Raw genomic sequence first — 57671 nt, forward strand, 5'->3', positions numbered from 1 at the left:
ATCAAAGCGGTTATAGGTGGTTTCCATCTTGTCGGCTTACCCTTTTTCAATAGTGTAGGGGGTAGCAAAAAAGACATCAGATTACTGGGTAAACAACTGCTCGCATACCCTATTGATAAATTCTTCACCGGTCATTGCACAGGCAAGAAAGCGTTCGCCCTGCTAAAGGAAGTGCTAGGTGAGAAATTGGAGCACCTGCCTACAGGCCGAAGTGTGTCAGTCTAATGGTGAGACGGCCACACTTCTATTTATAAGCCCTGTGCAAATACCACATTTAAGCCTTCTTACTCAACCTCTGCAACGGTGCTTTACACACACTTGGCAGCATATACAACAAGCTTAAACGCATCACATGATTGATTGCCACAAAAATAGCGCTGCTGATATACCCAAGTTACCAGAGCCCAGCTCTCCCGAACAACAGGTGTAACGAAAAGATTACGCAAAACAAAAAACCAAAAGCAAGCCAGTATATTGACATTTTATCTTGCGCTTATATTTCGATTCAATTATGTTGGCAGGGAAAGCAAACAGAGGCTCATCACAGCCCAGGTATATCCTTTTTTCAGCGCTGGTTACTCTATACCAGCAAAAGAAAGAAACATGACGAAGAACAATCACAACATAAGATACTGAACATGAAGCCAACATTATTTACTGTCACACTGCTGGGTACCCTTACACTAGCTTCCACTCCATCACTTGCTGGTGAAACACTGGATAAAATCGAACAAGCTAAAGAAATTCGAATCGGTGTCACTGGGGATTACATGCCTTTTTCCGAGAAGCTGAGCAATGGTAACTATGTGGGTATTGAGCACGATCTTGCTGTGATCATTGCTGATGAACTAAATGTAAAATTAACCTTGGTTCCGACCAGTTGGCCAACATTGATGGATGATTTCCAAAGCGGTAAGTACGATATCGGTATGACTGGTATTTCAGTTACTGACGCACGCAAAGAGTTTGCTTACTTCTCTCATAGCTATTACAACTATGGCAAAACGCCTATTACTCGTTGTGAAGACGTAGAGAAATTCAACTCACTGGAGAAGATTGATCAGCCAGAAACAACGGTGATCATCAATGAAGGCGGCACAAATTCCATCTTTGCCCGCGCGAACCTTAAGCAGGCTAAGCTTCATGTTGAACCTACCAATAAATACGTCTACGACCGTATTCTTGATGGCACCGTGGATCTGATGATCCCTGACTCAGTTGAAGCGGATTATCGTGCACGCCATCACGACGAGCTTTGTCGCTCTATGCCTGGCTTTGAGTTTACCGAGTCCGCTATCGCCACCATGATGCCTAAAGATAATGAGCTCAAAGCACGCATTAACGAGGTACTTGCCAAACTTGACGAAAGCGGTCAACTAGAGCAGATCATCGATAAAAATATGGGCATTAAAATCTAGAGTTCATAGCGTATAAATTAGTGCCACGAGTATCAGTGGCACTACACTTAATCGAGTTATATCTCGAATACCCAGCCTTTCCAACAACATTAAACACTGCTTGCTGCTTGGTGAAAATCAGTTAAAACCAGAAAATCTAACTTTATTGATAGATCACTTATGCTACTGAATTAAATAAAGGATCTACCGCTTTATTCCCATTCCTGCTTTTCTCTTAGTAACCTTTGTGAAAATATACTCGTAACACATCTAATAAATTAAACCTCTCTGATGAGGTTGAAAATCAACTGAATAGGAAGTCAAAATGATAGGAAGGATCACCCAATTATTTCCAGTGTGGGCCGTGATATTCGCGGTACTAGCGTTTATATCTCCAGGTTTATTTGTTGAACTAAAAACTCAAATCGTCCCTTTGCTGACCATCATCATGTTAGCCATGGGTGTGAGCTTATCACCAAAGGACTTCTTTAATGTCACCCAACATAAAAGAGCGATCGGTGTTGGCGTCGTCCTTCAATTTCTCATCATGCCTCTCACAGCGTTATTAATCAGTTATCTATTAGGTTTCAGTACTGAACTCACGGTTGGCATGGTGTTAGTTGGGAGCGTTGCCGGCGGAACATCATCCAATGTCATGGCTTTCCTTGCCAAAGGAAATGTTGCGCTCTCTATATCAATGACGGCTATATCAACATTACTAGGTGTTATCCTCACGCCCTTGCTTGTCGAGTTATTGGTGGGCGAGACCGTTGATGTACCAGTATCTGCAATGCTAATGAGCTTGGTGAAAATAGTGTTATTACCAGTAGGTATAGGGCTGGTCATCAATACCTTTGCTCAAAAAGCCGTTGCCAAGATACATACACTGCTGCCACTTGTTTCCATGGTTGCCATCGTATTGATCATCGCTATAGTCGTTGCTTTGAATGCTGACAATTTAAGCCAGGTAGGACCAATGGTTGCGCTAGCCGTGATTCTCCACAATGGCATAGGTTTGACTGCGGGTTACTATTGCTGCCGCCTACTCGGCTTTAATGAGTCTACATGTCGAACAATTGCTTTTGAGGTCGGGTTGCAAAACTCTGGACTGGCAACAGCACTTGCGATGAAGTTCTTCTCGCCAGCTTCTGCTATTGCCGGCACTATCTTCTCGGTTTGGCACAATATTTCGGGTTCACTGCTCGCTGGCTTCTGGGCAAGCAAAAAAGCTAAACAAACAAAAACGTCCCCTGCGTGTTAATCACTTAGCAACAAGGCGCAGCGTTGTATACGCTGTGCCTTTTTAATTACCTGTTAGTCAGCAGCACCATCTAAAACGTTTCTCTAACAAACGAAGGCAAAATTTAATAACGCCTAATAATTGTCGTTCATAGTAGTGAAGGTTAATCCCTTAAATAGGCCTCCTCTGGCAACAATGACGATAGATTCGATATAGAGAGAAACGTGAATTACCTTAACCTTTTGGGGCCACTCGCCTTCATTATCTTAATTTCAGGCTGCTCTTCACCTCGCTCCCACCATGGAGTGCCTATATCTGATCATGCTTATTTCAAGCCCGACTTAGTCAAAAATGCCATATCCCGTGCCAACAAATTTGGGAAAAACCCATCCGGACTCACCATCATTGATTACACCCTACCGTCGGATGAAGAGCGACTATTCATTATTGATTTAAGTTCTAACAGAATCACGCACCAAAGCTTGGTGGCTCATGCCAAAGAATCCGGCTACCGTTTCCCGATAAGATTTTCCAATATTCGTGGATCCAACCAATCATCTGGCGGCCTATACGCAACTAAGGAAACCTATATTGGCGTTAATGGTTATTCCCTGCGCATTGATGGTCTTGAGATTGGTATAAACGATAATGCCCGGAGCCGCTTCATTGTGGTTCATGGTGCTAACTATGTCAGTTATGAGTTTCTGGAAAGTAACGGCATACTGGGGCGTAGTGAAGGTTGTTTTGCAATTCCATTTGATCATTTAGATGAGACGATAAACCGTATCAAAGAGAGCGGTTATATCTTCGTGCACCATCAATAGTGAAACGACCTAGATTAAAAAGCCTTGCTGAACATTCAGCAAGGCTTTGTTGTTAAAAGATAAATACTAATGTAGTCGAGCTTACGGCCTATCTTATCAAGTCACTAAGCTTACTCAGTACCCTTTCTTACGCTGCCGGCTATGGCTTTGTACCGATCGATACATCTTGCCAAGCTGCTTGTCTTTATCTCGTTGCTCACTCAAAGTAGCAGTATTACGGGCTTGCTCTCGAAGCAGCTTGTCATAATTTTGGACTCTGCGTACATCTATCTCACCCGCCTCTAGTGCTTGCCGAATGGCGCAACCAGGTTCGGTTTGGTGCTGACAATCACTGAACCGACACTGCTTGCTTATCGCTTCAATATCGGCAAAAGTTTCCGTCACGCCATTCTCACAGTCGGTCAGCTGCAACTCACGCATTCCAGGGGTATCAATCAATACCGCACCTGATGGCATGAAGTGCAACGAACGCGAGGTAGTTGTATGACGCCCTTTGCTGTCATCTTCACGAATCGAGCGCGTTTGTTGCACCGAGCCTCCCATCAAAGTATTGATAAGTGTCGACTTGCCGACACCAGATGATCCCATAAATGCAATAGTCTTACCCTTGCGACACCATGACCCCAGTGCAGAATAAGATGTCGGGTCAAGGGCATTAAGTACTTCAACGATCAGCATAGGATCAAGCGCTTGTACCTGTTGGCGTTTATCATCGCAGTCATCAGATAGATCAGCTTTGGTAAGTACAATAACAGGCTCAACGTTGGCTTCACGGGCAATTGCCAAGTAACGCTCGATTCGGCTTAGATTAAAGTCCTGATTCAAAGAGCAAACAATAAATAGGGTATCAACATTGGCAGCAATATACTGTTCTGCCACTTTGGCACCGGCGGCTTTACGACTAAACAAAGATACTCGCTCTAGCAGCCGAATAAACCGGTTGTCGTTATCTATAAGCACCCAGTCCCCTGCTGTCATCGCAGGAAGAGAGTGGTGAATTTCAAGCGTAACTTGTCCATTCTCGGTCTGCAAAGCATAGCCGTTGCGGTGATGAGCCAAAATACGAGCAATCTTTGCCTGCTCATAGTCTTCAAGTGTCAGTTGTTGTTGAAATACAGGTTGCCAGCCAAGTTGGCTAAGTGTAAGTGTAGAATTCATTTGTTTATTTTCCCCGCGCACAAGCCAAGCATAGATATGGCTCTGATCATGCGTATCAAAGAGAATATAGGGTCAAATAAGTACAGGTAGACCCCGGATTAGGCTACACCGGGCAATAGAAAGGAAGTCGTAAAGCGGTTAATTCAGTCTCGCTGCATTTCCAATGCAATATGCATGTAGTGCTATTTCGCTTACTTATTTACCATCACAGTCTTTGCCGAGTGGGTACGTAATACAATCATCTTTATCTCCTATGGCTTAGTTTTTTAATCATGTGGATGATAACAAAACTTCCATCATTGAGCAGCCTTGAATTGATATTTTTCCAGTTACGAAATCACGCCTTTTGTACTCAGCCATAATTCAGCCTGTCATCTCAATGTCATTAATTTTCTATCAAAACAACATATACAGATCCTAACATCACCTCAATTGCACAGCTGTGCAAAAATGAATGAACGAGGTGTATTTTGAACTCTTTGCCTACAGGGACGGTTGGTTCCGCTCAGTATTCACGCTGGCTCACCCTGCGCTACCAATTACGATTGACGATGCAAACACCCACGACCTTAATCGGTGTGGTACTAGCAGTTATTTTTTCTTATTTCATCGCTGTACCCGTATTTTCCCTGCTGTTAGATGCGCTTCAAGTACAATTTGGCGACGAACGACGAATTGGTGATGTTACGGGTAGCTGGACAGATTACTATATTAATCGAGCCCTACTTTCCCCGATTTCTCAATCTCTTTTCTGGCAACCTCTTTCTCATACATTGCGTGTTGCCTTGGGTGTTATCGTTATCTCACTGTCTCTTGGTAGTGTTCTGGCATGGCTGGTTAGCCGCAGTAATATGTTCGGTAAAAAGTGGTTTGCAACCGCACTCATCGTCCCTTACATGCTACCGGCATGGACGTTTGCCATGGCGTGGACGACTATCTTCAAAAACCGCTCCACTGGCGGCCAACAAGGATGGTTGGAAAGTTTAGGCATTGCACCCGCCGATTGGCTCGCCTACGGCGAGTTGCCGATTATTATCATTCTTTCGCTCAATTACATCCCTTTCGTGATTCTGCTGTTGGGTAATGCGCTTCGTTCTTTTGACTCACAACTAGAAGATTCTGCACGTATTCTGGGGGCAAAGAGCCGTACCATCACCTTCAAGATCATCATGCCGCTGATGCTGCCAGCTTTGATGTCTGCCTGTGTGCTTATTTTTGCCAAAGTTCTTGGCGAATTCGGTGTTTCCTACATCTTAGGCCTGCCGGTTAACTACGAAGTATTATCAACCTCGCTATACCGCAGTATTGAATCTCGCCAGACTGGTGTCGCAGCCGTGTTGGCCGGTGCCATTATGTTCTTCGGCATCATATCGCTACTGATTGATGCAACCTTGCTCAAAGAAGCAAGAAAGTTTGTCACTGTTGGCAGCAAGGGTGTGATGCACCGTAATAATGATCTGGGAAAATGGCGTATGCCAGCCACTGGACTGGCTGCTGGTGTCTTTCTGATCTCCGTTGTGATGCCTATGCTGGTACTGTTCCTATCTACAATTATGAAAGTGCCTGGCAACTTCGCCTTAAGCAACTTCACCTTGGATTACTGGATTGGCTCCGGGCTGGAAACTATCGCCGAAAGCAACGGTATTTTACTCAGCAGCAACCTATGGAGCGCAGTATGGAATACCTTATGGATTGTCGGTGTTGCCTCTATCTGTTCAGGTGTACTTGGGTTGTTAGTCGGGTACGCCGTGGTACGCAGCCCGCTCCGTCCACTCGGTAGCATGCTGCGCCAGATCACCTTCTTCCCATACCTAGTGCCAGGGGTCGCCTTTGCGGCCGCATATCTTTCATTATTTGCCGTCCCTCGCGGCCCAATGCCAGCACTTTATGGCACCGTGACATTGCTGATCTTGGCTTTAATTGCCGATGAAATGCCCTATGCCTCCCGCGCCGGGATTTCAGCCATGATGCAATTAGGTAAAGACCCTGAAGAAGCCGCACAAATGGCCGGTGCAGGCTGGTTCACACGCATGCGTCAAATCGTCATGCCTATCCAAAAAGGGTCACTGGTAACAGGTATATTGCTTCCGTTCATTTCCGGTATCAATGGCCTCAGCCTGTTCATCATCTTGGCTGTACCTTCAACCGACGTCTTAACAACCTATGCGCTAAGGCTTATTGATTACAACTATACCCAGGCCTCAAATGCGGTGGTGCTTATCATCTGCCTCATTGCATTTGTTGGTACCTATATTACTCAGAAAATGACCAAAACTAACCTTGCAGAAGGACTAGGAAGCTAATGCCAAATATTCATCTTAACAACGTCAGCAAGCAATACGAAAAAGGTGCGGCACCCGCTGTGAATGCCGTTGACCTTGAAATAAAAGATGGTGAATTCATGTGTCTTCTTGGTCCTTCGGGTTGTGGCAAAACCACCACACTCAGAATGATTGCGGGACTGGAAAACATCACCGATGGGCAACTGACCCTTGGCGACCGAATCGTTGACTCCAAACAAGATGGCGTTTTTATTCCCCCAGAAAAACGTAACCTTGGTTTAGTCTTTCAAAGTTATGCCTTGTGGCCTCACTTAACGGTTGAGAAAAACATCGATTTTGGACTAAAGCTACGCAAGATTGATAAAGCTGAGCGCGAGAAAACCATCCATTCAGTGATGGAAACCCTTGGCATTGAAAAGTACCGCCATCGCTATCCATCTCAATTATCTGGCGGGCAGCAGCAACGTGTCGCGCTGGCACGAATGTTAGCCGTTCAGCCAGAAATATTGCTCATGGACGAACCTTTATCGAACTTGGATGCGCGCCTTCGGCTTGAGATGCGAACAGAGCTGAAGCGTATCCATAACACATTCAAAACAACGATCGTTTTTGTTACCCATGATCAATGGGAAGCGATGGCACTGGCAACCAAGATTGCCGTGATGAAAGACGGTGAGTTGCAACAAGTCGGTACCCCAAATGATATTTACGACCGCCCAGCTAACCGCTTTGTTGCCGAGTTTGTTGGTACACCACCAATCAATATTATCGAGCTTGACGAAGCCTCGCTGTGCAGCGAACTCGCTCGCAATCATGTCAGAGCAATAGTGGGTCATGACATCCCTGGAGGCTCTATTGGCTTACGTCCTGAGCGGATGTCTATTGCTGCCGTTGATGCTGATATCCACAGCCAAGAAGCCTTCAGGTTGCACGCCAAATTGGAGGGCATCTTACCAACAGGCGGTAGCTGGATCCTTGAATTTAGCGTTGCCGATCATCGACTGCATGTGAACACACAAACCCCTCCGCAATTTAAAGAGGGAGAATCACTTTCACTGGTTATTAATAATGACAATCTTCACCTGTTTGATAACCAAGGTTTAGCGATTGATATGCCATGCATGTCATCGACATATCAACAACAGTTACAAAAATAATCGTTCATTCGGAGTCTATTGTGAAAAGAACCAACATGAAAACGACAACTTTAGCTGCCACTCTGGCATTAGCGCTAGCTGGTGCAGCACAAGCTTCCGACACCAGTGATTTTGACCTCAGCGCACTGATTGAAGCGGCTCGCCTAGAAGCACCTATCACGGTTTACGCTCCTTCAGGCAAAATTGTCGAAACCGCTAAAAACTTCACCGAGGCATACGGTGTTAAGGCAACCGGTAACAAAGTAAGCAGCTCGGCGCAGGTAGAAATGCTTATCCGTGAATACCGTGCCAGTAACATCCGTGGTGACGTGGTTATCACTGGCGATGCGTCTGCGACCATGGCACAGCTTGTTCCTATGGGTGTCGTAGAAAGCTGGGTATCCCCTGTTGTCGCTGATGCTATTCCTGAGAATGCGAAGAACCCGCTGATTGTCTATGGCGATCCAGCAATATGGACATACAACTCCGAAGTACATACCACCTGCCCTATTTCTAATATCTGGGAACTGACTGATGAAAACTGGCAGCGCAAAGTTGCAGTACCAGATCCATTAAACAAAGCGTCTTACCTAGATTGGTTCAATCAGCTTGCTACCCACCACAATGCTGATATCGCCAAAGCCTATGAAGCGCATTACGGCAAACCGTTAGACACTAACGAAGAGACAGCGACTGCAGCTTGGGTTAAAGCATTGGCACAAAACTCACCGCTTCCAACAGACTCCGATTCCGCAGCAGGTGATGCAGTGGGTGCACCAGGCCAAAAAGACACATTCATGGGCTTGATGTCGACGGCTAAATTCCGTGATGTTGCCAGCGGTAAAGTTCACTTGGCTATCTGTGAAGGTCTAGAACCGTTTGTAGGCTGGTCAACACCAGGTTACGGTGTAATGTCGACCAAAACACAAAGCCCGAATGCTGCGAAGCTGTTCCTACACTTCTTAATGACCGAGGAAGGCATCAGCAATCAAACCGTTGACGGTAAAGTATCGGGTAACCAAGCGATTGCTCCTCACCCTAAAGAAGCCTCTGGTGTACAAAAAATTTACAAGCATGTACTTCAGTACAACGCTGAGACCGGCCTAGACGATTTTGATCACCGCCAAGACTGGGCTGATCTATGGCGCATTAACTTCACCCGTTAATTCAAACTCATCAAACGCCAGCGCATGCTGGCGTTTATAACAATAAATATAATTATCTATGTTATTACTTACTGATACTTGTCTAGACAAACGCTTAAAAGCCGCAATAGAGGTTGTTCGAGAAGCTGGTGTGGTTGCCCTCACGGCATTCAATAATATGACGCCGGAGAGAATTGCGCTCAAAGGCCCACAAGATTTTCTGACGGCTACCGATCTCGAGGTAGAAACCTTGATCCGCACGCGTTTAATTGATGCCTTCCCAAGCGATGGGATCTTTGGAGAAGAAACAGGCGGTAATGTGAAAGACAATACTTGGATCATCGATCCAATTGACGGCACCGCGAACTTTGCCCGCGGCATCCCCCACTTCTGTATTGTACTGGCGTTTGTCAGCCAAGATACGACTCGCTTAGGGATCATATATGATCCTTGCCATAACGAACTGTTCATTGCCCAACAAGACAAAGGGGCAACAATGAACGGTCGCCCGATAGCCATCGCCAACACTCCAAGCTTTAACTCGGCTAACTTAGAGCTAGGTTGGAGCCAACGCATACCAGATAAGCGCTACTTAGCCTCCCTACAAGGCTTTTTAGAACTGGGGGCCAACGTTAGACGCAGCGCTTGTGGCGCACTGGCTCTTGCCTATGTCGCCATTGGCCGAACTGATGGTTATGTCGAGCATCATATGAACCCTTGGGACTGCCTTGCTGGCTTATTACTAGTAAGCGAAGCTGGTGGGGTAAGCAACCCGTTCACGTCTCATCCTGACTGGCCACAAGGTGGCGCTGTACTTGCTTCTGCCCCACAGTTTGCCAATGCAATCGCCGACATTACGGCCATTCAAATCGATTAAGTTTATTCAAGGAACACCATGAAAATTGCACCTGTTTACCAACGCGACCCTGCACACCTTGTTGCTTCTAATATTGGCCCAGACGAACAAAACCTTTACCTTGGTGGCTATGACTCAGCGCGAGATCTAACCCTACAGAAACAACTTGGCATTACGACCGTAGTTAACTGCGCCGTAAATCTTGATATCAACTACGTTACTGACCCTTACCTAGAAGCAGAAGAAGGTAAATTGTCGGGCGGTAGTGGTGTGACACGCACCTATAAAATGGGATTGATTGACGGCCCAGGCAACCCTCACCATATGATTCTTGCAGGTTACTACCTGTTAGATGGTGCCTTTAACCAGCAGTTGCCTGAAAAACCAAGTTACCCAAACCGTGACCAAGGTAATGTACTTATCCACTGCCGAGGTGGCCGTAGCCGTTCTGTCGCTATAGCCTCTTTGTACATGCACCGTAAACAACCAGACCAGTACCCTACCCTTCAAGCGGCTATCGATGCGGTTCGCGAACGCCGTGATCTACGTCCTGACGAGTGGTTTGAGACACCAAAGCCAAGCTTGATTGAAGCTATCGAAAGAGCAAACCAAATGCTGAACCTGCTAGAAGAACATGGCTTCAGCTAACAAGGATGTGCTCGGGCTGATGGGTTCAAACTGAGAGTAACAAGTGGTATATACCCAATTAACGTTAAGGTACTTGGGTATATCCAATCACAGGCATTATCTTATTGCGAACGACGAACTTAAATAAGGACAGACTTTTATATGGCTGGTACCGGAAACCGTTTTATCAGTGCACAGCAGGTTGCCGAGCATGCTGGCGTATCTCGCTCTGCTGTATCAAGAACATTTACTGAAGGCGCCAGTGTCTCACCGAAGACTCGGGAGAAAGTATTAGCCGCAGCAAAAGAGCTGGGGTATCACGTCAATCATCTTGCACGTGGGCTACACGACACCAGTAATATCGTCAGCCTGATCACTACCGATATCAACAGCCCTTTCCAATCAGCTTTTATTGATAAGCTCACTCATCACCTGCAAAAAATTAATAAAGTAGCGTTGGTCGTCAATACAAAAGGCAGTGATGAAGATGTCGATATCGCCTTGACCCAAACCCTGAATTTCAGGGCAGAAGCCTCAATCGTTCTATCTGGTCAACCCCATAAAGATCTCATCGACAAATGTTTGGCCAATGGGCAACACGTTATCCTCGTCAACCGCAACCAGGTTCACGAGAACGCCTACAATATTCGGTTGGATAACCACACCGCAGCTTTTGAAGCCCTTGAGATCCTTAAACAACAAGGTTGTAAGAACCTTCTGCTGGTTAATTCCGATATTGGCTCACCGGGCTTAGTTGCAAGGGAAGTCGGCTTTGTTGAAGCCGCAAATATAGCGGGTTTAACCGTTGAAGTTGTCCGCTTCGGTGAGACTTCTTATGACTCTGGCAAACATATTGCTGAACAGCTTAATACTGTCCCTGATGGCGTTTTTTGCGTCACGGATTTGCTTGCTTGCGGCTTTATCGATGGCCTAAAGCACAGGGGCATAAACATTCCTCAGCAAACCGTTGTCATCGGCTTTGATGATATCGACCAAGCAAGTTGGGATGCCTATAAGTTAACAACATTCCGCCAACCACTGACAACGATCACCAAGCATATTATCCAGTGCCTAAAAGAAAATAATGACGTACTTCGTGGGGAGTTTACCTACACTTTAAACCCAGTGTGGCGACAAACAACTCGGCAGGACTAAGGTTTCATTTCATCAAGGTAGCGAATTCGGTATTGTTCCAGTAGTATCGAATTAAGAATATTTCTGGAATGACCAATAATGGAAATTGAAGTTGTCGCAAAGGCACTGAAAGAACTGGGACATCCGACACGCCTAACTATTTATAAAGCCGTTGTTCGTGCTGGGTACCAAGGTACACCTGTAGGTAGTTTACAAGAAACGCTCGCCATACCGGGGTCAACGCTTTCTCATCATATCTCAAGCCTTGTGTCTGCAGGTCTCCTTACCCAACGCCGTGAAGGTCGAACTTTATATTGCGTTGCAGAATATGAGCACCTTGAAGGTGTCATTGGTTTTCTACAGGCCGAGTGCTGTATTGACGAAGAGTGTGATGAGCAATAATAGATAATTTCGCTTTCAACTCTCAGCTGACAATCTAAAGCTCATATCAAAAAAAGCCCTCATAATGAGGGCTTTATTAATTTTTAAGCATACCTAATTTCAAAATCAGGCACACTCAAACGACTTTTTTTCAAGCACAGACTCTTCTTCACCAGAATACATACGTAAGTATTGCTCAGCAGCGTCTTTCCACTCAAAGCGACAAGCCATCGCATTTTGCTGCAGACGCTTAAACTCCTGAGGACGCTGGCAGTAAAGCAATAAGCTACGCTGCATCTTGATAAGCAGTGCTTCAGGCGTTGCAGCATCAAAAATGAAGCCTGTCGCAACCTGTGGCGTGTCATCGTAATCGATAACCGTATCTTTCAAACCACCGACACCGCGAACGATAGGTAAAGTACCGTAAGCAAGGCTGTAGATCTGGTTCAAACCACAAGGCTCAAACTGAGAAGGCATCAAGAAGAAATCCGAGCCAGCTTCTACACAGTGCGCTAATGGGTTGTCATAGGCTTCGATAAACGCAAACTTATCAGAAAATTCAGCGCTAATTTCACGCAGTGCGTCAGCCAATTTCGGATCACCGCTACCAACTAATACAATCTGTACGTCGTTGACCAAGAAGTCACGAAGAACAGGCAAAAGATATTGAATCCCCTTTTGTTCTGTCAGTCGGCAAACCATACCGTAAACCGGCACATCATCCTGCGGTAAATTCACCTGTTGCTGCAAATCACGCTTACATGCTTTCTTGCCGCGAGCTAAGCTCACTTTATTCGCTTTAAAGCGCTGCTTGATGTACGGATCCGTTTCCGGGCTCCAATCGCCGTAGTCACAGCCATTGACGATCCCGTAAAGCACATCAGAACGGTGCTGGAAATCAGAAGCCATACCGTGCGAGCCAAGCTCCGTTAACAACTCTTTTGCATAATTCGGGCTTACTGCATTTACTTTATCGGCAAATGCCACACCCGCCTTAAGCATGCTGATATTGGCAGCGCCATCTTCTAGCTGAAGGTAGCGCTTTTGAATCAGTTCTGGAATCAAGCTGTACTGGTCGTAATTGAATGTTCCTTTGAACACCGCATTATGAATAGTGATTACACTTTGTGTCTCAGCATAGAACACATCATCGGCATAACGGGTTTTCAGCAAGAACGGAACAAGTCCAGTGTGCCAATCGTTACAGTGAATAACATCAGGTTTGAAACCCAACTTTTCACACATATCCAAAGCAGCAGCACTCAAGAAAGCAAATCGTTCACCGTTGTCACAGTAGCCTTCGTTGTTTTCTGCATACAGCTCAGGACGGTCAAAATACACAGGGGCATCGACGGTATAAACAGGTACATCACCATTGTGCAGCTGTTTTACTTTGTACGATACTGACTGTGGCTGAGTTGATACCTTCAATTCAGTATCTAGCAATTCAACAGCTTCAGCACCATTAGGTACTTTGCGATAAAGAGGCATCACTACACGCACATCATGCCCTAGTTCCTTTAGAGCAGCTGGCAGTGACTTGGCAACATCCGCCAAACCTCCTGTTTTGACCAATCCGTCTACCTCTGAAGCAACAAACAATATCTGTAGTGGCTTAGAGTTAGATTTCTTCCTAGTAACCAATTTTTGCTCCTTTTGGTATCACAACAATTCCTTCGTCAGATACATGGTAATTCTTCTTATCTTCTTCCAGGTTCTCGCCAATAACCGTACCCGGTGCAATCATTACATTCTTATCAATAATTGCACGACGGATAGAACAGTTTGCACCAATTTTCACGTCACCAAGAATGATTGACTCACTGATCATCGTATTGTGATCAACATTGGTGCGGAAACCCAGTACAGATTTATACACTTTCGCGCCACGGATATAGCTACCCGCTGAAATCATGCAGTTATTCGTATCAACCTTGCAATCATCACTATCTAGTAATGTTGCTGGCGGTAGTGGTGGGTAGTAAGTATGAAGCTGCCACTGACGATTATACAGAGAGAATGGTGCATCTTCAGAAAGAAGATCCATGTGCGCCTGCCAGTAAGACTCAATAGTACCTACATCACGCCAATAACCCGCTGTTTTCTCACCTGGGATAATATTGGTCATAAAGTCATAAACATAAACTTTACCCTGAGGGAATAGTTTTGGAATAATGTCTTTACCAAAGTCATGACTTGAATCTTCGTTAACAGCATCTTCTTCAAGTTCTTTGCAAAGAACATCTGTTTCGAAAATGTAGTTACCCATTGAAACTAGTGCGTTTTCAGGGTCACCAGGAATTGACTTAGGGTTTGCAGGTTTTTCTTCAAAGCCAACCATACATCCGTTTTCATCAACTTCGATAACACCAAACGCACTCGCTTCGCTTAAAGGCATTCGCAGAGCAGCAACGGTTAGATCCGCTTTTTTATCAAGGTGGAAATCAAGCATTTGCTTAACATCCATCTTATAAATGTGGTCACTACCAAAAATACAAACCTGATCAGGTTCTTCTAGCTGCATAAAACGCATATTCTGATAAATGGCATCAGCAGTACCATCATACCAGCGCTTACCCATACGCATTTGTGCTGGAATAGGATCAATAAAACGCCCTGTGATCCCCGATACATTCCAGCCTTTCTTCATGTGCACATACAAAGACTGAGATTTGAACTGTGTCAAAACATAAATCTTCATTAAGTCAGCATTCAAAAAGTTGTTTAGTGCAAAATCAATAAGGCGGTAACTGCCACCAAATGGCACCGCAGGTTTAGTTCGCGTATCTGTTAACGGACGCAGACGTGAACCTTCGCCACCTGCCAAAATCATTCCTAAAACACCAGCCATGGTGTACCTCCTTGTTAGTAAGCAATCGTAGTCATATATACCATATTCCAATGGATGTTTAGAATAGGTTTGTACTGAAAGTTGGTGAGTAACTACAAAAATATTCTTTTCTTACATTTTAAACGCTGTTTTTTTCTTCACTTATTACCACCTCATCCCTAGTGGTAGAACTATCAATAAACTAAACAACAAAAAATTGCCAACAAAATATTATTTTGTTTACAGTACGTACTAATTTTAAACATATTTACAATAGTGGTCTGACTACTCCCCCTCTTCTCATCCCCTTTTTTTACTCGGAGAGCTGAATACTTTTTCAACAACTAGCGATAGACTGCGATCAGTTCATTGAAGGGACACAAACCATGACAACCAGCAATACTACACAGACGAAAATCAAAACGACCAATGTGATTCTTCACGCCTTCGACTGGCCGTACAATCGAGTCACGCAGTATGCTAAAAAAATAGCAAGCTCAGGCTACAAAGCCGTTCTTGTCTCTCCCCCTCTGAAATCATACAAGCATAAAAACGGCACAGAATGGTGGCAACGCTACCAGCCGCAAGATTATCGAGTGATAGACAATCAACTGGGTAATACTGAAGATTTCCGTAAGATGACAAAAATATTAAACGACTATGATGTGCATGTTTATGTTGATGTTGTCTTTAACCATATGGCCAATGAGTCACACCTCAGACATGATCTGAATTTCCCATCCAATCAGGTATTGGATGAATATCAGCAGTCAGCAGATAATTATGAAAACCTCAAATTATTTGGAGATCTAACTAAGCCCCTATTCTTAGAGCGGGATTTTATCAAAGCGTTTCCAATCAAAAACTGGACAGATCCATGGGAAGTGCAACACGGCAGGATCAGCGGTAGTAGTGAAGATCCCGGTTTACCGACGCTAAAATGTAACCAAAATGTAGTAAAACAACAGAAATGTTATATTAATAGCTTAAAACAATTAGGTATAAAAGGTTTTCGTATTGACGCTGCTAAGCACTTAACGCTAGAACATATTCAATTAGTCTGGGATAAAGAAGTTAGCGAAGATGTTCATATTTTTGGTGAAATCATCACTGATGGTGGCGCAACGAAAGAAGAGTACGAACTTTTCTTGGCTCCTTATTTAAAGGGGACGAGCTTAGGGGCATACGATTTCCCACTTTTTCATGCCATGTACAATGTATTCGAAAAAGGTCACCCGATGGCCGAACTGGATAACCCCTATTCAGTCGGACAGGCATTGGCCTATGATAGAGCCATCACCTTCGCCATCACTCATGATATTCCGAATAATGATGTTTTCTTGGATCAAGTCATGACGGAGCAAAATGAGCTATTCGCCTATTGCTACATTTTGGGAAGAGACGGTGGCGTACCTCTGATCTATAGCGATCTTGATACAAGCAATATCACTAACAGTGGAGACTTGCCTAGATGGAAAGATAGGTGGGGTGATTCAAAGCTCACTCAAATGATAAGCTTTCATAACTTGATGCAGTCTCTACCCATGACAGTTTTGTCCAAGGGTAAAGATCACTTGGTCTTTAGCCGCGCAGATAAAGGTGTTGTGGCTTTCAACAGAGGAAGTACCCCATTAAACATTGACTTGCCAGCAGGCCAGTTTACTGAGCTAATGAGATCCAATACGAAAGAGTCGGCACAATCTCATCGAGTCTTAGGTAAATACGAGCTTAGCGCAGGCCGTTGTGCAATGTTAGTACAGTCAGACCTGCTGAAGTAAATGCTCTGTATTTAGCCTCTAAAGCCGCGTAAATATTCGACAGAAGTTATGCGCGGCTTTCAAAAAATACCAAACCCTGTAGTATTCTGACCTTTCAGCGAGGATATTACAGGGTTTGATATTATGCGCTAATCACGCTCTACCGCGAGGATTTTTCCGCTGAAAAGATCCATTTCAATTTCGACTCTATGGCCATCGGCATTTCTTGCCTCTACTTCAATTTCATGTTCATCACGTTCGACTTTAATTTTACGAAAGTCGTGATAACCATGACTTTGTAGCATTCTCATTGCCTTAGGTACTGACAGCTCTGGTGAAACAGAACGTTCGACCGGATCAGCATAGACAGGCAGAGAAAAACAACTCACTGTGAACGCCGCTAACAGAGATCTCAACAATACTTTCATACATCCACCTGTATCAATAACCACTCAGCGCATAATAACAAAAATGCAGGCATTAGCTTGCTTCCACGGCGTGTAAGGTGTGAAACCCATCACGCATTCATTAAGTTTATTACTGAGTATGCCCCTAAAATTGCATACGCGTCGCTTCACTTCTTGGATTCTACCTACTCCTTCTACTATGCAAGTCAATTCTTAGTAAATTCTCTTTGTTTCGCGAATTACATCTAAGCTTGTCGGTAACACCATCGTTTCCGTAGGGGGACACCATGACATCGCGATACCGCACTGAAGCTGACAGTATGGGAGAAGTAAAAGTCCCATTGAAAGCACTATATAGAGCACAGACTCAACGCGCAGTTAATAACTTTCCCGTTAGTGGAATCCCAATGCCCAACCTATTCATCCAGGCATTGGCTTTCATTAAGCAAGCAGCAGCAAGAAGTAATCTAGAACTCGAATTACTGGATTTCGACAAGGCCCATGCGATCATCGACAGTTGTCAAGAGATCATCGACGGCCAACACTTTGAACATTTCCCTGTGGACATTTTTCAAACAGGCTCTGGCACAAGCTCAAATATGAACGCCAATGAAGTCATTGCATCATTAGCAACCCAGAGGTTGGGCGACGATGTAGACGCCAATGACGATGTGAATATGGGGCAAAGCAGTAACGATGTCATTCCCACTGCAATACAAGTCAGCTCAGCCCTTGCCTGCCACCAAAAATTACTTCCAGCTTTTGATCACATTATTGAGGCGCTCGAAAAGAAAATACTTGCCGTCGGGCACATTACAAAAACCGGGCGAACTCATTTGATGGATGCCATGCCAGTAACCTTAGGTCAGGAAATGGAAGGCTGGCAGACACAACTATGTAAAGCTCGCAACGGGATCGTAATGGCACTAGAAAACGTTATCGCATTAGGACAAGGTGGTACCGCTGTGGGTACTGGTATCAATTCAGCACCGGAATTCCCCGCTATCTTCGTCAACAATATATCCATATCCACAGAAATTAATTTCACTGTTAGCGACAACTTCTTTTATAACCTCAGCAGCCAAGATGCCATTGTTAGTTTATCCGGCCAACTCAAAACTGCCGCGGTTGCACTGATGAAGATCAGTAATGATTTACGATGGATGAATTCCGGCCCACTCGCTGGGTTGGGTGAAATAGAGCTGGAGTCATTGCAACCCGGTTCATCTATCATGCCAGGAAAAGTAAACCCTGTTATCCCAGAATCATCGGCCATGGTTGCCGCTCAAGTCATGGGCAACGATACAACGATTTCGATTGCTGGGCAGTCGGGTAATTTCCAACTCAATGTCATGCTGCCCGTCATTGCCTATAACGTTTTACAAAGTATTGAGCTGCTAGCAAGCTCGATGAATCTCCTTGCCGACAAGGCTATCGACTCGTTCCAAGTGAAACAAGATACGCTTGATAGTGCACTCAGCAAAAATCCAATATTGGTTACAGCACTCAACCCTATCATCGGCTATCTAAAAGCCGCTGAAATTGCTAAGAAAGCTTATAAAGAACAACGAAATATCATTGATGTAGCAGTAGAAGAAACGGATATAAACAGAAGTGAATTAGAAAAACTACTAGAGCCTCACCACTTAACTCAAGGAGGAGTCGCAGATAAAGACTGACAATTATTTATAAACAGACCAGCCCTGGTAATTTAATTGGGTTGGTCAATATTGCTTTTGTTAGAGTCTTGGCCGTCGTTTAATACTGGTTGGCTACTCGCATTATTAAACTGCGGTAATCCAACATAATAGCCCTGAAGGTAATCAGCCCCTAATGATATTGCCGCATGATACCCTTTTAAGTCTTCAACCCCTTCTATTATAAGCCTAGCCCCCAATTCTCGGCACAGCGAAAAAACATTATAAAGCGGTTGAGTATGCCCCTGCAGGTATTCTGCCAATAAGGAGCTATCAGCTTTTATTATGTTTGGTGACACTGACCGAGCTCGATCTTCAGAAGATCCTTCAACCCCAAAATCATCAATAACAATATTCAAACCAGCCTGATTCAAGTGGCGAATAGCTCTCGCCAAAGCCATATCATCGTTGGTATGATGCTCTATGATCTCGATAAAAACTTGTTCCGGCTTTAAACCCAATTCATAAATTCGAGGTATAAAGACAGAATCAACAAGCCCCTCACTCTCACAAAATAAAATGGTGACTGGCATCATGTTAATAAACAAGTTAGAAGATAGTTTAAAGTGCGAAAAGTTTCTAAGGTGGATGACCCGAGCAAGCCGGTCAATATTAATTAAATGAGCAGGGTGATCTCGGTAGTGTTTGATTAAGTCTCCATTTTTTACTAAATCACCGCTTGTGTTGTATATCCTCATTAATGCTTCGTAAGCATATACACTGCCATCGGCTTTAACTATGGGTTGAAATGCACTTTTAAGAACAAGATTCTGATATGCAGCAATATACTGCCCCTCACCTTGGAAAAGGAGGTGACGTTCAATCTCATCTCTTGCTCTTAATATTCTATCCACAGAGAAAACTGCCCTAATTAAATCTATTACCGATTCATTCGGCATTAGTGATTAAGTTATGAACCATCTAGAATAGGTTAGACCATATCGTAACCGCATTCAGCGTATTTACAATATCCTGACAATTAATAGCAACTGTAAGCAACAATTTATTACTCAAAATCATCTATCACAATCTCAAAATACTGCTAACAAAAATGAACTAATTAGCATAGTTCAATGTATGTCCACAAAATGCAACACAGAGCATATCTTTCTGCGACTTTACAGTCACTTTTGCTGAAATTCATCTCCAGAGATGATCTCCTTTCGACTAACAGGTAGAATTGCCGCCCTTATTCCCTATCAGTACCAATAGGACTTGATAGGACTGGATTACTTCACCATAGATCAGCTTATGCACGCCACGGAACATTGTTTTACGCCTTTTACGTCTTCTATCGAGCACTATGAATTGCCCGAGCGTTTTACATACCCGTTCTACTACGAGCCACATCCATTGTGCCTTGTCGCCGCAGAACAATTACAACAGCACCTTGAGACACAAACAGATTGGCAGCATAATTTTGGCCTTGATGGTGATACCGATAGCGCTATCGGAAAAATGTTTGGTGTGTTACTGGTTAAAAATCAGCAAGGTGAAATCGGCTTCCTTTCGGCTTTCTCCGGAAAAATAGCAAATCAAAATTTATTGCCTAATTTTGTCCCACCAGTATTCGATATGCTTGCTGACGGCAGTTTCTTTCTTAGCGGACAAGAGACCCTTAACGAGTTTAGTCAGCAGATTAAAAAGTTAGAAGCAAACCCTGCTCTCGCTACAGCTCAACAAGCTTTGAAGGAAGCCCAACAGGCTGCAAATGAAGCGCTTGCGGCGCATCGTAGCAACATGGTCGAAGCAAGGAAAATACGAAAATCTAAACGTGCTGACAGTGCCAACCTAGATCCTGAAGAACGTAATCAGCTAAAAACCCAACTGAGCCAAGAAAGTGTGATTGAGAAGCTTCAGTTGCGCGATCTCAAGCTTTATTGGGAAGCTGAAGTTGCCAATAAGCAAGAGCAGCTTGATCAATTACAGAATGTGATCTCACCTTTGATTGAAAAGCGCCGTGATTTCTCTTCTTCATTACAACAACAACTGTTCGAACAATACCGCTTTCTAAACAGTAAAGGTGAAGAAAAGTGCCTTGGTGAACTATTCATTGGCACAGCCCAAGGTGTCCCACCAGCAGGAGCCGGTGAATGTGCAGCGCCAAAACTGTTGCAGTTTGCTTTTAAGCACAACATGACACCTATTGCACTGGCTGAGTTTTGGTGGGGAAACTCACCAAAATCGGAAGTTCGCCGTCATAAGCACTATTACCCATCTTGCCAAGGGAAGTGTTTGCCAATTCTTACCCACATGCTCGAAGGTATGGAGCTTGACGACAACCCACTGCTGACTAATCCAGCAGAGGGAAAAAGTATTGATATTATTTATCAAGATGAAGATATGGCAGTGGTCAATAAACCTGCTGAGTTTCTATCTGTGCCGGGTAAAACCATCGAAGACTCTGTGTATTTACGGATGAAGCAACAGTTCCCTAATGCAACTGGTCCACTAATTGTTCACCGCTTGGATATGTCTACGTCAGGTTTGATGGTCATTGCTATTTCTAAGCGAGCAAATAAAAGCCTGCAGAAACAATTTATCCAACGAACAGTCAAGAAGCGATACACGGCAATGATTGACGGAGTGTTGGAGGCGGATGAGGGTTTTATTAACTTGCCATTGCGCGGGGATCTGGATGACAGACCGCGCCAACTAGTATGCTATGAGCACGGTAAGCCAGCAGAAACCAAATGGGAAGTGATCAGCCGCAGCGACAGGCATACTAAAGTACATTTATATCCGAAAACCGGTCGTACTCACCAGTTGCGTGTTCATTGTGCCCACTCTTTAGGCTTGAATATGCCAATCCTAGGTGACGACTTGTACGGTGTTAAAACCAACCGTCTCCATCTGCATGCCGAGCTTTTAAAGTTAAGCCACCCGATCACCAATGAGCCAATGACCTTCCAGGTCGACGCTGAGTTTTAAGTCACACAAAGTGATATAACCCATGTCATGTCTCTAGTTATGGCAGAATGACCTTGGTCATGCCCATAAAAAAAGCCCCGAAACCTAACTCGTTCCGGGGCTTTTTCAATAAATCAGATTAAGACTGAGTCGCAACGGCCTGCGCACTATCATCCTGATTTTTGTAAAGCTTATAAGACATGATACCAATCACCAGCACCTTGATAATCATCATCTGAGGGTTGCCATAGTAACCCACCATACCGACGAAGCCAGAGATCAACATCAACACGCGGTACTTACGCAGGCTGGTCATATAAATTGCCGTTAAGATTATACCCAAGTCAAGGAACTGGAAACCCACAGCAAGCGTTGGCTCTGCAACAAAAGAAGACACAGCAACATAAAGAATGTAGCCAATACCCACAGCCATTACGCTACCCAACGCAATTAGCAAGGTCTTGGATACACTCATGAAATCTTTCGCATAGCGGTAAGTATTAATGCTTGCCACAGCGAGATTAAGAATTACCTTTGGGTACCAGCCCATCAACAGGGCCCAAACGGTATCGTTCGCAGCAGAACCAAAAGCAGCAAAACGCGTTGCCTTCATACTATTGAAAATAGTCAATGAAATGTAAAAGGCGACACTAGTCCAGCCCAGCACTTCTACGATAAAGTCCATTCAAGTCTCTCCACAAAGGTAAAATTCGGCGTAGATACTAATGGGGAACACCTGACTAAACAAGCGTTTTCGGCCGCTGAAACAGAATTAAACACTACAATTAAACAACAAACCAGCTATTAACATAGAGTTAAAATATAGAAACAAAACATAATAATATTGATTGCTATGACATTTCACTCAAGAACAAAAACTGCCCAACAATATTCACCGTACCAATAAATAGTTATCCACAATTTCTGGGGATAGTTTGTTGCTAATCCTGTTCATAGCCATTTATCCCATAAAAATTCATGCCCTTCTGCATCATGACGACAGCCAAGGCCCCAGCCATCGACATGTTAGAAAATACTGATTACAACGATAACCAAAACCAAATATCGCTTCCGAGCATCCAGGCGTAATCTTAGCGCGTAACAGAGATATTGAGGTTTGTATGGTATTAGAAAACAGCCGCGCTTTAATTGTAGAAGGCGGTGCGATGCGTGGAATTTTTGCCAGTGGTGTGCTTGATGCATTTATGGCTTCCGACTTTCGTCCTTATGATTTTGCTATGGGAGTCTCCGCAGGGGCATCTAACCTCGTTGGGTACCTTTCTAGGCAACCTAAACGTAGCTTTAACGTGATCACAGAGCTGGCAACAACTAAGACTTTCTTAAATCCCAAGCGCTTTCTACGAGGTGGCGATCTGGTTGATGTAGATTGGCTGTGGCAAGAATCTAATCGCCGCTTTCCAATTGATAAGCAGCGCCTGTTTAACTCAATACCCTTTTGGGCCACAGTAACTAACGTATCCGACGGGCATGCTAACTATTACCTGGTTACAGAATCAAATATTAAAGACGCTTTGGTTGCGACTGCAGCTTTACCCATAGCGGTTAAAACCCCGCCCTGTTTTTCTGGCGGGTGTTACACCGATGGCGGTGTCGCTGATTCAATACCAGTAAAAGAAGCCTACCGCCGAGGTGCGAGAGATATTACGGTCATTCTTTCGCACCCTTTAAGCTATCATATGAATCCAACGAAACACCCTTGGTTGATGAAAAAGTTACTATCCCGCTATCCAGGCGTGGCGGATGCAATGTTGCACAGAGCCGGAAATTATAATGCCTCATTAGATTTCATCAGGAACCCACCTGCCGATACGATAGTGAGAGTCATAGCACCACCAGAGTCTTTTGCCGTTAAGCGCTTATCGATGAAGCGAAGTATTTTGGATGAGGGTTATCAAATGGGGGTCACCGCCGGCGAGGGGCATATGACTAACCTTCAGGGGAGGCATGGTTTAAACGAGGAAAACTGTCACTTCTGTCTATGATTTGCCTAAATACTTTAACGTTAGCTGGGAAAAAGTAAAAAGGCTGCATTGGCAGCCTCTTAACTATTGGTTTGCTTTCTATCTAGTTCGCTTTTTTATCCAGTTCATCCAACGGTAACCAGTTGACCTGCACACCTGACTGCTCAAACATTTCCTTACTCACTTGGATTTTATCTCCCCAGCGAGACAGGAAATCTTCAGTCTGTTCAGGGCAATGAACCGTTGAGATACCTGTTTGAATAATTTTTGCTGCACAGTTTGGGCACGGGAAATGCGTTACCCAAATGTCACAATCGGCCAAATCACGTTTGGCAAACAAGATGGCATTTTCTTCAGCATGAAGAGTCTTTAGTAGCTTCATTTCACGGTCATCGGTATCAGCACTATCAGATACACCGTGGGGATAACCATTGAAGCCAACAGAAACAATGCGGTTACCTTTCGTTATAACAGCACCAACTTGTGTCGAAGGATCTTTACTCCATGAGCCAACTAGCTCCGCCATTTGAAAAAAGCGCACTGCCCATTTAGAAATCATGTTCTTTACCTTGTGGTATATTGAAATCAATTAGATATATGATGCAAAACTTATGCGTTTCGCTCAAGTCCGACCTTGTCATGATATGTTAATTAACCTTATTACTTGGGTAAATTAACGCCAAGCCAACACCCTGACTTCGTTCCCCTCCTCCGGTTTCGCGGGAATATTCAATGACAACAATAGCGATATCCCAGCCATTGCTGCACCCGCGAAAAACACAGAAGAAGGCGATGTAAGCCAAAGCAAACCGAAACTAACTGGGATCACGACCGCAGCTATGTGGTTAATTGTGAACGCAACACCAGCGGTAGAAGCCATGTCTGCTGGATCGGCTATTTTCTGAAAATAGGTTTTCATTGCTAACGCTAAGGCAAAAAACAGGTGGTCAACAACATATAACACCGCTGCGACCTCTGCTTGTTCGACAATGGCATAACCAGCAAACACTCCAATCAAGCCAACATATTCAAAGACTAGGGCTTTGCGCTCTCCAACTCGTCCAATAAATCGTCCGATTTTTTTTGCAAATAGCCAGTTAAACAAGTAATTGATCAAAAATAGTAGGGTGATATCTGCAGCGGAATAACCGAATTTTTCAACCATCAAAAACCCAGCGAAAACGATAAAGATCTGACGGCGGGCACCGCTCATAAACGTCAGCGCGTAATACAACCAATAACGTTTACGAAATACCAATTTCTTGGTCTGCGCTGTTTCACTTTTAAAGTGTGGAAATGCAGTAGCAACAAAAATCAATATACCAAAAGCAGCCATACCAGTGATTAAATAAACCCATTTAAATGACAGCTCAAACTGCTCTAGCATGATCCACAACGCCCCATAGGTACACAGAGAGGCCAACGCACCAACCGAAATTAATTTTCCGAGTACCTCTGGAGCTTCATCCTTGCTCAACCATTGCAGAGATAGCGACTGCTTGAGTGTTTCAAAATAATGAAACCCAGTCGACATCAACAAGGTAGTCAGTAGCAACCCCGATACCGATGGGAAAAAACCGGTAATAGCTACCCCTAACGTTAACATTGCAAGTGAGAGGATCATGAATCGTTGCTCTCGGATGAACAACAAAACAAACACTGCGGTAAATGCCAAAAAGCCAGGAATTTCACGCACACTTTGCAACAAGCCAATATCTGCACCGGTGAAACTGGCTTGTTCGATGACAAAGTTATTGAGTAGCGCCTGCCAACTAGAAAAAGCAACCGGAACGATAATTGAAATTAAGATCAAAAAGTTCTGTGGTGTTTTCCACCCATGATCTTGACGAGCTGCTAACATAGCTTCCCTACTTATACCCAATCACCTTGAAGTTATTTGGGCAAATACTAATAAACGAATATTCAACTAGCTTAACAGTCCAGAGAAAAAAGGCCATGGAATTCATCCCTATTACCAGCGTGAGCGGTATTGACGGTGACAAGCTTTACATGTCGACTGTGCTTGCTTGAGTCCCTGTTGCGCAGCGGCTTTATCTTCTTTCATCGTTGCTTGATAAAGCTGTACAAAACCGTCGTCCATTTCATTTAATAGCTGCTCAAACCTTGCTCTATCTTTCCAAACCTTATCCTTGGCTTTACTTCCCTCTAAACTACCTTCAGGAAATAGAGACTCTAAGCGCGTTGAAGCTTCATACATTTTCTTTGTTGTCGGCTTAAGATTATCCCAGTTAACCTCCTTGGCTTTTAACGCTTTACCCGCCAGCTTGGCGTCTTGTTCAATTAGTTCAAAAGCTGACTGTCGCATAGAAATGGCCTCAGCAGTTGTTAACTCAACCGTCTTTTGAGTGTTTACCGCTTCAATCATATCTGCTGCCACTGCAGCTATTGAATGCGTGAGAGTAAGTCCTAAACCTAGCCCCAGCATCAAACTATTTTTTTGCACCTTTATCATTCTTAACTCCAACATTTATTGTTTGCCCATCTTATGACGGCCTGAATTTAAATCGCAACAATTGCAATTGCAACTATTGCGGTGTAAATTCACCTCTAACAGTTACAACAACATTGAATTAAGGTCGGAAACTTTGAAAATTTGGGATTTACCAACTCGCTTATATCATTGGCTACAAGCTATTCTTTTTACGTTTCTTGCACTGAGTGGATTTAATGGCGGAGGCCCACATATCGCTTTCGGTCTCGCCTTGTTTGCACTATTAATATGGCGGCTTAGCTGGGGAGTTCTTGGCAGTGATACAAGCCGCTTCTCACAATTTATCCATTCACCTCGCGTAATAATCAATTATCTGAAAGGAAGATATCAGCCTAAGCCAGGTCATAACCCGGCAGGAGCTTTAATGGTGTTTGTATTGCTGACAATACTCATAATTCAGTGTTTAAGCGGCTTGGCGCTTACAGGATGGTTCGATAATTTCAGGATGTTGGACGATATATTGGATGATCAGTTTTATACTGCTGTTGAAAGCATACATGCCTTTGCTGCCAAAGCATTGGTGGGACTTGTTTTCACTCATTTAGTGGCTATTTTCGTTTACAAGTTGCGTAACAAACCATTGGTATTAGCCATGATCACCGGAAAACAGCAACACGGTTTAGAAATCTCCTCTGACACGCTTCACTTTGCCAGCAATAAAAAAGCACTGATACTGTTTGTTGCAGCACTATCAGTTACAATGGCAATAGTTGCTAGTTTATAAAACATGAAGGTTAGTCCCTGATGACACAAGAATTTGACCGACAATCGAGCTTCGGATGGCTAATAAATGTTGTTGCCAACAATACCGCTAAGATTTTCGACACCGAGCTAAAGAAACACGATCTGACCATAGCACTTTGGCCAACCTTGATGTGCCTATGGGAAGAGGAAGGGATAACCCAAACGGAAATTTCGCAAAAATCTAAAGTCGAAAATTCCACCACCACGCGTACCATCGACAAACTTGAAAAACTGGGGTTAGTTGAAAGGCAAAATGATCCCAATAGCCGCCGTTCATTCCGTATTTTCCTAACGGATAAAGGCCGAGAGTTAAGAAAAACATTGATACCAATTCCGGTCGCTATCAATAAACAAGTGTTGAGCAGCCTGGATACTGATGAACAAAAGCAGCTGATTTCGCTATTACAAAAAATGGTAAAAACCCTATAGCTTCTTATCTGAGGGTTGGTACAAAGCTGTACTAACCTTCACTTATCTTGATCCACTCGTCCTTGCGCTGCTAGCCTTCGATCTACAGTTTTCCGATACCAACGGGAGAGTCGCCTTTTCACATATGAAATAGCCATTACCCAAACCAAAGGACGTAGATACCACACCTGCCTGAATAACAAAATGTAAGCATCCAGTTCTTTATGGATCTCACCGTTTACATTCATTACATGTAACTCTTTGACAGCAAGATATGGATCAATCCCCAACGACTTCAAGTAGTCATCTTGTCCCGTAATATCGCACCAATCAACATTATCCGGCCGACTCAATTGTCGAATAAACCAATCACGGTCATCAACGCAACTAGAGCAAGATCCGTCATAGAAGATGGTCAGCTTACCTTTCAACATCACCATAAACTCATTCACTTCCTCGCTACCCTTTATATAGTGTAGCGAGGAGGCAGTATTGCCTACGACTACCAGAGCGTCATCAATAGGCGTGTTTACTTGGGTATACTATGCTTTCGCTGTAACTTTTATCTCTTGCTTGAGGGAATAACATTATGGCAAAAGCATTAATTGTCCTTACCAGTCATGCTGCAATGGGAAATACGGGCACAACAACAGGATTTTGGCTTTCAGAATTAACCCACCCCTACTTTGCTTTGGCTGATAAAGGAGTAGACGTCGGTATTGTGTCAATTGCAGGGGGTGAAACACCCGTTGACCCTAAAAGCTGGGATGAAGAAGATGAGTTCAACGCACGTTTCCTAGCTGATCCTGACCTCGTTGAGCATTTGAAAAACAGTCATTCGATCAATAACATCATGCCTTCAGACTACCAAGCAATTATATTTGCCGGTGGCCACGGCACCATGTGGGATTTTCCTGACGATGAGCATGTAAAACGTGTCGCCATAGCTATCTATCAGCATGGCGGTATTCTCGCTGCAATTTGCCATGGTCCAGCGGCGCTGGTCAATATGACCTACTCCAACGGCGATCACCTTATCGCCAACATGAAAGTCACCGGGTTTACCAATGAAGAAGAAGAGGCTATCGGACTCGCCGCTGTTGTGCCGTTTTTACTCGAAGACAAACTGAAACAGGCTAATGCCACATTTATTTCAGCTGACGCTTGGGCAAATAACGTCGTTATCGATGGTAACCTGATCACAGGGCAAAACCCCCAATCCGCCGCTGGGGTAGGTGAAGCCGTTGCAGAACTGCTGTTAGAATAGTAACTTGGCGCAAGGCACTATCGAATAATAACAGGACGTACAATGGAATATTTACACACAATGGTACGAGTCAGCGATCTTGATGCATCGCTGGATTTTTACTGCAACAAACTGGGTTTGGTAGAAACCAACCGCAAAGAGAGTGAAAAAGGTCGCTTTACGTTGGTTTTTCTCGCCGCTGCTGGCGATGCAGATAATGCTAAAGCCACCAGCGCCCCATTGATCGAGTTGACTTACAACTGGGATCCTGAAGAGTATGCAGGTGGTCGTAACTTTGGACATCTCGCCTTTCGTGTCGACAATATCTACCACCTGTGTGCCCATCTACAAGATAACGGTGTAACCATAAACCGCCCACCACGAGATGGCCATATGGCTTTCGTACGCTCTCCGGATGGTATTTCTATTGAACTACTACAAAAAGGCGAAGCATTAGCACCTGCCGAACCTTGGATTTCGATGGAAAATACGGGTAAATGGTAATTAACAGCTAGCTCAGGTTTCTAATTAGCGCTTTACCTTTACTAAGGTAAAGCGCATATAGCCCCTCTCTTTGCATGTCCAACTCGCATTTATATAATGTGTTCTAAAGCTCCGTATTCCTCCCCTCAATAAAATCACAATAACATAGCCTTACAGCTTTATAGCCTCTCATATCACACCTTAAACTCCGTCCAAATAAGCAATTCCAATCCATCTTACCCATAAAACTTTACTCGCATATTCATGACAATTCGCAGACCTGAGACAGTGCTAATCCTTGCAACTTACTAAGATTTTTTTGTTCTTTTTTTAATTTTTTGCGCACCTCTTTTGGATTAAATGCTGCTGCAATAGACAACTTTACTCAAGGAGACACCATGAAGGCATTAAGTTCGTTATGCCTAGCTGCAGTTACTCTTGGATTAAACGGCTGCCAGCTAACGAATGAAAAACTTGTTAGTCACACCTTTGACGATCCTGTGACCATACATGACTACCAACTCCCCATCTATCCGGATGGCATGAGTTTAGAGGCGAACTATCGGCAGCGGCGTAACCAAGAAGTCTGGTATTGGTCTGAACTAGAAAATATGACCTACCAGCGCGGCGAAAATTTGGTCATCCAAATCGTATCTAAGCAGCCTCTAGAGGCACCACCCGCACAATTTGCCTTTGCATTACCCAGCAAGCCTGCTGAACGAAAATATAATGCGGTCGGACCGTATCAGCGCTGGGTTAGTGTAATGCCGAATGGCGATAAGTGTACTTATGCCCAACAGCACACCCGCCGAATGGAGCAATGGTTGTCTGTCTTTATCCACTACTGCACACCAGAAGATCAAGATGGCCTCAAATGGTTGGATGAACTTAAACCAAGTTTTTACCTTCAGGAGTTCTAGCAATGCATTTTTTCAATGCTGTATCATGGATGAAGTGGTTAACGGCCATTGTCCTTATCCTAGCCACACTCAGCCTGGCGACTGTACAAGTTTCGATGGAAACCCATGTTTGGTTATCTGTCAGTGCCTTTTTTATTGTTTTGATGGGAATGACGGCTAGCAATAAACCTTATTTGCATTTACTAATGCTATTAACCGGGGCATTTATTTCCATACGTTACATCTGGTGGCGCTACGATCAAACGCTACCGTGGGAAAGTAGCCTTGACATACCGTTTGCCCTCGCCTTACTCGTCACTGAAATCTACGGCATTACCATTTATTTACTAGGGATGTTCGTCAACGCGAAACACCGCGACCGCGATATCATTCCCATCGATGTAGATAAAGCCCTCCCCACGATTGATGTATTCATTCCCACTTACAACGAATCGCTTCGCGTTGTAGGTCCGACTATCGCTGCAGCGGCGCAATTACAATATCCCGGTAAAGTTAATGTTTGGGTACTGGATGATGGCGGGACCGCTCAAAAACTCAATGACAACAATGTTGAACAGGCCACCGCCGCTCGAAAGCGCTCCCAGTCACTCAAACAGTTATGCCAAGAGCTCGAGGTTAACTACCTTACTCGCCCTGCGAATGAATATGCCAAGGCAGGTAATATTAATCATGCGATGACCCATAGTACCGGCGAACTTATTCTTATCCTCGATGCGGATCATGTTCCGTCTAAAGACTTTTTGATTAACACTGTAGGACAATTTCAACACCAGCCAAATCTAGGCTTCGTCCAGACGCCACACTTCTTTGTCACGCCAAACCCCATCGAGCGTAATCTTGGTATTGAAAACAAAGTACCTGCAGAAAATGAAATGTTCTACAACGGTATTCTCAAAGGGCTGGATTTTTGGAACGCGAGTTTTTTCTGTGGTTCAGCTGCCGTCATTCGCCGCAAAGCACTTGATGAGGTAGGTGGGATTTCTACCAAGACGATTACCGAAGATGCCGATACCGCGTTGAATATTCATGCCAAAGGTTGGGACAGCGCTTATATCAATAAGGCGATGATTGCCGGGTTGTCACCGGATACATTCGGCAATTATGTCACCCAACGAACCCGCTGGGCGCAGGGCATGTTGCAAATTTTAATGCTCAACAACCCAATCCTGAAGCGTGGATTATCGATACCCCAAAAGTTGTGTTACCTCAACTCGACACTATTTTGGTTCTTCCCCATTTTTCGGCTTATCTACTTGGTTGCACCACTGTGCTACTTGCTGTTTGATCTGCAAATATTTGTCGGGAATGCCAGTGATTTTATTGCTTACGCCATCCCTCACCTTGTGATCAGTATGGCTATCACCCAGCATTTATTTGGTAAAAACCGAAATACCCTTTTTTCAGAGTTCTATGAAACCATTTTGGCCATTTTCCTTGCCATTCCTGTACTATCGGCCATCATCAACCCCCGAAAACCCAGTTTTGCAGTCACCCCAAAAGGTGAAACTACTAACCACACCCACTTCTCTCCTTTAATGCGTGTGATTGTTGTTACCACTGCCGTCATTGGTTTTGCCGAAGGATACGGCCTGTATCGTTTTTATCATTATACCGCTGAACAAGGGCAGCTTGCTGTCGTGTTGGTATTCAATACGTTCAACTTAATAATGTGCCTCGTTTGCCTTGGTGCCATGGTTGAAAAAAGGCAACGTCGAGTTGAGCCACGTACGACTTGTCGCAATCACGCCCTTGTCAAAATCGGTAATGATTCCTCTAGAGCCACGATTAACGACACTTCATTAGGCGGTGCACACCTTACCATTGAATCATTGGAACATACTCTACAGCCCTCCGACATTGTCGAGCTTACCTGCTATGTCGAGCAAACCGGAAAAAGCGTTAACGGAAAGAAAAAGCTCAAACCGCAACAATTAACGATGCGTGTTCATCAAGTGAAATATCTTGCAAACGGCCAAACCGCAAACTGTGAAGTCATGGGAAACAGCATCAAAACTTGGCAAACATTCACTGCTATGACATTTGGTGACAGTGAAAAATGGGCACACAGAAGATCATTCGAAGAACAACAACGCCGCAGAGTACTACATGCGATCTACCATTTTTTTACGCTTAGTTTCAAGAGTTTGGTAACTATCCTCACGGTGTCACGCCAAGCTTCAGCCGATAGCAAACGGGCAGAGCAAAACGAGAACAAAACACAGGATGTACGCTAATGAAACGTTATCTAATCCTCATCTGTAGCTTACTGTTTTCTACCATTAGTATTGCTCAAACTGTCAACGTGCCTTTAAGCTTTGTATTACAGGAAGGGCAGGATGCAACATTACGTGGCCAGTGGGATAAGATCAGCTTTCCTCTGACACTTTTAGATAGCCAAGAAGTCACTGGCATCAAAATATCATTATCTCTTGTCCATTCCGGAAATATAGATCTAGCCCACTTGTGGGTAAACCTTGGTAATAAACCCATTGCTAATATACAACTACAACCTAACGGTGAATCACAACAAATTGTCGTAAATTTATCGCAAGCCTTGCTCAAGCGATACGGCAATCTCATGACAATTTCTGTTCGCCACCAGCTACCGGCTTCATTAAGCCTAACTGAACAACGAATTGAAGCATCAGAGGCGGTCACCGAAATATTGGCGAAGCAATCTTTCTTTGAACTCAATTTCACAGAAAAAAATATTGAATCTACATTGGCGGACTTTTCTGCCTTGATCATGAGTGGACAACTACATGATCAACCTGTTCAGCTTGTCAGTCATATTTCCGATAACTCGCAGGCAGCTCTCTCTATCGCAAGCCAACTTATACAAGGTTGGACTTTGCGCAGTGGTAGCAAGTCTTATGAGTATCAATATATAGCCCAACAAGATAGAGTTACTTCCAATAGCCAAATACAGTTGCTGTATGGCTTACCGGAACAATTGGCAACGACAAACACGCTGCCGAGTGACTATCTGGCAGGGATTCAAGGTCCTTTCCTTGCTCTGGTGAAACAATCTAACTCAAAAAAGTATGTATTCGTTGTTTCAGGTAGAAATGAACAAGAACTGCTCGAGGCAACAGCTTACTTCGCCAATCCCGACTTCCCTCTGCCTAACCACAAGTACGCAGTTGTTAGCCGCTATCAACAATCAGATAAAACCCAGCTTCAAAGCAAGGGGAAATACACCATCTCCCAATTCACACCACAGCAGGAATTTGGCCAAGAGCCTCTCGTGTTACCTGTGATGATGCCCGCCAATTCACTGTTCAGCCCTGATGAGAATGCACACATTAATTTGGTCCTTGCCCACCCTTCGGTCCTGCCGGGTGAAGCGGCGATGGTTATTCGGGTCAATGGTGATTACGCGAATAGTATGCCATTACGAGCAAGTCGCTGGCGGGAAACTCAACACTACCGTTTAGCCTTTCCGATGAACAAGCTTCGCCCAGGGCTGAACAAAGTCAGTGTCGAATTATACGGACCTGAACAAATTGATAGTTTTAACGCAACAACTATGCCCTTCATTGCCGAGGTTGAGGAAAACTCTGCTATTCGCTTTGGTGCTTGGGTGAATTACCTGACAAAGTTTGATCATCAACTACCAGCAGATCAGCTGTTATTCATTACTGACAATAATGGCCGCGATACGCAGATCACACTCAACTACAGTGAGCCAAGCCAACTCGCTGCTGTATGGCAACTACTCAGCCATATAACCCTGCAAGCTCGACGCCCTATGACAGAAATATTGGTTACTGAGAACACAAGCCAGCAACGCCCCGTCAACTTAACCTTTGATGTTGGAAATACCGATGTGAATAGTCTGCCAATCGGTAATGAGAAAAACGATCTGTTTACCTCACTTCGCCATTCACTCCTAAATACAATGGCAAATATGCAAAATGGGTCATCAAAGCAAGTTACTGGCGGTGAAAGTACAATTGCAGGGGCGAGTAATTTCTATCAATACAGAGCAAATCAGGGTGGTTGGCAAGCAAAAAGCCAAATAGACCAATTAGCGAAGTTAACGACAGCCAGTAATGGCTGGCGAAATATCATCTTCAATGCAGATACTGAAGCTGCTTTAAATCAGGAAATACATATTTACCTCAACCAGCGGGTGTCTCATGACCATGGTGAAATCGAACTAGCGTTCAGTGACTTGGCTGCCGATAAAGAACTCGCTCGCTCTGGCTTTATCGCCTACCCGTACTCCTTACCGCTCCTATTGGTCTTGCTGTTGCTACCACTGACATTACTTATTCATCGCCAGCTGGAGAAGCCTTTATGAAATGGCTCCCTCTGGCGATAGCAACCATCCCTCTACTCACCAGCTCACAAGTTGCAGCCAAAGTGCATGGCTGCAATATCAGAGCCGATCAGCAGCTATGGAGTTTTTATAAAGATAAATTCATTACTCCTGACGGTCGGGTCGTTGACAACGGTAATGACAGTATCAGCCACAGCGAAAGCCAAGGTTACGGTATGTTAATGGCCGCTTTTTTCAATGACCACCCCACATTCAAGCAGCTCTGGCGGTGGACGCAAAAACATCTACAACATCAAGGTGACCCGCTATTTGCTTGGAAATGGCAGCCAACAGCGCCACATATACCAGATAACAACAATGCCAGTGACGGTGATATTTTTATTGCATGGGCACTGCTCAAAGCTAATGAACTCTGGCCAGAACATCAGTATCACCAGCAAGCTACTGCCATTATTGATGAATTAGCAACGTCTCACTTTGTCCAACTTGGTGATCAACCGGCTTTACTGCCAGCCCAATATGGATTCAATAAGGACGGTTCAACTATCGTGAACCCTTCATATTGGGTTTATCCCGCATTCAATGAGTTTGCCAAAATGGATACGGCTTGGGCGTCACTGAACCAAAGCGGGCTCTCCATTTTGGACAGTAACCAGTATGGTCAATATCAACTCCCCACTGACTGGCTGGAGTACCTGGATAATCGCTGGCAGCCCTCTAATCAGTTTCCAAGCCGTTTTAGCTACTCCAGCTACCGTATACCGCTATACCTGATTTGGGGTGGATATGACAATGCGGTAAATGAGAACTATCGCCGCTGGTTGTTCCAACACAACAAAGCCTGGGTCGATGTCAAGAAAGGACAAATGGCACCTTACGATGCACCAAGTGGTGCCAATGCGATTGCGACACTGGTTCAGCTGAGCCAGGAAACCTACAAGCATCGTAGTGCGCTTCCCCATCCAAACAACAATGATGATTACTACTCATCAAGCTTGATTATTTTCTCCCATATTGCTTTCTACGAGAGGTACTGCCAATGAAATTTCTTACCCTAGCTCTTCTCGTTGCACTTCCTGCAGTGGCTTCTGAGCAGGCATATATCCAGATACTTGAGAACGACGTCTCGGTAGAGGTTAATCCGCAGGGACCATACAACTTCTTTGATGAAGGGCCAATTTGGGCCACTATGGAAAAAGAAGGTTGGCAAGCAGCACAAAAAGCAGCCGCCAATCAGCCGATTTCAGAGTCTTTGCGAGAAGAAATTCTCTATCGCTCAACACGAGAACAGCTCGAACAATCCATCGCCAGCAAGCAATCGGCTCAAACGAATCAATTATTGCTCACTCACCCACAATGGGAGAGTTGTTCACGTATTCAGTGGGCTTGGTTAGATCTTAAACACGAAACCCAATCTGGCTATGGGCCAAATTCCAAACAAAAACTCTCGAAGCTTTTGTCAAATTGCCCTGAACATGGCTTATCTACCACCCAAAAAACACTTGGTTGGACGAATGCTGATGCCGGTCTCGATATCTTGAACCGTTACAAAAACAGCAATAGCTATAACGCCGATGATTATGAAAATCTCGCCTATCAAGTCAATCTCGCCAACCTCGGTCAACAGAAGCTGAACAAAAACCAAACCCGCTCTGCGGGCCAATTAATATCTCACAAGCGAGATGCTAAAGGAGCAGAGCTGTTGGGGTGGCAACAGCTAAAGAACAAGCAATACAACAGTGCACTCATGTGGTTTGACAAATCAATAAGCTGGACGGAGACCCCAAGCCGTAAGCAAATAGAAGGTAAAATTCTCAGCCTCCAGCAGTCAGGCAAAACTGACCAAGCGAAACGCTATCAGCAGCTGTGGTCTTCTCGCTATCCCAGTTTGAAAAAGTTAAATAGAAGCAGCCAGTCACCGCAATTAGCCAAAGCATGCCAATCCGACCCTCAGACCTGCCTTAAGTTGCTGTATCAAAACAAGACGCTAAGTGGTGAACAACACGCTCTAGCTGGCTGGCAGTGGTACAAAATGGATCGTCCCTTAACGGCTAAGCGATCGTTTGAAAAAGCACTTGAAGAGATGGATAGTGAAAACAAGCAGTACCAATCTACCCAGTACGGCTACACCTTGGCCTTAAACAAAGCTGGGTTTGAGCAGCGCGCAGAGTTCTTAGCCAATAACCTCGCCGACCCAAGCCAACAAATGCTCTATGCAAAGCAAAGGGAAACCAAAGCGATTCTCAATGCCTACGAGAAACAAGATTACCAGTATGTCATTGATCGCAGTGAGGCCTTCGAACAAACCTATGGCAAAGAAGTTGGGTTAGCAGAGGTTAAAGGTTGGGCGTATTACAACCAGAAGCAAAACAACAAAGCGGTAGAGACGTTCCGTGAGCTGGTTGATGCCTATCCCCACGATGATAACCTGCAAGACGCATTGAAAACCGCTGAGTGTGCGCAGAAGAAAAGCTATAAGCTGTGCTATTAAAATAATGCACACACTTAAACCACAAAAAAGCCTCTGTCTTTATATAGGCAGAGGCTGATTTTAATTATTCAACTTGATATCAGTGTCAGCGGTGGGTCTATGGCACACCGTGTCCTTTTGAAGCAACCCAAACGCGATACCACTGCTCCCGGGTTAATGTAATACCCAATGCATCAACCGCTCCCCGTACACGTTCGATTTTACCAGAACCAATGATAGGCAACGGGTTCGATGGTAAACGTCGTACCCAAGCATAAATTACCTGGTCAATACTCTGAGCACCGACTTCTTCACGGATCGCCTCTAATTCGTTGCGTACCCGAACTTGCTGCTCTGACTGGCCAGAAAAAATAGCACCACCGCCCAAGCATGACCAGGCCATTGGCTTGATACGCTTCATTTGCAGTTGGTCCAATGTACCATCATGCGCTACTTCAAAGTTAAGTGGATTTACCTCAACTTGGTTGGTCACCAATGGCGCATCTAAACGAGATTGCAACAAATCAAACTGTGAAGGCGTGAAGTTCGATACACCAAAGTGGTTAACCTTGCCCTGTTGCTTGAGCTCTGTGAAGGCTTCTGCCACTTCATCGGCATTCATTAACACATCTGGACGGTGGATCAGCAAAACATCAATATTCTCAACCTGAAGGCGAGATAAAGAATTATTCACCGAATGAACAATGTGCTGCTTGCTAGTATCGTAATGATTGATTTGGCGCTCTGGCACAAGGTCGGTACACAAGTTGATATCGCACTTCGTCACAATCTCAATTTGGTCACGTACACTTGAGTCAATCGCAAGCGCTTCACCGAACAACTGCTCGCATGCGTAACCGCCGTAGATATCGGCATGATCAACCGTCGTGATCCCTAACTCAATATGCTGTTTCAGGAAACTCAATCGCTCCTGTGGGCTCATGTGCCAGTCGGCAAGACGCCAATAGCCTTGAACTAACTCGGAAAACTGCTGCCCTTTCGGGGTGAGTTCAACTTTTGCCACCATCTGCACTTAACTCCGTTTACTCAAAAATCGCGTTCCATCCTAGGCTTGTTCTGAATAGGAGGCAATGCTATAAATCCAAACCTTCGAACTGGAGTACGAACTATGACTTTTTCCGCTCGCCTAAAAACCCTAATTGGCGAAGAAAGCATCAGCGGCTTCGCTCGCAGAGTAGAGATCAATGAAGCCTTAATCCGCAAATATCTAAAAGGCAGCGAACCCAGCTTAGCGAAAGCAAACCAAATCGCGATGCGGGCCAATTGCTCGCTAGAATGGCTGGCCACCGGCTGCGGTTACCTCTACCGCCAAGCCGAAGTCGTCGACAAATCGGCACTTAATGCTGCTTTTGAGCATGTGAACGGTAAAAAAATCAGCAATACTGAAGCAGATAAACTGTTAACAATTGTGACTGGCTATCAATATCTCCGAACCCATAAGAAATCTGACGGTTACTTAGATATCAGCGGGATGACAACATTCCTCAATATCGCCAAACAAGAAAAACCTGAATGATTTCTGTCTGCACCTGAATTTCCAAACTGGCAGGAGTAGTGTTTTGATATTAGGAGGTTACAATCCGCCGCAGTCATTAGCTAAGAAGTACTGCTATGCCAAAACTAAATCTCCATCGACAAGACCACATGAAAACCGTGGTCAATGACTTCACTGCTGACGAGCTCCAGCAACGCCTTGGTTCAAATTTTACCAAGCCGGAAAAAAAGCAGCCGCGAACGCCTTACCTTACCCCCAAGGCGGTTGAGCGACGCTGGCAAATGCTCGATAACGAGGAAGCCAAAGCACAACTGCTCGATGGACACACACAAGAGCAAATGCTCTGCTACAACAAAAACATCGAAAACTTCATTGGCACGGTGAAAATGCCCATCGGTATTGCGGGGCCACTTCGAGTCAACGGCCTATTTGCCAAAGATGATTATCACGTCCCACTTGCCACAACCGAAGCAGCCCTTGTCGCTTCCTATAACCGTGGCTCTCAGCTTATCACCCAATCCGGTGGGGCAAGTGCCATGCTGCTTAACGAAGGGGTCACGCGTACCCCTTGCTTTGCATTTTATGACCTTGCACAAGCTGGTCAATTCGTCGCCTGGGTTGTCACCCAATATGATGAATTCCGTCGTATTGCTGAATCGACCACACGACACGGTAAATTGACAGATATTAGTGTCAACATCGAAGGTAACCACGTCTACCTGGTATTTGAATACCTGACAGGCGATGCGTCCGGCCAGAATATGGTGACCATTTCTACCAACGCTGTATTCGAACATATCTTGCACCACTCTCCAATCAAACCGCTAGAAGCTTTCCTCGATGGCAACCTTTCTGGGGACAAAAAAGCAACAGCACAAACCTTGCGTGGTGTACGCGGAAAAAAAGTGACGGCCGAAGTTAATATCGACAAAGCACTGATTGAGAAAATGCTGCATACCACGCCGGAAAAAATGGCTGAATTTGCTCGTATGAATACCATCGGTGGAACGCTCAGCGGCAGTATCGGTATCAACGCCCACTATGCCAATGCCCTCGCTGCCTTCTATATTGCCTGTGGTCAAGATGCCGCCTGCGTAGCAGAGTCTGCGGTGGGGATTACACGTATTGAGGTCAATCAACACGGTGGTTTATATGCCTCAGTCACCTTGCCAAACCTTATGGTAGGAACAGTTGGCGGTGGCACGTCTCTTCCTAGCCAAAAAGCATGTTTGGACTTGCTGGGCTTGCATGGCGCTGGTCATTCTCAGGCTTTGTCTGAGGTTTGTGCAGCCCTTTGCCTTGCTGGTGAGTTGTCGATAGTTGGCGCCTTCTGTGCCGGCCACTTCTCGCGCGCCCATCACAAACTGGCGCGTTAACGTAATGATACCCAAGTAGCATAAAGGTGCTTGGGTATATTTAATCTTTAAAGCGTTCTGTCTGCCACACTGGGAGGACGTTTTATTATATCTAAAGATTCATCACACATATCTAATGCGTTATGCATGATTTTCAGGCAAAATTGCGGCAGCGATTCCCATTATCATTTGGGATAACACTTTCCTGCTGCATTACAAACGCTGAGGTTTCGATTCCGTCAATGCTTAAAGCCCTATCACCCTCTTTCTTTAAGAATTCCGTTTTTAACCAACTTCCTGTTGGTTTGCGGTATATGTTGTTATCCGCGTTGGGCTTTTCCCTCATGGCGGCATGCGTAAAATTAGTCAGTGCTTCTGGCATGCCTGTTTTCCAAATCGTAGCGGCAAGGGCCCTTATCTCTCTGGTGCTTAGCTATCTCGATATTAAGCGCAAGAAAATTCCGGTATGGGGGAATAACAAACCATTACTCATCGCGAGGGGAACCGTTGGTACCCTAGGCCTGGTTTGTGTGTACTATGCCATTGCCCACCTTCCTTTGGCCGAAGCGACTATCTTACAGTACCTCCACCCAGTCTTTACGGCAGTACTAGCCCTACTCTTTCTCAAAGAGCGGATACAACTTTCAACCATCATCTGTATCGCTCTGAGTATTCTGGGCCTAGTTATCACCGTCAAACCCAGCATGCTCGCCAGCAATGCCGTCGAACTTCCTACCTTTGCCGTGGGTATCGCGATGATGGGGGCATTTTTCAGTGCGGTGGCTTATACCATAGTGAAACGCTTGAGCAAAAGTGAAGACAGTTCAGTAATCGTATTTTACTTTCCGTTCATTGCGCTTCCTTTATCGCTAATCCTCCTAGGTGGGGAAATCCAAATACCTACCCTATTCGAAGCGGCCTTACTGCTATTAGTGGGTATTTTCACTCAGATTGGGCAGGTGTGCTTAACCAAAGCAATGCAGACCGAGGCGGCAAGCAAGGCGACAGCCTACTCTTACATTCAAGTGGTATTCTCTATCCTGCTTGGTGCATTCCTATTTAGCGAGTTGCCATCGGTTTGGACACTGCTCGGCGGAAGCCTGATCATTGTCGGTACGCTGATAAACATCTTCGGGAGCCAACGCGCAGCACCAAATAAGTAATGCTGATAAAGCTATACCAAAGGCCATGTTAAATTAGACTCCAATAAAAAAGACCGCCGTGGGCGGTCTTTTTTTAGTCACAGTGATCTCGTCACTACCTCAATGCATTGAGCTTTAACTGCGCTTGGCCCAATACGCTATCGACAGGATAGATACCATCCAAACCTGCTTGACCAGCAACCTGGCCCATCAAGATTTCAATCGCTTCCGTCACATGGCGAATTGCCCAGATTTTAAAATCGCCTTTTTCAACAGCGTCGACAATATCTTTCCGCAACATTAAATTATGCACATTAGACTGAGGAATAATCACACCTTGGTTTGGCGCTCTTCCTTTAATGCCACAAACATCAAAGAAACCCTCAATTTTCTCATTCACCCCACCGATTGGTTGGGCTGCACCAAACTGGTTCATCGAACCGGTAATGGCCACCTCCTGACGCAGTGGAATTTGAGAGAAAGCCGACACAATGGCACACAACTCGGCCATTGATGCGCTATCACCATCAACACCACCGTAAGATTGTTCGAAAGTCAGGTGAGTAGTGAGTGGGATCCGCTTATTACGACCAAACACCGATGCCAGGTACGCCGATAAAATCATCACCCCTTTTGAGTGAATTCGGCCACCAAGATCAACACTGCGTTCAATATCAAATACACCGCCATCCCCATAAGATGTCGTTGCAGTGATCCGGTTCGGCGAACCAAACTGATAGTCCGAAGTTGATATTACCGACAAGGCATTAACCTGCCCAACCGTTTCACCATCAGTGTCGATCAATGTTGTGCCATTGGTAAACGTCTGCATTACATGATCTTTAAGACGGCTTACCCGCATTTCCTGGTTGCTCAATGCTAGCTCTACATGGTTTGCTCTGATCATCGTGGCATTGGACGACTTCGCAACATAGTTGGACTCGCGCAACAAATTAGCAATATCAGCCGAATGCAACGACAGTTTGTTCTGATCATCTGCTTGGCGAGAGCTGTATTCGATGATCCGGCCAATGGCTTTGCGGTCACAGTGCAGCATCTTGTTATCGTTGACGATGCTGGAAATGAACTTGGCGTATTGCGCTTCCGACTCATCGGTACGGTTCATTTCATCTTCAAAGTCAGCCGTAACACGAAACAACTCGCTAAATTCAGGATCATAATGCTGGAGCAGCTGGTATGTTTGGTAGTCACCAAATAAAATGAGTTTAACGTGAAGCGGGATCGGTTCAGGATCGAGTGAGATCGTTCCTGATAAAGTAACTTCTTTTTCCAGTGAGCTCACGCTCAGCTTACGAGACCGCAACGCACGCTTCAGTCCATCCCACACATAAGGTCGCTCAAGGACTTTGACTGCATCCATTAAAAGTACACCACCATTAGCACGGTGTAAGCTACCAGGACGGATCAGCGAGAAGTCAGTAAATACCGTCCCTTTATAAGTGGCATTTTCTACATAACCAAATATTGAGTGATAGTTCGGACTTTCCTCTACCACGATAGGGAATTTAGAATCATCTTGGTTCACCAGCACATTAACTTGATAACGGCGTGGCATTTTTTTATCCAACGCAGCATAGGCAAGGGCAACCTGCTCTTCACTTTCCTCCAAGAAAATATCGAGATTTTCAAGAATATCTGCCTGCATTGCTTTTAGGTAGGCAATGACTTCAGGCAGCGGCTTATATTCTTGTTTAAGCGTCTTGATAAAGTGCGATACCACATCGAGCGCCACTTCTTCGTTGAGCTTTTGGATTTTTTCGGAAAACTCTTCTTCCAATTCAGTAAGTTGACGAACAATGTTGCGTAGCTTTCGCTCCAGCTCATTGATCATATCTTCAAAGCCTATTTGCTCTTCTTCAGTCAGCTGAGCAAATGTTTCTTCGGTATGAGGCTCTTCGCCATTTAATGCAACAAGTTGGTACTCACCGGTAGTCGTGACCGACAGACTAACACTGTGCTCTTTTGCCTCTTGAGTTAGCGTCAATAATGCGCTTTCTTGCTTCTCGGTCAGCTGGTTTTTGAGCTTCTCCGAACGGCTGTAATACATTTCATTATCGAAAGCCAAAGGCAACGCCTTGACCAAGCGCGTCATCAACTTTTCGATATCTTTTTTGAATGCATGACCGCTTCCCGCTGGCAATTTAAGTACCTTCGGAGTACGAGTTTCCTCGAAATTTGCAACGTAACACCAATCATAAAGTGGGTTACCGTTGCCATTAGGATCATGCCGGTTGAGATAGCGCAGCACCATCGTACGCTTACCAAGGCCATTACGGCCAATGGCATAGATGTTATACCCTTTCTCCTTGATCGACATGGCAAATTCCACGGCCTTCTGGGCGCGTTCTTGACCAACAATTTCATCAAGTGGGGTAAGATTTTTCGTCGACTTACAATCTTCAGGCAAGCCATTTAGCTCTGAGGCGCGATACAGTTTATCACTGCTTAGCGGTTGAATAGTCATATGGCTCCCTCCATAAACAATCAGTTACATCCAGTGTAGACAGTAAATTATTATGATTTAGTGACTTAGCCTACGTTTACCACTGCTAAGCCATACTAAAAGGTATCGTTTGCTGTATTTATGTACAAAAACCTTACGATATAGAGTGTTTTTTCTAATCACTGGAAACAGCGAAATCAGCCCAACTACCCCTCATTCAGTCTCTCTGTTAATATACCGCGCTTAATATAAGGTCAGCGGAAATCACCAATGAAAAACACCCGAGTCAGTATTGGACTAAGTAACCCTAAAAGCCCAACGAATGTTGGTGCAGTAATGCGCGCAGCAGGCTGTTATCGTGTCGACTCAGTATCATATACCGGCCAGCGTTACGACAAGGCAGCAAAGTTTCAAACAGACACAAAAAGCGTAACGAGTAAAATCCCGCTGACAAATGTCCAGTCACTACTTGATGATCTCCCTTCCGATACCAAAATAATCTGTGTAGAGCTTGCGGAAGGTGCTATTGCTTTGCCAGCATTCAAACACCCAGAAAATGCTTTATATGTGTTTGGCCCAGAAGATGGCACTATTGCGCAAGAAGTTGTTGATAAAGCACACGCGGTTGTATATGTGCCAACTGTCGGCTGTATGAACCTAGCGGCAACGGTGAACGTGTTACTTTATGATCGTTTGGCAAAAGCTGAGGATGTGATTATGGGGGATGAGCTTATCCGTCAGAGCCGAGACAACAAAAATAATCTCATCGTCAAAACACCTTCCACAGCGCGATAAACCGAATAGTAGTATTAAGCCAGCTTACATATGCAAACCTCTAAGCTGGCTTTAGCGTGCTATTGTCCTAGGCTGTCTAAAATTTTACGCACTTTCTCTACATTATTTTCATACATCGCAATTGCATGGATCACAGCTAAGCATTCTGCAGTTAAGTTTGACTGATTCTTCTCTATGACAGTGTTATAGATTGATTGAGGAAAATCATCGGAAGTCCCTTGAGGCTCAACGTATGTCACCACTGAGCCTTGGTAATTACGGTGGTATTTCAAACATGGCCAGCTTATCGTTTCAACGGCTGCATTTGCTATCCCACACTGCCACTCTTCACGTACTTCTTCTGGTGATTGCTCAAAATGAATGTCATCGCGACTACCGGTATCTAACCATCTCTGGACGGATGCCAAATAATGTTGATGATCGTAATCCTGTATCAGCTCTACCACCGTAGTCGAGGAATATGAGAAGCAAACACTCAACATATACAGTTCTGACAACGACATAGTATCGAGAGCTAATAAAGCCTTGTTATAGGCTGCATCATGAAGTGTTTTTTCAACACTATCTCTTTGCTTTTCTTCCTGCTTCCTCTTTTCTTTCAAGCACTGAATGCGTTTCTTTCCACTATCAATAAGTTGTAGCGCTTGCTGTAGTAACTCAATTTCAGACGTAGAATACAGTTCAACGAGATCAACTAAAACGACATCTTTTATGGTGTTAGAAGCCGTGGTCACTTTAGCCTGTTTACTTTTCAAGGCTCTGCTATTTGCAAAATCAAGCATAATAATCCCCTCAAAATCGATACATTGATGCTAACGCATCTATACAGTTAGGATGATTAAAGAGTTAATGAAAACAGTCGACGATAAATAGCTGGGGTGAAAAAGAAGAGAGAATACTACAAGTATAGACAATGACTTAAATATGTTAGTGACTTACCTCCTGTTTACATAAAAAGCCATCAGTTCTAGCCTGATGGCTTCATGTTTTACTTTTTGACTCTAACCGTTGTTCGCTTACTGCTTAATAAGCGCTATTTCCACATCACGATCAGCAGTCATCCACCAGCGGTTGCCATATTGACTATCGTAACCCACTAGAGGTTGATCGGCACAAGCGGCTTCACGTGCAGGTTCACTTGTTAAAAATGATTCATCCCAAGGGGCATCAACAATACAGTTTTCAGTCACAAGTGGCTTCCATACACCATTAACTTGTTCGCCCAATACTAAGTCTTTAGTATTTAATCCAGCATCAACCGTAAACTGCACACCAAATTTATCAGCAATGATTTCTTCAACGTTCCAGTCTTGTGTTGCCGTCAGAGGCAAATCAATGTGACCAGCCTTCGCGCTACCATCTGGTTGTGATCCAGGTAGACCGGTGCTTTCACGCAAGTCCGTTTCTCCACCGTATGCATTTTGGTACACACCACCGTGGTTTTGCATCCCGCTGACAAGCAATATATCAGACCGAGTTTCGTTAGTTTTTGGCATCCAGCTCAACGTCACATGTTTTTTCATATCGATAGTCGTTGCGGGAACAACAACGTTACCCATCTCTGCACCGGTTTCATCAACACCTTGCTCACCCGGGTAAGCACGTTCCGCACTGTTTAGGTTAGGATCCCATGATTTATTTTGAGTAAACAAGAACTGATAAGTCAGGCGCATCATGTCATTCATCGTTTCGGCACGCGTCAATCCAGCGTTATAGCCCATGGTGCGCTCCGTCGTATCAACACGGTTAAACGTATTATTTATTCCGCCAACTAGACGAGCTGAAGAGCCATCATAACCAATACAATCATTGGTTTTGTATTCAACGATATGGTTCAACACTGGACGCTGGTCATCAGGAATCGAATTAGGGTAAATCAGAGCCTCACAACGTTCCAAAGTACGACTGAAAGTATCCATCAAGGTCCAATTTGGATCACCCAGCTCTTTCATACCCTCTTCATTATTCATAATAGTATGCGGCGCATAGTAGGCGTGGTAATCCACTCGAGTACCATCGAAGCTCAGGATTGCCGCATTGGCATCAAAATGTTTGGAATCATATTCCGTATTCATCGTTGCCATCTTATGCTGGATAACATCCTGAATCAGCTCTCGCTCACCGTAACGGTATTCATAGCCTTTATATGAGGCATTACCACTCACAATCTGGGTATATGAAGGCATACGGTAATTACCGCCAGTAGGTGTAGAAGCGAGGGTATCGACATTGTTACGGCCACCCGGATCATTCGAACCATATACGCGGGCGTGGATCTGCGAGCGCTGATACATATGTTCGTGACCCTGTACCCAAATCACATCATATTCGGCAAATAACTCACGAATTTCCTTATGGATATCAAATAGACGGTTGTCGTCTTTTACACCCTGGACAATTTGTTCGCGAGTTTGACCATATTTTGCCCCCACAAGGCCATCGTGGCTGGCAATCACAACGTGATCGAACTGACCTTCGTTTTCTGCAATTACGTCTTGGATCCAGCCAAAAGCAATGGGCAAGTTATAGTACGCCAAACCAATCATTAAGACGTTGTCACGAATGACGTAATAATTCAGCCATTCCGCCGAGGGCATGTGCACTGCATCTTCTGGGATAAAGTGACGCATATTATCAATCCACTCAACAGTATACGCCCAGCTGGTTTCATGGTTACCCATGACTGGTAAGAACTCCATGCCAGCTTCCCGGTATTTATCTGCAACAGAGCGCCACTGCTCCCACTCTTTAGTCGAGCCATTATCTGTTAAATCACCGACAGGGATAACAACATTTACTCCTTCTTGTTGATGTTTAGCTAAAACAGCCTCCATCGGGTGAATAGCCACATTCCAGCCACCACCTTGAGTATCTGGTAGTAAGCCAACTTTTAATGCTGTACCCGGCTTAGGCGACGTTTTTCCAGACTCATCTGATGAAGAGCTATTACATCCGGCAAGTGTTGCTATTATAGATAACGCAACAAGTGAACGCTTCAATGTATTATTTTGCATGATTACCACTGCTATTACTATTTAAATGAATAAACCGCGAGTAATCTACAAATAAAATATGACACTACTTGTTTTTTCTTTGTGCAACCGTTGCAGAGAGAATTCAATAAAGGTGTCATCGATTACTGCTATTTTCGAAAGCACCACATTTAAAAGCAACTAACCATGAAAGCAATAACCTTATTTTTTATTCTTTTAACTAGTGCAGCATCCAGTACTACAGTTTTCGCCGATGTAAGCAAAGAAGTTCAACCTCGCCAGCTTGCTCCTGAAGAAATGATGTATGAATTGAATGAAGAAGCAACCTGCCTAGCAGCGGCTAATTACTTAGAAAACCAAAGGTATAAGATTCACCGTTCCAGCTACCAATCTCTGGTGACTGAATTTAATGTTCCAGAAAAAGCAGCTGAGTCCATCATCAGCCGTACAAATAGTGAATACCTTTACTTTGCTGAGCGTGCGAAAAAGCGCTACACAGAGGTTGATCATCATATGTTACTCACATCAGCGTATACGCACCGTTGTTTATTCATGAATGGTTTTGAAGCTCAACGGCCTTTTATTGAGGCCAAAAGTTAGCTAGAAGAAATTATTGCATCCCTTTTAACTAAAGGGATGCAAAATAAAACACCCATTAAACAACATCAACAGTAATGCCGCGCTCATTAAAATCATCAATACAGCTTGTCGGAAAATCACTGTCAGTAATCACTTTGTCAAAACATTCAATATCAATAGCGTGGAATGTTGCCACTTTGCCGTATTTAGATGAATCACTAACGAGATAACTTTGTTGCGACGAAGCAATAATGGCCTTTTTTACCAATACCTTTTCTTCGCTTGGCGTTGAGATCCCACGTTGGTTCCAAGAAGACGTAGAAACAAATGCCAAATCAATGTTCATTTCTCGCAATAGATGTGTCGCTTGTTGTCCAACACAAGACTGATTCCCCTTATCCACCTTGCCACCAGTATGGTAGATACAGCACTCGGCATGGTTCATCAGGTAATAGGCAATAGCAAAATCATTGGTGATCACTAATAGATCATCTCGATGATTTAACTGATGGGCTATTTCTAACGTCGTGGTACCCGCATCGAGATAAATCGTCATATTCGGCTTAATCAACTGTGACGCATAAAAGCCAATGTCGGCCTTTTCATTTCGATGCTGGTTTATCTTCACATCATGTGAAAGTTCACTGTGAATACTCTCCGTCAACTGGACCCCACCAGACACTGACATTACTCGCCCGTCGGACTCTAACTTGGCAATATCACGACGGATCGTCATGTGTGATACATCAAGTTGGTGAGTCAATTCACTGATGCTGATGACTTCCTGATTCCCCAACAATGAGAGGATAGTTCGCTGTCGTTCTGCCGGAATCATAATGCTTCTTCTATATAGCTGACTTGCACGCATCTTAACATCAGTCGACCATCCATGTGAATAAATGTGAGCATTTGATAAGGCTTTCTTTGATTATTCTCTAACCTTTCAGGGTCTTAACTAATTATCCTTTAATAAATTCAAAATCCAGCCAAATATTCACATCAACAATTCACACTTTTTATCACCATCACTGTTAAAAAGTGTGAAGCTGCGCCTTCATCTTTGCAAAAAAGCATCATAGAATCACAAACAAGAACAGAAATTCACAAAAGTTAACATGGAGAGGCAAATGGAAAGTCAACAATTACAATCAGTTGCCGTAATTGGTCTAGGTTCAATGGGCATGGGCGCGGCAAAGTCTTGTATTCGTGCTGGCCTTGATACTTATGGTATCGACTTAAGCACCTACGCACTAAAAGAACTCGAACAAGCCGGTGCAAAAGGTGTTTCACACAACTGTGCTGACTTCGCCCAAGTACTCGATGCAGTCTTGCTATTAGTTGTGAATGCCCGTCAGGCTAAAGCGGTACTCTTTGATAACCAACTTGCAGAACAACTCCGGCCCGGCACTGCAGTAATGGTATCTGCCACTATTTCAGCAGAAGATGCAAAAATCATTGAAGCAGGTCTGCAACAGTGTCAGCTCATCATGCTTGATGCACCAGTTTCAGGTGGTGCAGCAAAAGCCGACATCGGTGAAATGACCATCATGGCTTCGGGCTCGGAAGTCGCGTTTACCAAGCTCAAGCCGGTACTCGATGCAACAGCAGGTAAGGTTTACAACATTGGCACTGAGATCGGCTTGGGTGCCACAGTGAAGATCATCCACCAGCTACTTGCCGGTGTTCACATAGCAGCTGGCGCTGAAGCTATGGCACTGGCCGCCCGTGCCAATATCCCACTGGATTTAATGTACGACGTGGTGACTAACGCCGCAGGAAACTCCTGGATGTTCGAAAACCGCATGAAGCATGTCGTTGATGGTGACTACACACCAACGTCGATGGTCGATATCTTTGTTAAAGATCTGAATTTGGTCTCTGATACCGCCAAAGATCTAAAATTCCCTCTTCCTTTGGCCTCTACCGCACTGAATATGTTCACGAGTGCCAGCAATGCCGGCTTCGGTCAAGAAGACGACAGCGCCGTAATTAAGATTTTCGATGGCATTAACCTACCTAACAAGGAGCAATAATCATGCTACTAGGTGTTATTGCCGATGATTTTACCGGCGCAACGGACATTGCAGGTTTTCTGGTTGAAAACGGCATGCGTACCATCCAACTCAATGGTGTACCGGAAACCGAACTCGATATAGAAGCCGATGCGGTCGTTATTAGCCTGAAATCACGCTCTTGCCCGGTAGACGAAGCAATTGATACGTCTGTTGCAGCCCTGAATTGGCTACAGCAACAAGGTTGCCAGCAGTTCTACTTTAAATATTGCTCAACCTTCGACAGTACCAGCGAAGGCAATATTGGCCCAGTCACTGATGCGTTGCTTGATGCGCTGAACGAAAATTTCACCATCGTCTGCCCTGCCCTACCGGTTAATGGACGTACAGTATTCAACGGCCATTTGTTTGTGATGGGTGAACTGCTATCTGATTCAGGCATGCGAAACCACCCTGTTACGCCAATGACAGATTCAAGCCTTGTGCGCCTGATGGATGCGCAATCACAAGGTGCTACCGGGTTGGTGAACTACCAAACTATTGAGCAAGGAGCCCAAGCTGTAACAGAGCAATTCACAGCCATTGCGCAAGAAGGTAAGCGCTATGCGGTCGTCGATGCATTCAACCAGTTACATCTTGAGACGTTGGGAGAAGCTGCAAAATCACTCACGTTGATCACTGGTGGTTCAGGCCTTGCTTCTGGCATTGCTAAAAATTGGACAGAACACTTAAGTGATCAATCTTCAGCAAAACAATCGGGTAAACCGCAACAAGCCAAAACGGTAGTTCTATCTGGTTCATGCTCAGTGATGACCAACCAGCAAGTTGCCATCTACACAACTAAAGCGCCGCACTTAGCGCTGGATGTTAAAGCTTGCCTAGAGCAAGACGATTACTGTGAATCCGTTTTCCAGTGGGTACTAGAAAATTTAGACGCAGATTTTGCCCCTATGGTTTACGCCACCGCAGAACCTGAAGTGCTCAAAGCGATTCAAATCCAATACGGAGCTCAGGCATCAAGCCATGCTGTCGAGCAATTCTTCAGCCAGTTAGCACACCAGCTCAAAGAAAGTGGCATACAGAACTTTATTGTGGCTGGCGGCGAAACTTCGGGAGTGGTCACTCAAAGCCTTGGAGTTAAAGGCTTCCATATTGGCCCTCAGATTGCACCGGGCGTACCTTGGGTGAAAGCCATCGACAGCAGCTTATCGCTGGCGTTGAAGTCAGGCAACTTTGGTGACGTTAATTTCTTTGAAACGGCACAAGGGTTCTACCATGACTGAACAACAACTCAGAGAGCAGATGGTAACGCTTGCTCGTTCGATGTTCGAACGAGGTTACGCCACTGGCGGTGCAGGTAACCTCTCTCTCAAACTGCCAAGTGGATACTTCCTAGCCACACCAACCGGGTCTTCATTTGGCCGACTAGATGCCGAACGTTTATCGGTAGTTGATATTGATGGCAACCACATTTCAGGTGACCGCCCATCAAAAGAAGTGGCGTTCCATTTGGCAATTTACCGTAACAACCATAAGTGCAATGCAGTAGTACATTTGCATTCAACTTACTTGACGGCACTGTCGTGTTTGGAAGGACTAGATACCAACAATGCGATTAAGCCATTTACCCCTTACTTCGTCATGCGTATCGGTGAATTACCGGTTATCCCATACCTTCGCCCAGGCGATCCGCGCATTGCCGAAGAGTTGGCAAAACGCGCCGCAGATTACCGCGCCTTCTTGCTAGCAAACCACGGCCCAGTCATCACAGGAACAGACCTCATTAATGCTGTAGACAATGCAGAGGAACTAGAGGAAACCGCGAAATTGGCATTAATGCTTGATGGCCAATCAATTCGATACCTTAGCAAAGAAGAAATCACAGACCTACAAGGGAGAGGCAAGTAATGGCTAAATTCGCAGCAAATCTCACCATGCTTTTTACCGAAGTACCTTTTTTAGAGCGCTTCGAACAAGCTCATCGTGCTGGCTTCAAAGCCGTGGAATACCTATTCCCTTACGCCTATGACGCAGAAGTGTTGGCTAGTGAGTTGAAGAAATATAGCTTCGAACAAGCACTCTTCAATATGCCTCCGGGTAATTGGGATACGGGCGAGCGTGGCTTCGCCGCTATTCCAGGTCGTGAAGATGAGTTCCGTGCCAGTGTCGATACAGCATTAAACTACGCCCTCACCTTGAACTGCAAAAAAGTGCACGCAATGTCAGGAATAGTTGATAGCAACTTCAGCTACCAACAACACGTAGTTACTTTTATTAGTAATCTCCGCTTTGCGGCTGATGTGTTTGCCGAGCACGGTATTGAGCTGATGATTGAGCCTCTGAACAACCGCGATGTACCAGGCTACTTTATTTCGGGTCAACGTGATGCAGTTGAGCTAATCAAGCAAGTTGATCGTCCTAATGTAAAACTGCAGCTCGACCTCTACCACGCCCAGATAATGGACGGTGATCTTACGGTACTTATCCGCGACTTGGCTGACTACACCGGTCATATCCAGATTGCTTCAGTGCCTGATCGCCACGAGCCAAGCGAAGGTGAATTGAACTACCCGCACCTGTTCAATGTGCTTGATGAATCTGGCTACACCGGATGGATAGGGTGCGAATATAACCCTAAAAACGGTACTAAAGCTGGCCTGCAATGGGTTCAGCTTTACTTATAAATCAATAAAAAATAATCGGTAGCCATGCCTCTTAATTGGCTACCCATTCTAACGACGTGAATTATAAACAGGGAATGAAAATGAATATAGTGATTACTGGCGGAGCTGGATTTATCGGTACCCTACTTGCCGAATCTCTGCTCAAAAACAATGATGTTAAAAAAATCACCCTTGTCGACATTCAAGAGTCTCGGCTAACTGGCTCTGATTCAAGAATAGAATCTATCAATATAGATATGACCCTTCCGCAAAATATCGACAAAATTATCACCAATGATGTGACACACGTCTTTCATTTGGCCGCTATTGTTTCTAGCCATGCCGAGGCAGACTTTGATCTGGGTATGTCAGTTAACCTAAGCATCACCCAATTATTACTTGAGAAATGCCGCCATACCAACCCTGATATCCGATTTGTATTCTCAAGCTCACTCGCCGTGTTCGGTGGCAAACTCCCTGACGAAATACTTCCAATGACTGCCATGCAGCCAGTATCTAGTTATGGCACCCAGAAAGCCATTGGTGAGCTCTTGGTTAATGATTATTCCCGTAAAGGTTATGTCGACGCTGTAACAGTTAGACTACCCACTATCTGTATCCGTCCTGGCAAACCGAATAAGGCAGCCAGCTCTTTTGTCAGCGGTATTATTCGTGAGCCTCTCAATGGCCAAGAGTCAAACTGCCCTGTCGATCCAGACTTGAAACTATGGGTCTCTAGCCCAAATAAAGTAGTTGAGAACATCCTAAAAGCCGGCCTGATTAAAGCAGACCAACTCACCAAACTTAGTTTCCGTACTCTTAACCTACCGGGAATCCAAGTCACCCCATCAGAAATGATCACAACAATGAATGCGATAACAGAAAAGGATTTATCGGATTACATTTCATTTGATATCGATCTACAGATTGACCGAATTGTCAGCAGCTGGCCACAGTGCATCAATAATGATATCGAACTTAGCTTAGGTTTTGTCGCAGACAGTAGCTTCACTGACGTTCTCGCCCACTTTATTCATTCAGAGCAAAAACAAACGGAGGCCACATTATGATCCTTCCTACATCTGTTGTCGGCCTGATTATTGCCGTGGCTGTTCTGGTATACCTAGTACTTCGTACAAAAGTACACGTGCTTATCGCTATGATTGCTGCTGCGTGTATTGCCGGTATTATCGGCGGGCTGAGTGTCAATGATACGATGTCGACCATTAGCGCAGGTTTTGGTGGTACCTTGGGAGGCATAGGTATTGTTATCGGCCTCGGTGTTATGATGGGCGCTATTTTAGAAACAACAGGCGCCGGTGAATCCATCGCCTACCACTTCATTAAATGGTTAGGTAAAAAGAAAGAAGAAATGGCGTTGGCTGTAACGGGCTATATCGTCTCTATCCCGGTATTTGTCGATAGCGCACTAATTATTCTTTACCCTATTGCTAAGTCTTTATCGAAAACGTCCCAGCGTTCAATTCTAACCTTAACCGTTGCACTCGCAGGTGGCCTTGTTGTCGCGCACCATGCTATCCCACCAACGCCAGGCCCGCTTGGTGTCGCTAGTATTTTTGGTGTTGATTTGGCTTCAATGCTAGGTTTAGGCCTTGCCGTGGCAGCACCTTGTATCATGGGCATCGTTTGGTACGCACGCTGGCTTGAAAAGCACTTCCCTGAATTCATACCGGTTGAACAATTAAATAAATCAAGCGCACAGCTTGAGCAAGACCACACTGATTACCTTGCCAGTAAGAAAGAAAAGAACTTACCTTCACTTGCGCGATCTATATCACCAATTATTGTTCCAATTGTTCTGATCCTATTCAAATCTCTAATGGCTTTATTTGAAAGTAATTTCGGCTTTGAAGGGCTCTCACAAAGTATCATTGGCCAATTTATTGATTTTGTCGGTAGCCCTGTTATCGCTCTCTCCATTGCTACATTGCTTGCCATTTACACATTGGGTGATCACCTAAGTAAAGAGCAAGTAACAGACAAAATGGAAGAAGGGATTTCAACCTGCGGCATTATCTTGCTAGTAACTGGTGCAGGTGGTGCATTAGGGGCTGTCCTGCGTGAAACAGGAGCTGGTGCAGAAATCGCCAACCAAGTTGCATCATTACCTATATCACCAATAATGATCCCATTTATTATCGCGACACTGGTACGTATTATTCAAGGTAGTGGTACAGTATCAATGATCACTGCAGCATCCATTTCAGCACCAGTGCTAGTTGAAATCCCAGGGATAAACCTGCTGTTCGCCGCAACAGCGGCAACCATGGGTAGCTTGTTTGCTGGTTACTTCAACGATTCTCTGTTCCATATTGTTAACCGCTTAATGGGCGTCACTGAAGTCAAGAAACAGCTTGTTATATGGACTATCCCAACAACTATCGCTTGGTCTATTGGCGGCACTCTTGTTATGGTATTAAACCTAGTGTTTGGCACACAAGGTTCAATTATCGACCCATTACTTCCACTTATAGTATTGGCTGGATGTTTCATGTTCATTCGTTCATACGACAAGAAAAATGGTGAGCACTTTGCACCTTCAAGTTCTTAATTGATAATTTAGTTCAGTGATAAATAGGGAGGCTAAACAGCCTCCCCTTTTATTATTCGCTCAGTGGATCACCCCAATCAACCCAATATCACTTCGAGTTACAACACCTTTTCTATCAACGTCATAAACAAGGCCTGACTCGGTTTCAAACGACAACATCTTTTCCGTCAACGTTAGCTTACCCACAGAAAGAGATGAGTAGGATTTTTCATCAATTTTCACATCATTATGAAAATTAGACGCATAGCGGGTTGTAGTCATCACCGTATCGTCATACTTCACATTTATTTGAAAATCCCCAATACTACTATCCAGTGCTACGTAATCATTATCTTTCGCACACACTCTCATATTTTCTACAACAAAAATGACATCTTCCTGTAATTGAGGGCTATAGTACTCATACTCTTCTTTCACGTAGCAACCGTCAGGTTTTACTTTCGCGAGAGCAGACAGGTTTTCAATTTCAGATTGCGGGATAAAGCTATTATTCACTTCCTCCTGACCTAACGCTAAAATGAGCTGCTCCCTAAATTCAACCATGTCTTTATTGGTCATCTCCGCGTCTGAAAGCAGGTACTGAATATCCAGTACGTCTGTCGTTGCCTTATCACTCAGCACCTGAATCAGATCACTCTTCTTCAAGTCAACGGGGATCACCGAAGATGGCTCATCAACACTTGGGCTAGCACACCCATAAAGGAACATAGAGGCAACTGCCATTAATGCTAGTTTTTTCATCCCTTCACCAATAAATCAAAATCAATATTTTTCAAGACGGAAATAAAACACCGTTCGATTTTTAAGCAAAAATATTCACTTAATAACTAGCCTAACTCATTACTTTAGGCATAAATTCAGTTTATAAATGGACTATAACAGATTAAAGGCAGAATGTTGTTAACCCACTCTAATAAATTATGAACAGTGTTTGAAATTTACACAGAATGAAGGAGCCCTGCTTTACAGGGCTCTTGCCTTATTTATCTTGGCTTCGTCACATACTCATAACCATCACCACGACGTTTATAGTAATGATTATCAATTATTGCGTAGGTCGCACCTGCGATAACTGCAAATGTAGCTATTTCAGGTAGGCGACTACGGTGGTAATGGCGGTGCTTGGGGTACTTATGTACGACCACAACTTTCTTATGTTTTTTGGGCTTTTTCTTCACAACCACGACATGGTGTTTATGGTGCTTATGGTGCTTATGCTTATGTTTGTGGTGTTTATGGTGATGATGTCCATGCTTGTGCCCCTTCGCTTCTGCCACACTAGGCGTTGCTAAGCCAAACGTCATGATTGCAACAGCGACCATACTGGTAACTATTGTTTTTTTCCAAGGCCTTACCGCCACTGCAGATTGCTTTGATTCCGCTCTAAGTTGTAATTTCATGGTTATACTCCACTCTTTTATGGCGCTAGGTTACCTCCTACAGTGAAAAACAATGTTCGATTTCTGTAAAATTACGTCAGGACAAACGGAAAAAACCATGAAAATATTAATGGTTTTATTTAAGTAATTGATCTGTTGATAAACGACGAAAAATTTATTTACATTTCATTTTTACAATACGCTCCTATCAAAAATGAAAACAAGGATTGGCAATTCAGATCGTTCAATTTTCCATCAAAGGCGTATAGTAATTTCATCAACGAGATACTTGTTGGTGGGAGATGATGTTCCTCCTTTAACCGCCCTACCCGGGATGATGACGTCTAACAACAGCGGCAATGAATGGCCGAGGTATTGCCTAGGATAACTATGCTTTGTGTAGCCCTAGACCTATGTTGTTAGTGTTTATCACTCCTCTTCCATTCTTTGCTCAAGCGTTTATCCGTTATAAGTGAGCAAGCAACATGCAATATTCAACCGAAATCCAAAATATGTGCCCGATTCAAAGAGGGCCACATCATGCATCATCACCTATTCCCGTCGAAGGCCGCTGGGTTCATCCAAAAGAAGTCATCGCCATTTCTGGTGTTAGCCATGGTGTTGGTACCTGCGCGCCTCAACAAGGCGCTGCCAAACTCACCCTAAATGTCAAAGACGGCATCATCGAAGAAGCTCTTATCGAAACAATTGGCTGTTCAGGCATGACCCACTCAGCGGCGATGGCCTCTGAGTTAATCACGGGAAAAACCATTCTTGAAGCGCTCAATACAGACTTGGTATGTGACGCAATAAACGTTGCGATGCGTGAAATTTTCTTGCAGTACGTGTATGGCCGAACCCAAACTGCTTTCTCATTAGATGGTCTGCCAATTGGCGCTGGACTAGAAGATTTAGGCAAAGGACTTCGCAGCCAAATTGGCACCCATTATGGTACCCGAGCAAAAGGTCCGCGATATATGGAAATGGCAGAAGGCTACGTTACACAACTAGCATTGGATGAAAACGATGAAATCATCGGTTATCGCTTTGTCAATCTTGGAAAAATGATGGAGTTGATCGGTAAGGAAACCCCTGCCGAAGAGGCAATGGATTTAGCAACAGGTCAATACGGCCGTTTTAATGAGGCAGTCAGAACCATTGACCCTCGCCATCAATAGTTGGTGCAACTGTATCAGCTAGAAAAGTAACAGCATCACTTTTAATTTTTAAGCCAAAGCATTAAAAACTATTAATACCCCTGAGGACATCATTATGGCTGCTCTATTTGAAAACTATGATCGCCGCATCAACCAAATCCAGCCTCTACTTGACCAGTACGGATTCAGTTCATTAGAGGACGCTTTGAGCTT

The 57671-nt window shown here is 44.5% G+C and carries 55 protein-coding genes and 1 riboswitch (2 of these 56 only partly in view); of the genes, 37 read left to right on the top strand and 18 right to left on the bottom strand.

What is annotated here, in order from left to right:
* The 4 genes from ACVA58_RS08585 to ACVA58_RS08600 form a co-directional block, all read left to right on the top strand.
* On the top strand, positions 1–225 hold the final stretch of the coding sequence (locus ACVA58_RS08585; protein ID WP_446510014.1) for an MBL fold metallo-hydrolase. The gene continues 621 nt to the left of window position 1, outside the view; 225 of the gene's 846 nt are visible here — the last part of the coding sequence; its start codon lies beyond the left edge, outside the window; its stop codon occupies positions 223–225.
* A 413-nt stretch (positions 226–638) separates the two neighbouring features.
* The gene (locus ACVA58_RS08590) at positions 639–1418 is read left to right on the top strand and encodes a transporter substrate-binding domain-containing protein (protein ID WP_446510015.1); all 780 of its coding nucleotides are present in this window, start codon (positions 639–641) and stop codon (positions 1416–1418) included.
* A 304-nt stretch (positions 1419–1722) separates the two neighbouring features.
* Positions 1723–2658, top strand: a complete 936-nt coding sequence (locus ACVA58_RS08595; protein WP_446510016.1) for a bile acid:sodium symporter family protein — start codon at positions 1723–1725, stop codon at positions 2656–2658.
* Between the two features lie 203 nt (positions 2659–2861).
* On the top strand, positions 2862–3461 hold the full coding sequence (locus ACVA58_RS08600) for a murein L,D-transpeptidase catalytic domain family protein (protein WP_446510017.1): 600 nt from the start codon (positions 2862–2864) through the stop codon (positions 3459–3461).
* Positions 3462–3575: 114 nt separating this feature from the next.
* On the opposite strand, the gene rsgA is transcribed toward ACVA58_RS08600, so the two are convergent.
* Positions 3576–4619 carry a ribosome small subunit-dependent GTPase A gene (rsgA, locus tag ACVA58_RS08605; protein ID WP_446510018.1) on the bottom strand — a complete coding sequence of 348 codons (1044 nt, stop codon included), beginning with the start codon at positions 4617–4619 and terminating at the stop codon, positions 3576–3578.
* Positions 4620–5089: 470 nt separating this feature from the next.
* Between rsgA and ACVA58_RS08610 the strand changes: the two genes are divergently transcribed.
* The 7 genes from ACVA58_RS08610 to ACVA58_RS08640 all read left to right on the top strand — a co-directional run bounded on the left by ACVA58_RS08610 (position 5090) and on the right by ACVA58_RS08640 (position 12201).
* The gene (locus tag ACVA58_RS08610) at positions 5090–6922 is read left to right on the top strand and encodes an ABC transporter permease (RefSeq protein ID WP_446510019.1); all 1833 of its coding nucleotides are present in this window, start codon (positions 5090–5092) and stop codon (positions 6920–6922) included.
* Positions 6922–8058, top strand: a complete 1137-nt coding sequence (locus tag ACVA58_RS08615; RefSeq protein ID WP_446510020.1) for an ABC transporter ATP-binding protein — start codon at positions 6922–6924, stop codon at positions 8056–8058. Before ACVA58_RS08610 ends, ACVA58_RS08615 begins: the two co-directional genes overlap by 1 nt.
* 35 nt (positions 8059–8093) lie before the next feature.
* On the top strand, positions 8094–9203 hold the full coding sequence (locus tag ACVA58_RS08620) for an ABC transporter substrate-binding protein (RefSeq protein WP_446510021.1): 1110 nt from the start codon (positions 8094–8096) through the stop codon (positions 9201–9203).
* 58 nt (positions 9204–9261) lie between these two features.
* Positions 9262–10059: an inositol monophosphatase family protein gene (locus ACVA58_RS08625; RefSeq protein ID WP_446510022.1), complete on the top strand. Its 798-nt coding sequence runs from the start codon at positions 9262–9264 to the stop codon at positions 10057–10059.
* Positions 10060–10077: 18 nt separating this feature from the next.
* A complete protein-coding gene (locus ACVA58_RS08630) occupies positions 10078–10686 on the top strand; it encodes a dual specificity protein phosphatase family protein (RefSeq protein ID WP_446510023.1) in 609 nt (202 codons plus the stop codon).
* Positions 10687–10827: 141 nt separating this feature from the next.
* Positions 10828–11820, top strand: coding sequence for a LacI family DNA-binding transcriptional regulator (locus tag ACVA58_RS08635; RefSeq protein ID WP_446510024.1), 993 nt, complete (start codon positions 10828–10830; stop codon positions 11818–11820).
* Positions 11821–11898: 78 nt separating this feature from the next.
* Positions 11899–12201, top strand: a complete 303-nt coding sequence (locus ACVA58_RS08640; RefSeq protein WP_446510025.1) for an ArsR/SmtB family transcription factor — start codon at positions 11899–11901, stop codon at positions 12199–12201.
* 105 nt (positions 12202–12306) lie between these two features.
* Here ACVA58_RS08640 and glgA read toward each other — a convergent pair whose 3' ends face one another.
* On the bottom strand, positions 12307–13824 hold the full coding sequence (gene glgA, locus ACVA58_RS08645) for a glycogen synthase GlgA (RefSeq protein WP_446510026.1): 1518 nt from the start codon (positions 13822–13824) through the stop codon (positions 12307–12309).
* Positions 13814–15031, bottom strand: a complete 1218-nt coding sequence (gene glgC, locus ACVA58_RS08650) for a glucose-1-phosphate adenylyltransferase (protein WP_446510027.1) — start codon at positions 15029–15031, stop codon at positions 13814–13816. The genes glgA and glgC overlap by 11 nt, the downstream gene beginning before the upstream one ends.
* A gap of 365 nt (positions 15032–15396) precedes the next feature.
* On the opposite strand from glgC, the gene ACVA58_RS08655 reads away from it, so the two are divergent.
* Positions 15397–16788 (top strand): alpha-amylase family glycosyl hydrolase, encoded by a 1392-nt coding sequence (locus tag ACVA58_RS08655; protein ID WP_446510028.1) that lies wholly within the window; start codon positions 15397–15399, stop codon positions 16786–16788.
* A gap of 128 nt (positions 16789–16916) precedes the next feature.
* On the opposite strand, the gene ACVA58_RS08660 is transcribed toward ACVA58_RS08655, so the two are convergent.
* Positions 16917–17195, bottom strand: coding sequence for a PepSY domain-containing protein (locus ACVA58_RS08660; protein ID WP_446510029.1), 279 nt, complete (start codon positions 17193–17195; stop codon positions 16917–16919).
* 266 nt (positions 17196–17461) lie between these two features.
* On the opposite strand from ACVA58_RS08660, the gene ACVA58_RS08665 reads away from it, so the two are divergent.
* Positions 17462–18853, top strand: coding sequence for a class II fumarate hydratase (locus ACVA58_RS08665; protein ID WP_446510030.1), 1392 nt, complete (start codon positions 17462–17464; stop codon positions 18851–18853).
* A gap of 32 nt (positions 18854–18885) precedes the next feature.
* Here the strand turns inward: ACVA58_RS08665 and ACVA58_RS08670 are convergent, their stop codons facing one another.
* Positions 18886–19725: an EAL domain-containing protein gene (locus ACVA58_RS08670; protein ID WP_446510031.1), complete on the bottom strand. Its 840-nt coding sequence runs from the start codon at positions 19723–19725 to the stop codon at positions 18886–18888.
* Between the two features lie 397 nt (positions 19726–20122).
* Between ACVA58_RS08670 and ACVA58_RS08675 the strand changes: the two genes are divergently transcribed.
* Entirely contained in the window at positions 20123–21802 is a 1680-nt protein-coding gene (locus ACVA58_RS08675; protein ID WP_446510032.1) for a pseudouridine synthase, read from the top strand.
* A gap of 118 nt (positions 21803–21920) precedes the next feature.
* Here the strand turns inward: ACVA58_RS08675 and ACVA58_RS08680 are convergent, their stop codons facing one another.
* A complete protein-coding gene (locus tag ACVA58_RS08680) occupies positions 21921–22466 on the bottom strand; it encodes a hypothetical protein (RefSeq protein ID WP_446510033.1) in 546 nt (181 codons plus the stop codon).
* A 436-nt stretch (positions 22467–22902) separates the two neighbouring features.
* Here ACVA58_RS08680 and ACVA58_RS08685 point away from each other — a divergent pair, with 436 nt between their 5' ends.
* Positions 22903–23784 carry a patatin-like phospholipase family protein gene (locus tag ACVA58_RS08685; RefSeq protein ID WP_446510034.1) on the top strand — a complete coding sequence of 294 codons (882 nt, stop codon included), beginning with the start codon at positions 22903–22905 and terminating at the stop codon, positions 23782–23784.
* An 82-nt stretch (positions 23785–23866) separates the two neighbouring features.
* Here the strand turns inward: ACVA58_RS08685 and ACVA58_RS08690 are convergent, their stop codons facing one another.
* From ACVA58_RS08690 to ACVA58_RS08700, 3 genes are all read right to left on the bottom strand, one after another.
* Positions 23867–24322, bottom strand: a complete 456-nt coding sequence (locus tag ACVA58_RS08690) for a dCMP deaminase family protein (protein WP_446510035.1) — start codon at positions 24320–24322, stop codon at positions 23867–23869.
* 114 nt (positions 24323–24436) lie between these two features.
* A complete protein-coding gene (locus ACVA58_RS08695; protein WP_446510036.1) occupies positions 24437–25624 on the bottom strand; it encodes an MFS transporter in 1188 nt (395 codons plus the stop codon).
* A 111-nt stretch (positions 25625–25735) separates the two neighbouring features.
* The gene (locus tag ACVA58_RS08700) at positions 25736–26236 is read right to left on the bottom strand and encodes a cytochrome c (protein ID WP_446510037.1); all 501 of its coding nucleotides are present in this window, start codon (positions 26234–26236) and stop codon (positions 25736–25738) included.
* Between the two features lie 133 nt (positions 26237–26369).
* Here ACVA58_RS08700 and ACVA58_RS08705 point away from each other — a divergent pair, with 133 nt between their 5' ends.
* Both ACVA58_RS08705 and ACVA58_RS08710 read left to right on the top strand, forming a co-directional pair.
* Positions 26370–26999 (top strand): cytochrome b/b6 domain-containing protein, encoded by a 630-nt coding sequence (locus tag ACVA58_RS08705; protein WP_446510038.1) that lies wholly within the window; start codon positions 26370–26372, stop codon positions 26997–26999.
* Positions 27000–27019: 20 nt separating this feature from the next.
* Positions 27020–27448 carry a MarR family winged helix-turn-helix transcriptional regulator gene (locus ACVA58_RS08710; RefSeq protein ID WP_446510039.1) on the top strand — a complete coding sequence of 143 codons (429 nt, stop codon included), beginning with the start codon at positions 27020–27022 and terminating at the stop codon, positions 27446–27448.
* Between the two features lie 38 nt (positions 27449–27486).
* Here the strand turns inward: ACVA58_RS08710 and ACVA58_RS08715 are convergent, their stop codons facing one another.
* On the bottom strand, positions 27487–27879 hold the full coding sequence (locus tag ACVA58_RS08715) for a thiol-disulfide oxidoreductase DCC family protein (RefSeq protein WP_446510040.1): 393 nt from the start codon (positions 27877–27879) through the stop codon (positions 27487–27489).
* A 137-nt stretch (positions 27880–28016) separates the two neighbouring features.
* On the opposite strand from ACVA58_RS08715, the gene ACVA58_RS08720 reads away from it, so the two are divergent.
* From ACVA58_RS08720 to ACVA58_RS08750, 7 genes are all read left to right on the top strand, one after another.
* Positions 28017–28694, top strand: a complete 678-nt coding sequence (locus tag ACVA58_RS08720; RefSeq protein ID WP_446510041.1) for a type 1 glutamine amidotransferase domain-containing protein — start codon at positions 28017–28019, stop codon at positions 28692–28694.
* Positions 28695–28736: 42 nt separating this feature from the next.
* Positions 28737–29177, top strand: coding sequence for a VOC family protein (locus ACVA58_RS08725; protein ID WP_446510042.1), 441 nt, complete (start codon positions 28737–28739; stop codon positions 29175–29177).
* Between the two features lie 377 nt (positions 29178–29554).
* Positions 29555–30076 (top strand): hypothetical protein, encoded by a 522-nt coding sequence (locus tag ACVA58_RS08730; RefSeq protein WP_446510043.1) that lies wholly within the window; start codon positions 29555–29557, stop codon positions 30074–30076.
* 2 nt (positions 30077–30078) lie between these two features.
* Entirely contained in the window at positions 30079–32310 is a 2232-nt protein-coding gene (gene bcsA / locus ACVA58_RS08735) for a UDP-forming cellulose synthase catalytic subunit (protein ID WP_446510044.1), read from the top strand.
* Entirely contained in the window at positions 32310–34382 is a 2073-nt protein-coding gene (locus ACVA58_RS08740; protein ID WP_446510045.1) for a cellulose biosynthesis cyclic di-GMP-binding regulatory protein BcsB, read from the top strand. The genes bcsA and ACVA58_RS08740 overlap by 1 nt, the downstream gene beginning before the upstream one ends.
* Entirely contained in the window at positions 34379–35404 is a 1026-nt protein-coding gene (locus tag ACVA58_RS08745) for a glycosyl hydrolase family 8 (RefSeq protein ID WP_446510046.1), read from the top strand. Before ACVA58_RS08740 ends, ACVA58_RS08745 begins: the two co-directional genes overlap by 4 nt.
* On the top strand, positions 35401–36852 hold the full coding sequence (locus ACVA58_RS08750) for a tetratricopeptide repeat protein (RefSeq protein ID WP_446510047.1): 1452 nt from the start codon (positions 35401–35403) through the stop codon (positions 36850–36852). Before ACVA58_RS08745 ends, ACVA58_RS08750 begins: the two co-directional genes overlap by 4 nt.
* A 97-nt stretch (positions 36853–36949) precedes the next feature.
* On the opposite strand, the gene ACVA58_RS08755 is transcribed toward ACVA58_RS08750, so the two are convergent.
* On the bottom strand, positions 36950–37858 hold the full coding sequence (locus ACVA58_RS08755; protein WP_446510048.1) for an aldo/keto reductase: 909 nt from the start codon (positions 37856–37858) through the stop codon (positions 36950–36952).
* A 102-nt stretch (positions 37859–37960) separates the two neighbouring features.
* Between ACVA58_RS08755 and ACVA58_RS08760 the strand changes: the two genes are divergently transcribed.
* Complete coding sequence (locus ACVA58_RS08760) at positions 37961–38368, top strand: XRE family transcriptional regulator (RefSeq protein ID WP_446510049.1); 408 nt, start codon at positions 37961–37963, stop codon at positions 38366–38368.
* Positions 38369–38463: 95 nt separating this feature from the next.
* A complete protein-coding gene (locus tag ACVA58_RS08765; protein WP_446510050.1) occupies positions 38464–39723 on the top strand; it encodes a hydroxymethylglutaryl-CoA reductase in 1260 nt (419 codons plus the stop codon).
* Between the two features lie 133 nt (positions 39724–39856).
* Here the strand turns inward: ACVA58_RS08765 and ACVA58_RS08770 are convergent, their stop codons facing one another.
* On the bottom strand, positions 39857–40084 hold the full coding sequence (locus ACVA58_RS08770; protein ID WP_446510152.1) for a hypothetical protein: 228 nt from the start codon (positions 40082–40084) through the stop codon (positions 39857–39859).
* On the opposite strand from ACVA58_RS08770, the gene ACVA58_RS08775 reads away from it, so the two are divergent.
* A complete protein-coding gene (locus tag ACVA58_RS08775) occupies positions 40017–40865 on the top strand; it encodes a DMT family transporter (RefSeq protein ID WP_446510051.1) in 849 nt (282 codons plus the stop codon). The two genes, ACVA58_RS08770 and ACVA58_RS08775, sit on opposite strands and share 68 nt — an antisense overlap.
* A gap of 94 nt (positions 40866–40959) precedes the next feature.
* Here the strand turns inward: ACVA58_RS08775 and ACVA58_RS08780 are convergent, their stop codons facing one another.
* Positions 40960–43329 (bottom strand): Lon protease family protein, encoded by a 2370-nt coding sequence (locus tag ACVA58_RS08780; protein ID WP_446510052.1) that lies wholly within the window; start codon positions 43327–43329, stop codon positions 40960–40962.
* A gap of 249 nt (positions 43330–43578) precedes the next feature.
* Here ACVA58_RS08780 and ACVA58_RS08785 point away from each other — a divergent pair, with 249 nt between their 5' ends.
* The gene (locus tag ACVA58_RS08785; RefSeq protein WP_446510053.1) at positions 43579–44103 is read left to right on the top strand and encodes an RNA methyltransferase; all 525 of its coding nucleotides are present in this window, start codon (positions 43579–43581) and stop codon (positions 44101–44103) included.
* A 59-nt stretch (positions 44104–44162) separates the two neighbouring features.
* Here the strand turns inward: ACVA58_RS08785 and ACVA58_RS08790 are convergent, their stop codons facing one another.
* Positions 44163–44885 carry a hypothetical protein gene (locus ACVA58_RS08790; protein WP_446510054.1) on the bottom strand — a complete coding sequence of 241 codons (723 nt, stop codon included), beginning with the start codon at positions 44883–44885 and terminating at the stop codon, positions 44163–44165.
* A 234-nt stretch (positions 44886–45119) separates the two neighbouring features.
* On the bottom strand, positions 45120–47117 hold the full coding sequence (locus ACVA58_RS08795; protein WP_446510055.1) for a metallophosphoesterase family protein: 1998 nt from the start codon (positions 47115–47117) through the stop codon (positions 45120–45122).
* Between the two features lie 165 nt (positions 47118–47282).
* Between ACVA58_RS08795 and ACVA58_RS08800 the strand changes: the two genes are divergently transcribed.
* The gene (locus ACVA58_RS08800) at positions 47283–47696 is read left to right on the top strand and encodes a hypothetical protein (RefSeq protein ID WP_446510056.1); all 414 of its coding nucleotides are present in this window, start codon (positions 47283–47285) and stop codon (positions 47694–47696) included.
* 55 nt (positions 47697–47751) lie between these two features.
* On the opposite strand, the gene ACVA58_RS08805 is transcribed toward ACVA58_RS08800, so the two are convergent.
* Entirely contained in the window at positions 47752–48510 is a 759-nt protein-coding gene (locus tag ACVA58_RS08805) for a DeoR family transcriptional regulator (RefSeq protein ID WP_446510057.1), read from the bottom strand.
* A gap of 292 nt (positions 48511–48802) precedes the next feature.
* Here ACVA58_RS08805 and ltnD point away from each other — a divergent pair, with 292 nt between their 5' ends.
* From ltnD to ACVA58_RS08835, 6 genes are all read left to right on the top strand, one after another.
* The gene (gene ltnD / locus ACVA58_RS08810) at positions 48803–49708 is read left to right on the top strand and encodes an L-threonate dehydrogenase (RefSeq protein ID WP_446510058.1); all 906 of its coding nucleotides are present in this window, start codon (positions 48803–48805) and stop codon (positions 49706–49708) included.
* Between the two features lie 2 nt (positions 49709–49710).
* On the top strand, positions 49711–50970 hold the full coding sequence (gene otnK / locus ACVA58_RS08815; protein WP_446510059.1) for a 3-oxo-tetronate kinase: 1260 nt from the start codon (positions 49711–49713) through the stop codon (positions 50968–50970).
* On the top strand, positions 50963–51595 hold the full coding sequence (gene otnC / locus ACVA58_RS08820) for a 3-oxo-tetronate 4-phosphate decarboxylase (protein WP_446510060.1): 633 nt from the start codon (positions 50963–50965) through the stop codon (positions 51593–51595). The genes otnK and otnC overlap by 8 nt, the downstream gene beginning before the upstream one ends.
* Entirely contained in the window at positions 51595–52371 is a 777-nt protein-coding gene (gene otnI, locus ACVA58_RS08825) for a 2-oxo-tetronate isomerase (protein ID WP_446510061.1), read from the top strand. The genes otnC and otnI overlap by 1 nt, the downstream gene beginning before the upstream one ends.
* Positions 52372–52451: 80 nt before the next feature.
* Positions 52452–53420 (top strand): D-erythronate dehydrogenase, encoded by a 969-nt coding sequence (denD, locus tag ACVA58_RS08830; protein ID WP_446510062.1) that lies wholly within the window; start codon positions 52452–52454, stop codon positions 53418–53420.
* Positions 53420–54922, top strand: coding sequence for a GntP family permease (locus ACVA58_RS08835; RefSeq protein ID WP_446510151.1), 1503 nt, complete (start codon positions 53420–53422; stop codon positions 54920–54922). Before denD ends, ACVA58_RS08835 begins: the two co-directional genes overlap by 1 nt.
* Before the next feature lie 60 nt (positions 54923–54982).
* Here ACVA58_RS08835 and ACVA58_RS08840 read toward each other — a convergent pair whose 3' ends face one another.
* Positions 54983–55663 carry a hypothetical protein gene (locus tag ACVA58_RS08840; protein ID WP_446510063.1) on the bottom strand — a complete coding sequence of 227 codons (681 nt, stop codon included), beginning with the start codon at positions 55661–55663 and terminating at the stop codon, positions 54983–54985.
* Between the two features lie 242 nt (positions 55664–55905).
* A complete protein-coding gene (locus tag ACVA58_RS08845; RefSeq protein ID WP_446510064.1) occupies positions 55906–56322 on the bottom strand; it encodes a hypothetical protein in 417 nt (138 codons plus the stop codon).
* 268 nt (positions 56323–56590) lie between these two features.
* A riboswitch (Fluoride riboswitch) is annotated at positions 56591–56655 on the top strand.
* A gap of 131 nt (positions 56656–56786) precedes the next feature.
* On the opposite strand from ACVA58_RS08845, the gene ACVA58_RS08850 reads away from it, so the two are divergent.
* On the top strand, positions 56787–57479 hold the full coding sequence (locus ACVA58_RS08850; RefSeq protein ID WP_446510065.1) for an iron-sulfur cluster assembly scaffold protein: 693 nt from the start codon (positions 56787–56789) through the stop codon (positions 57477–57479).
* A 94-nt stretch (positions 57480–57573) separates the two neighbouring features.
* On the top strand, positions 57574–57671 hold the beginning of the coding sequence (locus ACVA58_RS08855) for a GGGtGRT protein (RefSeq protein ID WP_446510066.1). The gene runs 916 nt beyond the window's last position; 98 of the gene's 1014 nt are visible here — the first part of the coding sequence; the start codon lies at positions 57574–57576; its stop codon lies beyond the right edge, outside the window.

The organism is Photobacterium sp. DNB22_13_2 (assembly GCF_052873915.1).

Excerpts from the sequence above, each read along its gene's own strand:
- ACVA58_RS08590 (WP_446510015.1), top strand. The coding sequence starts at position 639 with ATGAAGCCAACATTATTTACTGTCACACTGCTGGGTACCCTTACACTA.
- ACVA58_RS08595 (WP_446510016.1), top strand. The coding sequence starts at position 1,723 with ATGATAGGAAGGATCACCCAATTATTTCCAGTGTGGGCCGTGATATTC.
- rsgA (WP_446510018.1), bottom strand. The coding sequence starts at position 4,619 with ATGAATTCTACACTTACACTTAGCCAACTTGGCTGGCAACCTGTATTT.
- ACVA58_RS08615 (WP_446510020.1), top strand. The coding sequence starts at position 6,922 with ATGCCAAATATTCATCTTAACAACGTCAGCAAGCAATACGAAAAAGGT.
- ACVA58_RS08620 (WP_446510021.1), top strand. The coding sequence starts at position 8,094 with ATGAAAACGACAACTTTAGCTGCCACTCTGGCATTAGCGCTAGCTGGT.
- ACVA58_RS08625 (WP_446510022.1), top strand. The coding sequence starts at position 9,262 with ATGTTATTACTTACTGATACTTGTCTAGACAAACGCTTAAAAGCCGCA.
- ACVA58_RS08630 (WP_446510023.1), top strand. The coding sequence starts at position 10,078 with ATGAAAATTGCACCTGTTTACCAACGCGACCCTGCACACCTTGTTGCT.
- ACVA58_RS08635 (WP_446510024.1), top strand. The coding sequence starts at position 10,828 with ATGGCTGGTACCGGAAACCGTTTTATCAGTGCACAGCAGGTTGCCGAG.
- ACVA58_RS08640 (WP_446510025.1), top strand. The coding sequence starts at position 11,899 with ATGGAAATTGAAGTTGTCGCAAAGGCACTGAAAGAACTGGGACATCCG.
- glgC (WP_446510027.1), bottom strand. The coding sequence starts at position 15,031 with ATGGCTGGTGTTTTAGGAATGATTTTGGCAGGTGGCGAAGGTTCACGT.
- ACVA58_RS08655 (WP_446510028.1), top strand. The coding sequence starts at position 15,397 with ATGACAACCAGCAATACTACACAGACGAAAATCAAAACGACCAATGTG.
- ACVA58_RS08660 (WP_446510029.1), bottom strand. The coding sequence starts at position 17,195 with ATGAAAGTATTGTTGAGATCTCTGTTAGCGGCGTTCACAGTGAGTTGT.
- ACVA58_RS08665 (WP_446510030.1), top strand. The coding sequence starts at position 17,462 with ATGACATCGCGATACCGCACTGAAGCTGACAGTATGGGAGAAGTAAAA.
- ACVA58_RS08675 (WP_446510032.1), top strand. The coding sequence starts at position 20,123 with ATGCACGCCACGGAACATTGTTTTACGCCTTTTACGTCTTCTATCGAG.
- ACVA58_RS08680 (WP_446510033.1), bottom strand. The coding sequence starts at position 22,466 with ATGGACTTTATCGTAGAAGTGCTGGGCTGGACTAGTGTCGCCTTTTAC.
- ACVA58_RS08685 (WP_446510034.1), top strand. The coding sequence starts at position 22,903 with ATGGTATTAGAAAACAGCCGCGCTTTAATTGTAGAAGGCGGTGCGATG.
- ACVA58_RS08690 (WP_446510035.1), bottom strand. The coding sequence starts at position 24,322 with ATGATTTCTAAATGGGCAGTGCGCTTTTTTCAAATGGCGGAGCTAGTT.
- ACVA58_RS08695 (WP_446510036.1), bottom strand. The coding sequence starts at position 25,624 with ATGTTAGCAGCTCGTCAAGATCATGGGTGGAAAACACCACAGAACTTT.
- ACVA58_RS08700 (WP_446510037.1), bottom strand. The coding sequence starts at position 26,236 with ATGATAAAGGTGCAAAAAAATAGTTTGATGCTGGGGCTAGGTTTAGGA.
- ACVA58_RS08710 (WP_446510039.1), top strand. The coding sequence starts at position 27,020 with ATGACACAAGAATTTGACCGACAATCGAGCTTCGGATGGCTAATAAAT.
- ACVA58_RS08720 (WP_446510041.1), top strand. The coding sequence starts at position 28,017 with ATGGCAAAAGCATTAATTGTCCTTACCAGTCATGCTGCAATGGGAAAT.
- ACVA58_RS08725 (WP_446510042.1), top strand. The coding sequence starts at position 28,737 with ATGGAATATTTACACACAATGGTACGAGTCAGCGATCTTGATGCATCG.
- ACVA58_RS08730 (WP_446510043.1), top strand. The coding sequence starts at position 29,555 with ATGAAGGCATTAAGTTCGTTATGCCTAGCTGCAGTTACTCTTGGATTA.
- bcsA (WP_446510044.1), top strand. The coding sequence starts at position 30,079 with ATGCATTTTTTCAATGCTGTATCATGGATGAAGTGGTTAACGGCCATT.
- ACVA58_RS08740 (WP_446510045.1), top strand. The coding sequence starts at position 32,310 with ATGAAACGTTATCTAATCCTCATCTGTAGCTTACTGTTTTCTACCATT.
- ACVA58_RS08745 (WP_446510046.1), top strand. The coding sequence starts at position 34,379 with ATGAAATGGCTCCCTCTGGCGATAGCAACCATCCCTCTACTCACCAGC.
- ACVA58_RS08750 (WP_446510047.1), top strand. The coding sequence starts at position 35,401 with ATGAAATTTCTTACCCTAGCTCTTCTCGTTGCACTTCCTGCAGTGGCT.
- ACVA58_RS08755 (WP_446510048.1), bottom strand. The coding sequence starts at position 37,858 with ATGGTGGCAAAAGTTGAACTCACCCCGAAAGGGCAGCAGTTTTCCGAG.
- ACVA58_RS08760 (WP_446510049.1), top strand. The coding sequence starts at position 37,961 with ATGACTTTTTCCGCTCGCCTAAAAACCCTAATTGGCGAAGAAAGCATC.
- ACVA58_RS08765 (WP_446510050.1), top strand. The coding sequence starts at position 38,464 with ATGCCAAAACTAAATCTCCATCGACAAGACCACATGAAAACCGTGGTC.
- ACVA58_RS08775 (WP_446510051.1), top strand. The coding sequence starts at position 40,017 with ATGTTGTTATCCGCGTTGGGCTTTTCCCTCATGGCGGCATGCGTAAAA.
- ACVA58_RS08770 (WP_446510152.1), bottom strand. The coding sequence starts at position 40,084 with ATGCCAGAAGCACTGACTAATTTTACGCATGCCGCCATGAGGGAAAAG.
- ACVA58_RS08780 (WP_446510052.1), bottom strand. The coding sequence starts at position 43,329 with ATGACTATTCAACCGCTAAGCAGTGATAAACTGTATCGCGCCTCAGAG.
- ACVA58_RS08785 (WP_446510053.1), top strand. The coding sequence starts at position 43,579 with ATGAAAAACACCCGAGTCAGTATTGGACTAAGTAACCCTAAAAGCCCA.
- ACVA58_RS08790 (WP_446510054.1), bottom strand. The coding sequence starts at position 44,885 with ATGCTTGATTTTGCAAATAGCAGAGCCTTGAAAAGTAAACAGGCTAAA.
- ACVA58_RS08795 (WP_446510055.1), bottom strand. The coding sequence starts at position 47,117 with ATGCAAAATAATACATTGAAGCGTTCACTTGTTGCGTTATCTATAATA.
- ACVA58_RS08800 (WP_446510056.1), top strand. The coding sequence starts at position 47,283 with ATGAAAGCAATAACCTTATTTTTTATTCTTTTAACTAGTGCAGCATCC.
- ACVA58_RS08805 (WP_446510057.1), bottom strand. The coding sequence starts at position 48,510 with ATGATTCCGGCAGAACGACAGCGAACTATCCTCTCATTGTTGGGGAAT.
- ltnD (WP_446510058.1), top strand. The coding sequence starts at position 48,803 with ATGGAAAGTCAACAATTACAATCAGTTGCCGTAATTGGTCTAGGTTCA.
- otnK (WP_446510059.1), top strand. The coding sequence starts at position 49,711 with ATGCTACTAGGTGTTATTGCCGATGATTTTACCGGCGCAACGGACATT.
- otnC (WP_446510060.1), top strand. The coding sequence starts at position 50,963 with ATGACTGAACAACAACTCAGAGAGCAGATGGTAACGCTTGCTCGTTCG.
- otnI (WP_446510061.1), top strand. The coding sequence starts at position 51,595 with ATGGCTAAATTCGCAGCAAATCTCACCATGCTTTTTACCGAAGTACCT.
- denD (WP_446510062.1), top strand. The coding sequence starts at position 52,452 with ATGAATATAGTGATTACTGGCGGAGCTGGATTTATCGGTACCCTACTT.
- ACVA58_RS08840 (WP_446510063.1), bottom strand. The coding sequence starts at position 55,663 with ATGAAAAAACTAGCATTAATGGCAGTTGCCTCTATGTTCCTTTATGGG.
- ACVA58_RS08845 (WP_446510064.1), bottom strand. The coding sequence starts at position 56,322 with ATGAAATTACAACTTAGAGCGGAATCAAAGCAATCTGCAGTGGCGGTA.
- ACVA58_RS08850 (WP_446510065.1), top strand. The coding sequence starts at position 56,787 with ATGCAATATTCAACCGAAATCCAAAATATGTGCCCGATTCAAAGAGGG.